Below are 57,671 nucleotides of genomic sequence, written 5' to 3'. Positions count from 1 at the left end.
ACAAACCGAGCATGGTTGTCCAAAGGATATCCTGATGACTGTATCCTGCATTGAATACAAGATTGTTACTCTTGATATATTCCGACTTTATAATTTGTAGCCAGAGATAATGCGGCCACTCACCATTATTAACGGCACTTTCAATCCATTCATTTCCTGTAATAATACGATTATATTTTTGCTTTCTATGGATAACTCGACCATCCTGAGAATTATAAACTCTTACAATACGTCCGTTGGTAATAAACACATCAACATCATGCTTCATTGCCTCCGTATATCGGTCAAAAACCATATTGTCAGAAAAGTCATCATCCGAGTCCAGCAACATAACCCATTGCCCTCGATGTTTAGCCAATGCGGCATTTCTTGCTGCATAAACGCCTTGATTTTCCTGATTTATAATTATTAGTCGATCATCATCAAAATGATTAATTACATCTAATGTATTATCAACCGATCCGTCATTTACAATGATAATCTCGATACCAATTCGGGTTTCTGCCAGTAATTTACTTAAAACACGTGAAATATTCCCCTCATCGTTATATACCGGAATAATTATACTGACATCAACACTAGCCGTACTCACCACACTAACCTCCAGGGGATCACCGTAATATCACCAGTGCATCATACAAAAAGCGATACGTTTAACAATAACAAGTAAGCACGTAGCGATAAATAAAAACAAAGGCTGTCATAGTGAGTCTTTGCATCGAGAGTGGTCAATATAAATATCGACCACTCTGATTAAATACCTATCTAAATATTAGTCCCAGCTAAGAATGACTTTACCAGACTGCCCGGAACGCATGGCATCAAAACCTTTCTGGAAATCATCGATACCAAAACGGTGAGTGATAATTGGTGACAGATCCAGACCAGACTGAATCAGCGCCGCCATTTTGTACCAGGTTTCGAACATCTCGCGCCCGTAAATACCTTTGATGAACAAGCCCTTGAAGATGACTTTCGTCCAGTCGATAGACATATCTGACGGAGGAATACCCAGCATCGCAATACGACCACCGTGGTTCATGGTATCGAGCATGGTACGGAATGCCGGTGGAGCACCAGACATCTCAAGGCCCACATCAAAGCCTTCGGTCATGCCCAACTCTTTCATTACGTCGGTCAGGCTCTCTTTGCTGACGTTTACCGCTCGGGTCACGCCCATTTCACGCGCCAGTTCAAGACGATATTCGTTCACATCGGTGATCACGACATTACGCGCACCAACGTGTTTAGCGACAGCTGCTGCCATAATACCGATTGGACCAGCACCTGAAACCAGCACATCTTCACCCACCAGATCGAAAGACAAAGCAGTGTGAACTGCATTGCCAAACGGGTCGAAGATAGATGCCAGATCGTCAGAAATATTGTCAGGAATTTTGAAAGCATTGAAGGCAGGCAGCACCAGGTACTCTGCGAAACAGCCAGGGCGGTTTACGCCAACACCTGTGGTATTACGGCACAAGTGAGTGCGGCCAGCGCGACAGTTACGGCAGTGACCACAAGTGATATGGCCTTCACCGGATACACGGTCGCCAATTTTAAAGCCTTTAACTTCTTGGCCGATGCCAACCACTTCACCCACATATTCGTGACCGACAACCATCGGAACCGGAATAGTTTTCTGCGACCATTCGTCCCAGTTATAAATATGCACATCGGTGCCGCAGATTGCGGTTTTACGGATTTTGATCAGCAGATCGTTATGACCCATTTCAGGCGTGGGTGCATCCGTCATCCAGATGCCTTCTTCTGCTTTCAGTTTCGCTAATGCTTTCATGACCGCTCCCTCAGGCGATAACGCCCAACTGTTTACCGATACGCGTAAATGCGTCAACCGCACGTTCAATTTGTTCAGTCGTGTGAGCCGCTGACATCTGAGTACGGATGCGCGCTTGACCTTTTGGTACTACCGGGAAGAAGAACCCAGTGACATAAATGCCTTCTTTTTGCAATTCACGCGCAAAGTTCTGTGCCACAACCGCTTCACCTAGCATCACAGGGATGATGGCGTGATCCGCCCCCGCCAGGGTAAAACCTGCTGCGGACATTTTCTCGCGGAACAAACTCGCGTTAGCCCACAGACGAGCACGAATCTCAGCGCCGGTTTCCAGCATTTCCAGAACTTTGATGGATGCCGAAACGATAGCCGGGGCCAAAGAGTTAGAGAAAAGGTATGGGCGAGAGCGCTGACGCAGCCACTCGATCACTTCTTTACGACCCGCAGTATAGCCGCCGGACGCGCCGCCGAGCGCTTTGCCCAACGTGCCGGTAATGATGTCTACACGATCCATCACATCGCAATATTCATGCGTGCCACGGCCATTTTCACCGACAAAACCGACTGCGTGAGAATCATCAACCATCACCAGCGCATCATATTCATCAGCTAAATCACAAACACCGTTCAGGTTCGCAATCACGCCATCCATAGAGAAGACACCATCGGTGGCAATCATGATGTGACGAGCCCCTGCCGCACGCGCTTCTTTCAGGCGAGCCTCAAGCTCTTGCATATCGTTGTTTGCATAGCGATAACGCTGTGCTTTACACAGACGCACACCATCAATAATGGATGCGTGGTTCAGGGCATCAGAAATAATCGCATCTTCTGGGCCAAGCAGTGTTTCAAACAGGCCGCCGTTGGCATCGAAGCAGGAAGAGTAAAGAATTGCATCTTCCATTCCGAGGAAGCCAGCAAGCTTGCCCTCCAGCTCTTTATGGCTGTCTTGCGTCCCACAAATGAAACGCACAGATGCCATCCCAAAACCGTGTGTATCCATGCCCTGCTTTGCGGCATCGATCAGCTGCGGGTGGTTAGCGAGCCCAAGATAGTTATTGGCGCAGAAGTTAATAACATGACTGCCATCAGCAACAGTGATATCTGCCTGTTGGGCAGAAGTGATAATACGTTCTTCTTTAAACAACCCTTCCGCCCGTGCGGTTTCAAGTTGGGATGTTAACTGTTGGTAAAAATCTCCGCGCATTGCGATTCTCCAGGCATGGCTAATTTCGGCACATATTACCCAAACCTATACCAGGACACGAGATTACGCTTCAATGAAATTGAAATTTGCAGCATAAATCACGAGGCTGAGAAACTTCCTCATATTAGGCGGGTCCACGAATGTAATGGTATGATAAGAGCCATTAGCGCGTGAGGTATTGTGCCTTACGGCCCTCTTTTTTTAAGGTTTTCGCTTATGATTATTGTCACCGGCGGTGCTGGCCTTATTGGCAGCAACATCATTAAGTCACTGAATGATATCGGCCATACTGATATTCTGGTGGTCGACAACCTGAAGGATGGCACTAAGTTCGCCAACCTCGTAGATTTAAATATTGCCGACTACATGGATAAAGAAGACTTCTTAATCCAGATTATGGCCGGTGAAGAATTCGGCGATATAGAAGCAATTTTCCATGAAGGTGCTTGTTCTTCCACCACTGAGTGGGATGGCAAGTACATGATGGATAATAACTATCAGTACTCAAAAGAAGTTCTGCATTACTGCCTTGAGCGCGAAATTCCGTTCCTGTATGCCTCATCTGCTGCAACTTACGGCGGCCGCAACAGCGATTTTATCGAGTCTCGTGAATTCGAGCAGCCGCTGAATGTTTATGGTTACTCCAAATTCCTGTTCGACGAATACGTGCGCCAAATCCTGCCTGAAGCTAACTCCCAGATCACTGGCTTCCGTTACTTCAACGTCTATGGGCCACGCGAAGGCCATAAAGGCAGTATGGCAAGCGTTGCGTTCCATCTGAACACTCAGTTGAACAACGGCGAAAATCCAAAACTGTTTGAAGGCAGCGATAGCTTTAAGCGCGACTTCATTTACGTGGGTGATGTTGCAGCGGTTAACCTGTGGTTCTGGCAGAACGGCGTATCCGGTATTTATAACTGTGGTACCGGTCGTGCGGAATCCTTCCAGGCCGTTGCTGACGCAGCCCTGGCATTCCATAAAAAAGGCAGCATTGAGTACATTCCGTTCCCGGAAAAACTCAAAGGCCGCTATCAGGCATTTACTCAGGCCGACTTAACCAATCTGCGTGCCGCAGGTTACGACAAGCCATTCAAAACTGTTGCCGAAGGCGTAACAGAATATATGGCCTGGCTGAACCGTGACGCATAAGCAGGTAGCCTGACGCATGAAAATACTGGTGATTGGCCCATCATGGGTGGGCGACATGATGATGTCGCAAAGTCTCTATCGCACGCTCAAGGCGCGCTATCCCCAGGCAATCATTGATGTGATGGCACCGGCATGGTGCCGTCCATTGCTGTCACGTATGCCAGAAGTTAACGAAGCGTTGGCGATGCCACTTGGGCATGGCGCTCTGGAGATTGGCGAACGTCGCCGTCTTGGACACGCCCTGCGAGCTAAACGTTACGATCAAGCCTATGTGCTGCCAAACTCATTCAAATCTGCACTGGTTCCTTTCTTTGCCAATATCCCACAACGTACCGGCTGGCGCGGTGAAATACGCTATGGGTTGCTCAACGACGCCCGCGTGCTGGATAAGCAAGCCTGGCCATTAATGGTCGAGCGTTACGTTGCGTTAGCATATGAGAAAGGGGTAATGCAGTCGGCTAAAGACCTCCCCCAGCCGTTGCTATGGCCTCAGTTGCAAGTCAATGAAAGCGAAAAGCTTCAGACGACTGCTGCATTTAGCCTCGATGCCAAACGCCCAATTATTGGTTTCTGCCCTGGTGCTGAATTTGGTCCGGCGAAACGCTGGCCGCATTATCACTACGCAACCCTTGCTGGCAAACTCATTGATGATGGCTATCAAGTTGTGTTGTTTGGTTCGGCAAAAGATAAAGAAGCCGGGAATGATATTGTCGCCGCGTTAACCACGCAGCAGCAGGCGCATTGCCGTAATCTTGCGGGTGATACCGCTCTTGAGCAAGCCGTTATACTCATCGCCGCTTGTCAGGCTGTAGTGAGTAATGATTCAGGTTTGATGCACGTTGCCGCAGCGCTCAATCGCCCACTTGTTGCGTTGTATGGCCCAAGCAGCCCGGACTTTACACCACCGTTATCGCATAAGGCGCGCGTTATTCGCCTGATTAGCGGCTATCACAAAGTGCGTAAAGGCGACGCCGCAGAAGGCTACCATCAAAGTTTGATTGATATTACTCCAGAGCGAGTAATGGAAGAGCTTACAGCTCTGCTGCTAGCGGAGAACGAAGCGTAATGCGGGTATTAATCGTCAAAACATCTTCAATGGGCGATGTGCTACATACCTTGCCTGCGCTGACTGACGCAATGAATGCCATTCCTGGTATCCGCTTCGATTGGGTAGTAGAAGAAGGCTTTGCGCAAATCCCTGGCTGGCATCCAGCTGTCGATAAAGTTCTTCCAGTGGCGATTCGTCGCTGGCGTAAAAGCTGGTTTTCAACCGCAGTGAAAGCCGAGCGTGCGGCATTCTACCAGGCGCTACGCGCCGAAAATTACGATCTCATCGTTGATGCCCAGGGATTAATAAAGAGCGCTGCTCTGGTGACTCGTAAAGCCCGTGGGACAAAACATGGTATGGACTGGAATAGCGCCCGTGAACCGTTAGCCAGCCTCTTCTACAATCGCCGGCATTCAATCGCGAAACAGCAGCATGCCGTTGAAAGAACTCGTGAATTGTTTGCCAAAAGCATGGATTACCAGAAGCCAGTGCAACAGGGTGATTACGCTATTGCCAGTCACTTCCGCGTACAAACTTCCAGCATTGACTCACCGTATGTAGTATTCCTTCACGCTACAACTCGCGATGATAAGCATTGGCCAGAATCTCACTGGCGTGAACTTATTGAGTTGATGCAACATACTGGATTACAGGTACGCCTCCCTTGGGGAGCGGAGCATGAACAACAGCGTGCGCAGCGTTTAGCTCAGGGGCTCGAGTATGTTGAGGTTTTGCCACGGCTGAGTCTGGAAATGGTTGCTCAGCAGCTTGCTGGGGCTCGGGCTATTGTTTCTGTTGATACAGGACTTAGCCATCTTGCAGCTGCTCTTGATAAACCTAATATCACGTTGTATGGCCCAACTGATCCTGGTCTGATTGGTGGTTATGGAAAAAATCAGACTGTTTGTCGGCCTTCAATTAGTGATTCTTTACAAGACCTATCCTCTTCTGATGTTTTTAAACTCATGGCTTTACCACTTTCAAAGTGATTTATACAATGACTACTGGGGTTTTTATGCGTGAATTTAAACGTATTCTAGTGACAAAATTGAGACATCATGGTGATGTACTATTGAGTTCACCAATCTTCACGACCCTACGTCGCTATTATCCCAATGCACAGATTGACGTTATCGTATACGCCGAAACCGCAGATATGCTGACGCTGCACCCTGCAATTGATAATGTTCTGATTATCGATCGAAAATGGAAAGATCTTGGTTTGTGGGGGCATATCAAAAAAGAAATCGCTTTGATTCGCCATATAAGAAACCAACGTTATTCACTCATTCTTCACCTCACTGAAAGTATGCGCGGTTTCTGGTTTGCACAATTTGGTAATATTCCAACAGGTGTGACCTTCGAAAATGATAATAGAAAGAAATTATTTTTCTGGCGTAAAAGATTTCAAAAACAGGTAAAACGAATGCTTCATCGCCATACTGTTGAAAGCCACCTGGACACATTACGTGTACTTGGCTTACAACCAACAATGGAAGAACGCAAACTCGTTCTGGTAGCAGGTGAAAGCGCACAATTTTCAGTAACAGAAAAACTTACGGCTGCAGGATGGAATAATCAACCTTATGTTGTCGTCCATCCCACTTCACGTTGGATGTTTAAATGTTGGAATGTTGACGATGTCGCAGCAACTATGGCGCATCTCTACGCTCAAGGTAAAACTGTTGTGCTGAGCGCAGCCCCTTCTAAAGCTGAGATGAGTATGGTAAATGAGCTTTGCGCCAATATTCAGAGTCCATTTATCAATTTAGCTGGATGTTTGTCTCTTAAAGAATTAAGTGCATTAATTGAAAATGCCGAAATGTTATTTGGTGTAGATTCTGTACCAATGCATATTGCTGCGGCAATGCAAACTCCTGTTGTTGCTATCTTTGGGCCTACTGGAGATAAAGAGTGGGGTCCATGGATGGTAAAAAGTAAGGTTGTCTCTTCCACCAAACATCCTTGTCGCCCCTGTGGCCAGGCAGGTTGCGCAAATAGCCATGTTTGTGATTGTTTGGTACAATTACCGAGAAGCCAAGTTATAGAGGCTATAAATTCTATTCAGGTAGATTAATGAAACTTGCTATTGTCAGACAAAAATATAGACCTGATGGAGGTGCTGAGAGGTTTGTTTCTCGGGCTCTATCAGCCTTGAGCAAAAAAACAGATTTGGACATTACAATTATCACCCGTCAATGGGAAAATAATTCTCAGGCTAATTATAATGTGATAACTTGTGATCCATCTGCAAAAAATCGCTTACAGCGAGAAGTAAGTTTTAGTAAAAATGCTAGTAAGTATTTTAGTAGCTTTGATATTGTACAAAGCCATGAACGTATTCCAGGTTGCACGATTTATCGTGCCGGGGATGGTGTTCATAAAGTGTGGTTAGAAATACGTTCGCGTGAAATGAATTTTTTACAGAAAATAGCATTACGCTTTTCTATATTTCATAATTACTTACTAACTCAGGAAAAGGCGATGTTTGAACACCCATCGCTTAAACGAGTTATCTGCAACTCAGAGATGGTGAAAGAAGAGATTATTGAGAACTTTTCTATTGCACCCGAAAAGATAAATGTTATCTATAATTGCATTGATACTTCTATTTGGAACCCTGATCTCACCGTAAATTATAGAAATTTAATGCGCGAACGTTACAATATCCCGCAACAAGCAATGTTACTTTTATTTGTGGGTTCAGGGTTTGAACGCAAAGGACTTGATATTGCAATTAAGTCTATTTCTGCACATTCAAATGTTTGGTTAATGGTTGTTGGTAACGATACAAAGTCATCTCGATATATAAAAATAGCTGACAACTTAGGTTGCAAGTCTCGTGTTATTTTTGCCGGGGTGCAAAAAGAAACCCCTCCATTTTATGCTATGGCAGATGCACTAATTCAGCCAACTCAATACGATCCTTTCCCTAATACTATATTAGAAGCAATGGCCTGTGGATTACCTGTTTTAACCTCCCAAAAATGTGGCGGGAAGGAATTTATTGATATTGGTGTTAATGGTTTTGTATTTGATGCTCTTGATTGGAAATCTTTCTCTAATGCTATAAATAGTCTTGAAAATGATTTTGATTTTGATTTGGCAAGAAAGATATCATATGAGAAAATAGAAAAATTAAGCCCGGTTTTCATTTCTGAAAATCTTTACAGATTGTACAATGAAATTGTTGAGAACATTTAATGAATATTAAAAAGTCTTTAATCAATTTGCGAACGGAGTCCTTTCCACTCGTTTTAGTTTTTTCGTTTATTGCGTTAAGTTTCTTACCTGATGTAACAAGATTAAAGAATCTTTGCATCATCTTAATAGGTGTTATGACAATTATTCATATAATCAAAGATTATCGCACGGCGATTAGTACATTAAATAATGCTCTTTTTTTTAGTGTCTGTTTTTTTACCATCGCAATGATATATTCAGTTATTATCTCTATTGACCCAATTCAAAGTCTTAAAAGCATCAACAAGCCAGTAATTAATAGTCTATTCCTGTTCTCATTTCTCATTCCCATTGCGCTTTATAAACAGAAACCTGAAACAATAGCAAAGTTAATAATTTCGAGTTTTTCATTAGTGTTCTTAATGCTATTAGCACAAGATCTATTTCTTTATATAGAAGATTATCAAAATGGCATAGTTGCATTCACAAACATGTCACACCGTTATTTTTCTGATGGATATGTTTTTTGCTCCCCCATTGCTCTGTGTTTATGGCATATATATAAAAAAAATACAGTCTTGCATTGGGTTTGTTTTTTGGTCACCTCATTAATTATGATCGTTTTTATGCTAGGTACACTTGCCCGTGGTGCATGGCTTGCGGCTCTCATTATGAGTGCAATTATTATTATTATTAACAAAGAAAAAATCTTGGCTCTATTGAGTATACTTCTTTTAGCCTTTACAGTTATTTTCTTGAGTTATTATAATGGTTCTGATGGTCATCTATTAACGAAAAAACTCGAACAAACTGACAGTAGTTACCGCTATAAAAATGGGACTCAGGGAACTGCACTTGAATTAATTATGAAAAATCCGATAAAAGGCTATGGTTTCGGAAATGATGTATATCATGAAGTATACAATCAACAGGTAAAGAACAATCCACAGTGGGTATTTAAACAATCATTAGGCCCACATAACGTGTTTCTTGCTATTTGGTTTGCCGCTGGTTTTTTTGGAATCTTGGCAATAGCTATAATGGTAGCATCTGCGATAAGAACAGCATTGATTATATACAATAAAAAACAAAATATTTTAATTTCTCAGGCGGCACTTCTCCTTATAACATCATTTTTTGGATGGTTGATTATTAGAGGGAATGTGGAAAATGTTTATCTAAATATATTAGGGATTCATTTTGGCCTACTTATAGCTCTATCATTTAGTTGTAAGTCTGTAAATACAGAGCAATAATTAACGCAATAGATGAGTGGATGCCTATAATATTAGGTATTAATCTACTAATAGGAGAAATTATAGTGACCACATTTATGCATCCGAAAAAAATTCTAGTTATCAATGTAGCCCGATTTGGAGATACATTATTAATAACACCGATACTAAGAGCCTTAAAAAAAAAATGGCCCGAAGCATCATTGGATGTATTCGCTCACAGAAAAACCGCATCCATTCTTGAAAACTCTCTTTATATTAATAGCATCAAACCTTTTTCTAAAAACAAGGCTGTCTGGGCAAAAATCTTCGCACAAAAGCAATACGACCTTGCAATTGTGTATGGAACCGATAAAGCTCTGGTTGATTATGCTAAATGTGTTTCATCTATGACAGTATCTTTTTCACATGAGAGTGGAGATTCGCACTGGTTAACAGTTGCACCACCAGAACGACTCATGTCCGCTCAGCAGGAGCGAGCATTGCTCGTAGAAGCTATTGGTGTAACCATTTCAGAATGGCAATTAGATTATGTAGCCACTGCTGATGAAATACAGGTTGCAAAAGAATTTCTCACCCAGCAGGGGATAACTGACAAAAAACTCATTGGGTTTCAATTACAGAGTTTTCCTGCAAAGTCTTACCGTGATTGGCCGGTAAGATATTTCGAAGAAATTGCACATCGTATATGCAAAGAATGGCCTAATAGCCATATTTTATTACTCGGCGGACCTGAAGGTAAATCAGCCGCAGATGCGCTAGCACAGAAATTGGGCAGTATCGCAACATCACTGGCCGGGAAATTGACTATGCGACAAAACGCAGCGGTTATGACACAACTGTCACTTTATTTGGGTGTCGATACGGGTCCTACACATTTGGCTGGCGCATTGGGTATTCCAATGGTGGCGATGTATCATTGTTTCCACCCAGGGCGCTATCTCGCGCCACAACAACACCCACAATTGATTGTTATTGAGCATCCAGTTGATTATGCTCACGCCAGTCGCGAAGAACCAATGTCCAAAATTAGTATAGAAACGGTATGGACGGCTCTGAAAGCGCTGCTATCGAAATCAAATCAATAGGGAAGATTATTGTTATGAGAATTGGCTTTATTGATGTCACTATTACGACGTCTTATGGCGGTATCCAAACAGCAGTTTGGGAACTTGCCAAATCTCTGGCAGCCCTTGGCCACGAGGTCTTTTTGTATGGTGGTGAGGGTACTATACGCCACGATACTTCTGGTTTAGCCATGACTGTCAGGACTTTCCCTTATACTCCTCGTGAAAAAGTGTTCAATCTTGGTCGACGATTTCAGCGTATCTGGGAACGTGGTTCGATGGCTCGCTATGCTAAAAAAACAGTGGCCGAGGATAATTTAGACTGGGTTATTCTGACCAAACCTTTCGATTTCTTCTGGCCACATATAATGCCTCATGGAAGCAAAACTCGTTTTTGTTATATGAGCGGTGGCACAAGTTTCTTCAAATTTGACCGTAAGCTAAGTGCACGTATTGATGCATGGGTTGCATGCAGTCAATTCAATGCCTGGCAAATTCAGCATCATTTTAAGCAGTTTGCTCACGTCATTTACAATGGTGTTGATACGGTAAAATTCCAGCCTGCTGCTAATAATATCCGCCAACAGCTTGGGATAAAAGACGACCATTTCCTTTTGGTTTTTGCTGGTCGTCTGGTTGGCTGGAAAGGACTCGACTACGTGATAAAAAGTTTGGCATTACTCAACGATGAAAAAGTACGTTTTTTGATTGTGGGGGATGGCGAATATTTAACCAAATTACAATCTCAAGTCAAAAACCTTTCACTTGAGGAGAACGTCATTTTTCATGACCCAGTAAAACATGAAGAACTCCCTGCTTTCTATAATTGCGGTGATGCAGGTATTTTTCCGAGTGTGGGAGATGAAGCTTTCGGAATTACAATTGCAGAAGCAATGGCATGCGGCAAACCAGTGATCGGCAGCTATATCGGTGGAATTCCAGAAGTTATAGGGAATGAGGGGACTGCAGGTTTGTTAGTTTCTCCTGGACATCCAGAGCGCATCGCTGATGCTATATCTCAGCTTATTGAAAATAAAGATAAGCGCCTGACAATGGGACACAATGCACGGCAGAGAATTGAAGATCTGTATACCTGGAAACACTCGGCACAACGTTTATTGAAGGCACTCGGAAAATGATCAAATTAGCTTATATCGATCCCTACCCTGTTCCTGATACACGTGTCGCTTCACTGCAAATTTTGCAGAATATCGATGCATTCGCTCGACAAGAGTTGGAAGTTTTCCTGGTAACCCCCAAAAGCCACATAAGTACAGAAAGCCTGCTTGGCCGATCTGTTTCAGCGGGCGTAACATTTTTCCCATTAAAAGATCCACGCAAGAAATGGTATTTTCCATTCAATACGCAAAAAATATTCTTCTTTAATGTATTGAAATGGCTTAAAAAAAATCAGGTCGATGCAATTTATACACGTAATTTAAAGATGGCGCGTTTTCTTCTAAGCAAATCACTGAAGATACCCGTGATTTTTGAAACTCATGAAATTTTCGCCCAGAGTTTTAAAGAAAGCCATGACCTGGCTAGTAAAACCAATCGACGAAAATACAATAACTTATTAAAAAATGAGCATTTTGTTTACCAAAATGCAGCGGCGATTATTGTTCTCACTTCATTTTTGAAAGAAGATATTTACAGCCATTATAGTGTCGATACTCCATGTGTGATTGCTCCAGATGGCGTAGATAGTATTGCAGCTCAAGAAGCTTATGCTTCGTCGCCTCATACAAGAAAAGAACCTAGCTCAATTTTCTATTTAGGTAGCCTGCATCCATGGAAAGGATTGCCTATAGCTATCTCTGCTATGCGTCACATTACTGGTGCAAAGCTGACTATTGCTGGTGGGAATGCTGAGCAAATTGAAAAATTGTCTGCCTTCGCTCATCAAGAGGGTGTTGCACAAAAGGTTGAATTTTTAGGATATATAAACCCTCTTCACCGCTTTAGCGAAATAGCACAACACGATATATGTATATTACCCCTGACGAAAACAAGCATCGCCAGTAGATATACTTCTCCACTTAAATTATTTGAGTATATGGCAATGAGAAAATCTATTGTCATTGCCGATTTACCTTCTATTCGCGAAGTTGTGGATGAGACGAGTGTCTTCTTCGCACAGAGTGAAAATAGTGATGACTTTGGCGTTGTACTTCAACAAGTTGTTGATGACAGAATAGAGTCAGATAAACGAGCAGCTAATGCACTGGAACTTTCTCGCTCTTTTACCTGGGATCATCGTGCACAAGTCATTGCTAAAACCATTCATAACATACTGCATAAATTTTGATATGAAAAAAACGTTGATTTTTACCGTACCGCCAATTCATCCCATTCCCCCACACCACGCTGCTGCCGTAGAATGGTGGGTTTACAATGTCGCTAGTCGATTGAATACTCCGTCAGAAATTGTTTGTATTCGCCAGGGCGAAATACAACAAGAAATTGTTAACTCAAACTGTTCCATATATAGGATTAAAATAGGTAATGCCTACAAAAGAGTATTTCAAAAATGGACTCGTTGGGATCCACTTTCATATGCATGGAGGATTGCACAACGTATAAAAAAAATAAATGGTGGGCAAAAAAATCTTATAGTTCATAACTCTATTTCACTTTATATAAAAATATCACGCTACTATCCTGTGCAAAACATGATTCTCCATATGCATAATATTCAGGATACGACGGCATTGAATGCCCCAATAAAAATTATTACTCCGAGTGTTTTTTTAGCTCAATGGTATCAAAATAGAGTACCTCAAGCTGAAGTAAAAATAATACCAAATGGCATTGATGCTGAACTGTACTCTGGGCATGATCGCTGGACACGCAACAAGCTGAATTTAGCAGAAAACGATACTGTAATTCTTTATGCTGGAAGGTTGTCACCTGAGAAAGGGCCTTTGGAGTTAATGCAAGCAATTGACCTTCTCAACACACAAAGACATCCTTTAAAACTAGTCATTATTGGTGATCCTCGAGCTAACAATGAAGGGCATAGAGCTGAGTATCAAAAGCAGATCCGTGAGATGGCTCAGAAAATGGGCGATAAATGTATACTCGCGGGAAGCGTTGCACCAGCAGAAATGCACAAAGTTTACTCTATCGCCAATTTAACGGTTGTACCTTCACGCTTTGAAGAACCTTTCTGTATGGTGGCATTAGAATCCATGGCATCGGCTATTCCTGTTCTCGTTAGTCCGCGGGGAGGAATAACTGAATTCGTCATCGAAGGTGAAACAGGATTTCATTTACGGGAACCACTCTCTACAGAGTCAATTGCTCAAGATATTATTACTACCCTCAATCAACCGATGCTTGAAGACATTGGACAGTTTGCAAGCAACAAAATTATTGCAGAATATGATTGGCAAACGGTAGCTAACAAGCTTGCTCGAACACTGGAAGACTGGGTGTAACGTAAACATCTTTTGCGCTAATTTGTTCGATAAACCATCTAACACTCTGTGTTTTTTTAATAGTATTAACTCATTAACCACGCAGTGCTCAGCAAAGGGATAGCTTTAAGCTTCCCGAATGCTTAGAATTTGCCCGCCGATAATGAAAATACGGAAAATTCGCTTGGAATCGTTGTATACCGCCCTGTTCTACCTTATCCAGCCCCTTGTGTGGCTGCGACTATTACTCCGTAGCCGTAAAGCTCCCGCGTATCGTAAACGCTGGGCGGAACGCTACGGTTATTGCCGTGGAAAAGTGGAGCCCGATGGTATTCTTCTGCATTCAGTTTCGGTAGGTGAGACACTGGCGGCAATTCCGTTGGTGCGAGCCCTACGCCATCGTTACCCAACGATTCCGATTACCGTCACCACGATGACCCCTACCGGCTCTGAACGCGCTCAGTCGGCGTTTGGGCAAAACGTGCATCACGTCTATTTGCCTTACGATCTCCCCTGCGCCATGAAGCGCTTTTTCAACACCGTGCGCCCGAAATTGGTCATCGTGATGGAAACCGAGCTGTGGCCAAACATGATCAACGAATTACATAAGCGTAAAATCCCGTTGGTCATTGCCAATGCCCGTCTCTCTGCCCGTTCGGCAAATGGATATAAAAAACTGGGTAAATTTACGCGCCGTCTGATGAGCAAAATTACCCTCATCGCCGCGCAGAATGAAGAAGATGGCGGACGTTTCATCGAACTAGGATTGAAACGCTCGCAACTGACTGTAACCGGCAGCCTAAAATTTGATATCTCTGTGACTCCAGAGCTTGCCGCGCGCGCGATTACGTTACGCCGCCAGTGGGCCCCGCATCGCAAAGTTTGGATTGCTACCAGCACCCATGATGGCGAAGAGAGCATCATTCTTGATGCCCACCGCCAGTTGCTGGCCAAATTCCCTGATTTATTACTCATTCTTGTCCCGCGCCATCCGGAACGCTTTAAAGACGCACGGGATATGGCTCAGAAAGCTGGTTTCAGTTACATCATGCGCAGCAGCGGAGAAAAACCGTCCAACAGCACGCAAGTGGTGATTGGCGATACGATGGGCGAACTGATGATGCTGTACGGGATTGCCGATCTCGCCTTTGTTGGCGGCAGCCTGGTTGAGCGTGGAGGCCATAACCCGCTGGAACCGTCTGCTCATGCAATTCCGGTCTTAATGGGCCCGCACACCTTCAATTTCAAAGACATTTGCGCCAGATTGCAGAATGCTGATGGGCTGATTACCGTCACCGATGCCAACTCATTGGTCAATGAAATCACCACTTTGCTGACTGATGAAGATTATCGTCTTTACTACGGTCGCCATGCAGTTGAAGTGCTTCACCAGAATCAAGGCGCACTGCAGCGCTTGTTACAATTACTGCAACCGTATCTGCCGCAACGGAGCCATTAATGCCCAATCGTTTGTCCGTCGTGATGATCGCTAAAAATGCGGCAGACGTATTGCCAGAATGCCTGGCTTCAGTTTCATGGGCAGATGAGGTGGTGTTGCTGGATTCAGGAAGTACCGATTCTACCGTCGAGATAGCCCTTCAGGCAGGTGCAAAGGTTTTCATTAATGAAGACTGGCAGGGCTTTGGCAAACAACGTCAGCTCGCACAGAGCTACGCCAGCCACGATTATATTTTGATGATCGATACCGATGAGCGCGTCACACCCGAACTGGCCAGCACACTCAAAGCGGTACTAGAAAATCCTCAGCAAGATACTGTTTACAGCATTGCACGCCGCAACCTATTCCTCGGACGCTTTATGCGCCACAGCGGTTGGTATCCCGATCGTGTGACTCGCCTCTATGCCCGTTCGCGCTATAGCTATAATGACAATCAGGTTCATGAATCTCTAGAAGCACCCGGCACAAAGGTTGTCCCACTTAAAGGGGATTTGCTCCATTTGACCTGCCGTGATTTCGCAAGCTTCCAACGCAAACAGTTAAATTATGCGACCGCTTGGGCGCAAGAGCGTCATCAACGCGGCAAACGAGTCTCTATTGCAGGTATTTTTGGTCACACCTTCGGAGCATTTTGTAAAACTCTGTTGTTGCGTGCTGGTTTTCTCGATGGGAAGCAGGGCTGGTTACTTGCGGTCGTCAATGCACAATACACGTTTAACAAGTACGCTGAACTCTGGGCACTGAATCAAAGCTACACGGAAAACAAACCTCTATGACCACCCGAGCGATTTACCCGGGCACGTTTGATCCCATTACCAATGGTCATCTGGACATCGTGACTCGCGGTGCGATGATGTTCGATACTCTGATTCTGGCGATTGCGAACAGCCCGCATAAAAAAACCCTCTTCACACTGGAAGAAAGAGTTCAGCTCGCGCAAGGTGTTACAGCACATTTGCCGAATGTTGAAGTGGTTGGGTTTAGCGATCTGATGGCGAACTTTGCGAAGACCCAGCAGGCGAATGTCCTGGTCCGTGGGCTACGCACAGCGGCAGATTTTGAATATGAGATGCAGCTGGCTCATATGAACCGTCATTTAATGCCAGAGCTTGAAAGCGTATTCCTGATGCCGTCGAAGGACTGGTCTTTTGTCTCTTCATCGCTGGTAAAAGAAGTCGCCCGCCATCATGGTGATGTTGCACACTTCCTGCCGAAAGCAGTTTGCAAAGCGTTACTGAAAAAAATCAATCAGCCTCAATAGCATTCGAGTTGCATGATGACGGGTGATAATTAATGCTGGCAGTGGCGGCAATAAAAAGTACTGCGCTGCCCATGCTTGCTGATAATAATTGGTGCACCACAAACCCTGCATGGTTCACCTGCCCGTCCGTAAACCTGTAATTCCTGAGCGAAATAGCCTGGCTTACCATCAGACTGCAGAAAATCTTTAAGTGTCGTACCACCTTGCTCAATCGAGCGAAGCAGCACTGCTTTAATCGTCTTAACCAGTAAATCACATTCTGTTTGAGACAATGACTGCGCAGCTCTATCCGGATGGATCCCCGCAGCAAACAGCGATTCGCTGGCGTAAATATTACCCACTCCCACCACAAGCTTGTTATCCATCAGCCACGGCTTAATGGCGATTTTCTTTTTCGCGGATTTTTCACGCAGATAATCAGCCGAAAACTCGTCGCTCAGTGGCTCTGGGCCAAGATGTGCCAGCACATTGCTACCTTCAAGCTCTTTCGCCCACAGCCACGCGCCAAAGCGGCGTGGATCTGTATAGCGCAGGACTTTACCGTTACTCATCACCAAATCGACGTGATCGTGTTTTTCAGCAGGATAATCTTCAGGAAGAATGCGCAGGCTACCCGACATGCCAAGATGGATAATAATCCAGCCATCGGGAAGTTCGAGCAGCAAGTATTTAGCGCGACGCTGCACACTTAAAACGGGTTTATCACTCAGAGCATGGATTTCATCAGAGACAGGCCAACGCAGTCGACCATTACGCACGACAGCATGCAAGATGGTTTCACCAACCAGATGCGGCTCTATACCACGTCGGCTGGTTTCTACTTCAGGTAACTCAGGCATAAATCCTCCGCACTCTAAGTCCTAAAACAAAAAAACCCCGCCGAAGCGAGGTTTTCATCAAAGACACTAAAATTATTTAATTTTAGCTTCTTTGTACAGTACGTGTTGACGGACAACTGGATCGAATTTTTTCAATTCCAATTTTTCCGGCTTAGTACGCTTGTTCTTCGTGGTGGTATAGAAGTGACCAGTACCAGCAGAAGAAACCAGCTTGATCTTCTCGCGAACACCTTTAGCCATGACTTAGTTCCTCTTAGTACTTCTCGCCACGGGTACGCATATCGGCCAAGACCGTTTCGATACCCTTCTTATCAATTACACGCATACCTTTAGCAGATACACGCAGTGTGACAAAACGCTTCTCGCTCTCAACCCAAAAACGGTGAGAGTGCAGGTTCGGCAGGAAACGGCGTTTGGTCGCGTTCATTGCGTGGGAACGGTTATTACCGGTCACCGGACGCTTGCCAGTAACTTGGCAGACTCGGGACATGTCTATTCTCCAAAAATCAAATTAGCTCGAGCTTCGTATAGGGTTATGGCGCCTCGTCAGGCCGCAAGCCTGGTCCCTGGCGGTTCAATGTGAACCACAGTTCCAGGCGCATAATGCCAAAACCCGAGATTCTCAAAGGTGGCGTAGTATACGCTGCCTAACGCATGTGCTCAAGTCCCGAACAGACAAAGATCCCCAAGGATCGCGCAATTCGTCTTAAATCCACCCACGTTCGGCAAAAGAAACGTACTCTCCACGGCCAATAACAAGGTGATCGAGCACTTGAATTTCCATAAACAGGCAAGCTTTTACGATACGTTCAGTAATAACACGATCAGCTTTACTCGGTTCTGCTCGACCAGACGGGTGATTATGCGCGAGTATTAACGCCGCTGCATTGGATTTCATCGCTTCACGCACAATTTCTCTCGGATGAACCTCAACATGGTTCAATGTTCCCGAAAACATAGGGCAATGTTTAATCACCCGATGCTGATTATCCAAAAAAATAACCATAAAGATCTCACGCTCTGCAGTGGTCAGTTGGCTTTGGATGAAATCCCTTACGGAATCAGGCCCCTTGAGCGTTAGCTCCTCAACACCTCGCGAATAGTAATAACGCCTCGCCAGCTCAGCAATGGCATTCAACTGGGTGTATTTTGCGCTCCCAATACCTTTCACATCCTTAAATTGCGAATAATCAGCCGACAGCAGCCGACTTAACGACCCAAACTGATGCAGTATGCTTTGCGCAAATACCATGACATTCATGTTTCTGCAGCCAGTGCGTAAAAAAAGTGCCAGTAATTCCACATCAGATAATGAGCTAGCCCCAAATTTCAAAAGCTTTTCCCGCGGCATATCCGCTTTGTCTTGCCTCAATGATTCGTCCATCAGAACCTCCCTGCCCTTCGTTATCACTATTTAGCACAACTCGAGCAATGCACACGACTCGCAGATATTCTCCATGCGGGATGTCTCGCAAACTGCAAAAAGTCGATACCGAATGAGTGTGGTAAAATATTTAGATGACTGTGACTTCTGGTGGAAAAATCATGATTGGGCTTGCTGGCAAAAAAATTGTTCTGGGTGTGAGTGGCGGTATCGCTGCTTACAAAACGCCAGAACTGGTACGCCGTCTGCGCGAACGCGGCGCTGAGGTTCGGGTAGTAATGACTGAGGCCGCCAAAGCCTTTATTACACCACTGAGTTTACAAGCCGTTTCAGGTTATCCCGTATCAGATAGCTTGTTAGATCCCGCAGCAGAAGCGGCTATGGGGCATATCGAATTAGGCAAATGGGCTGATTTAGTTATTCTTGCACCAGCGACAGCTGATTTAATTGCTCGCATTACCGCAGGGATGGCAAATGACCTGGTAAGCACAATTTGCCTTGCGACACCCGCACCCGTTGCCGTTTTGCCAGCCATGAACCAACAAATGTATCGGGCTACAGCAACTCAGCACAATCTTGAGGTTTTATCTACGCGCGGCCTATTGATCTGGGGGCCTGATAGCGGCAGCCAAGCCTGTGGCGATATCGGTCCTGGCCGTATGCTCGACCCATTAGCGATTGTTGAGATGGCCGCGCAACATTTTACTGTCATCAAAGATCTGCAACATCTTAATGTCATGATTACCGCAGGCCCAACTCGTGAACGCCTGGACCCGGTGCGTTACATCACCAACGATAGCTCGGGAAAAATGGGCTTCGCAATTGCGGCTGCAGCGGCAGCACGTGGTGCAAATGTGACATTAATTTCCGGCCCTGTTTCTTTGCCAACCCCACCATGGGTAAAACGCATTGATGTCACCACGGCCCTCGAAATGGAAGCCACGGTTCAACAACATGTCCAGGGGCAGCAAATTTTTGTTGGCTGTGCGGCTGTTGCAGACTATCGTGCCGCCGCAGTTGCTGAAGAAAAAATCAAAAAGCAAGGCGATGAAATCACAATAAAAATGATAAAAAACCCGGATATTGTCGCCGGTGTCGCAGCGCTTTTAACTCATCGTCCTTATGTTGTTGGGTTTGCCGCCGAAACAAATAATGTGGAAGAATACGCCAGGCAAAAACGCGTGAGTAAAAACCTCGATCTGATTTGTGCGAACGATGTTTCACAAGAAGGTCAGGGATTTAACAGCGAAAACAATGCATTGCACCTTTTCTGGCAGGATGGAGATAAAGTCTTACCTCTTGAGCGTAAGGAACTCCTTGGCCATCTTTTACTGAACGAGATAGTTACCCGTTATGATGAAAAAAATCGACGTTAAGATTCTGGACCCACGCGTTGGCCAACAGTTCCCGCTGCCGACTTATGCAACTTCCGGCTCCGCAGGTCTTGACCTACGTGCCTGTCTGGATGAGGCCGTAGAGCTTGCTCCAGGTGTAACTAAGCTTATTCCAACCGGGCTGGCTATCCATATCGCCGATCCATCTCTGGCAGCAGTCATTTTGCCTCGTTCAGGACTTGGTCATAAGCATGGCGTAGTGTTAGGCAATCTTGTCGGGCTGATAGACTCTGATTACCAGGGTCAGTTAATGGTTTCCGTGTGGAACCGTGGACAAGACCACTTCACCATTGAACCCGGCGAACGCATTGCACAAATGGTGTTTGTGCCTGTCGTTCAAGCTGAATTCAATCTGGTTGAAGATTTCGACTCCAGTGACCGAGGCGAAGGCGGTTTCGGCCATTCTGGTCGCCAGTAACTTCGTTTATAAACGTAACCCCACAGCGTAAAAAATGTGAAAAAACCGCAAACTTTAAGTTTGCGAGCGCTGTGTGGCTACTTGCCTGACAAGTGCGTTATTTCAGGGGTATTTTAGAACATGGCAGAAAAACAAGCTGCGAAACGGAATCGTCGCGAAGAAATACTTCAGTCTCTGGCCCAAATGCTTGAATCCAGTGATGGAAGCCAACGAATCACCACCGCTAAGCTCGCGGCGACTGTTGGCGTTTCCGAAGCTGCGCTTTATCGACATTTTCCTAGCAAAACAAAGATGTTCGATAGTCTTATCGAGTTTATTGAAGACAGTCTAATTACCCGTATCAATCTCATTTTGAAAGATGAGAAAGACACACACTCTCGGTTACGTTTGATTGTTCTACTGATTCTCGGGTTTGGCGAACGCAACCCTGGCCTTACACGTATTCTCACCGGCCATGCTTTGATGTTTGAACAAGACCGCTTGCAAGGCCGCATCAACCAGCTCTTTGAGCGTATTGAAGTGCAATTGCGCCAGGTGATGCGAGAAAAGAAGATGCGTGAAGGCGAAGGGTTTGTTACCGATGAATCGCTGCTAGCAAGCCAGCTTCTGGCATTTTGCGAAGGGACGCTATCGCGTTTTGTACGTAGCGAATTCCGCTATCTACCTACCGGTGATTTTGATATCCGATGGCCACTGGTTGCCTCCCAGCTTCAGTAATTGAAAAGGGCCTTTAAAGGCCCTTTTTCTTAAACACCGTACTGAGTACGGTATTCCTGTACAGCCGCTAAATGCACAGCCATCTCAGGTTTTTCTTCCAGGTATTCAACCAAGTCTTTCAGAGTGATGATTGAAATCACTTTGCATTGGTAATCACGCTCAACTTCCTGAATCGCTGATATCTCGCCACGGCCACGTTCCTGGCGGTCCAGAGAAATGAGCACGCCAGCCAGTGATGCATCATTAGCGGCAATAATTTCCATGGACTCACGAATTGCGGTACCTGCGGTGATAACATCATCCACCAGCATTACACGCCCTTGCAGCGCGCTACCAACCAGATTGCCACCTTCACCATGGTCTTTGGCTTCTTTGCGGTTAAAGCAATATGGCAGATCAAGCTCGTGATGTTCGGCCAACGCAACGGCGGTAGTCGTCGCGATTGGAATCCCTTTGTAAGCCGGCCCAAACAGCAAATCAAACTCAATCCCGGAATCCACTAACGCTGCAGCATAAAAACGGCCCAACAGTGCCAGGTCGCGCCCGGTATTGAACAGCCCGGCATTGAAGAAATAAGGACTGGTACGCCCGGATTTCAGCGTGAACTCGCCAAACTTAAGTACCTGCTTGTTAAGCGCAAACTCAATAAACTGGCGCTGATACGGTTTCATGGATTTGCTCCTATAAATTTCATTTATATATTTACCCAAAACAATTCGAGCTACATCACGGCAAGCGAATACTGCCAACTACGATGCAGCTTGAAGTATGACGGGTATAAAAAAGGCGACTCTCAGAGTCGCCTAAAATCAATTTTCTAACGCCGCCTTCTGCGCCGTTACGATAGATTCAATTCCCCCTCGGGCCAGCGCCAGTAGCGCCAGTAGCTCTTCATGGGTGAACGGCTCGCCTTCAGCGGTGCCTTGAACCTCAATCATTCGGCCATCTTCCATCATCACGACGTTCATGTCGGTTTCTGCAGCAGAATCTTCAACATATTCCAGATCGCAAACAGCAGCACCATTAACGATACCAACTGAGACTGCAGCTACCATCCCTTTCATCGGGTTGGTTTTCAGCTTACCTGCGGCAACCAGCTTGTTCAATGCGTCAGCCAGAGCAACACAAGCACCGGTGATTGAAGCTGTACGAGTACCACCGTCAGCCTGCAGAACATCGCAGTCCAGCGTGATGGTGTATTCACCGAGAACCTTCAAATCTACTGCTGCACGAAGCGAGCGAGCAATCAGGCGCTGAATCTCAAGAGTACGACCGCCCTGCTTACCTTTTGCTGCTTCACGGAAGTTACGCGTATGAGTTGCACGAGGCAACATACCGTATTCTGCGGTGATCCAACCCTGGCCCTGGCCTTTCAGAAAACGCGGAACGCCTTCTTCAACAGTGGCGGTGCAAAGTACTTTGGTATCGCCAAACTCGACCAGCACGGAGCCTTCTGCGTGTTTGGTGTAATTACGGGTCAGGGTGACTGTGCGCACTTGTTCGGCGCTACGACCTGATGGACGCATGGGGTTATCTCCGGCTAAAACGAATGTGGCTGCGCATTATACGGACTTCGCTCGCTTATTCCTATCATGCAAGTCCTGGCATAGCTATAATCCCCACATCTATTACGCAATACGGTTACGAAATATGATCCGCAGTATGACCGCCTATGCCCGACGTGAAGTTAAAGGCGAATGGGGCAGCGCCTCCTGGGAGTTACGTTCAGTAAACCAACGTTATCTCGAAACTTACATTCGCATGCCGGAGCAGTTCCGTAGCCTCGAACCTGTGGCACGCGAACGTATTCGCACTCGCTTAACCCGCGGAAAAGTAGAATGTAACCTGCGTTTCGAACCTGATGCCCGCTCACAAACTTCTTTGTTGCTCAATGAAAAACTGGCTAAACAGCTGGTAGAAGCGGCCAACTGGGTCAAAATGCAAAGCGATGAAGGCGAAATCAATCCGGTCGATATTTTGCGCTGGCCTGGTGTGATGTCAGCACAAGAACAAGATCTCGACGCCATCACCGCTGAAATTCTTGCAGCCCTTGATGGTGCGCTGGACGACTTTATTGTTGCCCGCGAAACCGAAGGCGAAGCTCTGAAAGCGATGATTGAGCAACGTCTGCAAGGTGTCAGTGCTGAGGTCGTCAATGTTCGCGCGCAGATGCCTGAAGTTTTGAAATGGCAACGTGAACGCCTGATTGCAAAACTGGAAGATGCCCAGGTTCAGCTTGAAAATAATCGCCTTGAGCAAGAGCTTGTGCTGATGGCTCAGCGTGTCGACGTTGCTGAAGAGCTGGATCGTCTGGAAGCTCACGTCAAAGAAACGTACAACATTCTGAAGAAAAAAGAAGCCGTTGGCCGCCGCCTCGACTTTATGATGCAAGAATTCAATCGCGAGTCGAATACCCTTGCCTCAAAATCTATTAATTCAGATGTCACCAATTCAGCGATTGAACTGAAAGTGCTGATTGAACAGATGCGTGAGCAGATTCAGAACATCGAGTGATGTTCACATTGTCTTTCTAAGCCCGCACTATGCGGGCTTTGTCATTCAAACGACCTAATTCATCAATTTAAATAATTCTCTTTAAATACATAAACCACAGAACACCCCTACCTCACTGCTAAAAAACACGATTACGCATTAGTAAATATAATCAAAACCGCTTCGCTTTAAAAAAACTCAATCGTGATATTGTTCACAAAACGTTACCCTCTCAGCGTTTCCACTGGAGGTATCAATGCTATTACACATTCTTTATTTGGTCGGGATTACCGCCGAAGCAATGACCGGCGCACTCGCTGCAGGCCGCCGCCGCATGGATACTTTCGGTGTCATCATTATTGCGACAGCTACTGCACTTGGCGGTGGGTCTGTGCGTGATATTCTGCTTGGGCACTACCCGTTAGGCTGGGTGAAACACCCTGAATACGTCGTGATTGTGGCCGTTGCCGCTGTACTCACCACCGTGTTTGCTCCTGTGATGCCTCATCTTCGCCGCCTTTTCCTGGTTCTCGACGCGCTCGGATTGGTTGTTTTCTCTATCATCGGTGCACAAATCGCCTTGGATATGGGTGAAGGCCCAATCATCGCCATTATTGCAGCCGTAGTGACCGGCGTATTTGGTGGTGTCCTGCGCGATATGTTCTGTAAACGTATCCCACTGGTTTTCCAGAAAGAGCTATATGCTGGCATCGCTTTCGCCTCAGCAGTGCTTTACATCGTTTTGCAGCACTATGTTTCGAACCAGGACGTGGTGATCATTTCCACACTTATCTTCGGATTCACGACACGTTTGCTGGCATTACGTCTACGCCTTGGATTACCGGTTTTCCACTACAAACATGCAGATCACTGATCAATAAATCCCCGAATTCCTTGCTGTGCCAGAAATGCCACTAGCCCAGCTATTTGGGGATGATTCACAAACTCCACCAGCTTTTTTGCCCTTATAGGACCTACTCCCGGCAGCTTTTGCCAACTAAGCTCATCCCTGGCAACCAAATGTGACCATTGTGAATCGGGCATTGTGGTGAGTACTGCCCTTGGTAGCGGCAAGCCAAATGCCAGCAGCCACTGCCTGAATGGTTGCTGCCGGGCTTGCGAGAATTGCTGCCAAAGATGTGCCGTCCTCGCCACAGAATAATCACTAATCTGAGACAAATCATTTTGAGTGACTGCCAACCAAGAAAAGATATGTTCCATGTTGAGATTTTGTTGGAGCTGCTGCCAGGAACGTACACTAACTCCGTTGATATTTAGTATTTCAGGAGAGCTTAACCACGTAAGACGTGCAATAAACTGCTCGCGACACCAGCTCTCAAAATAGAGGCAGCTCAGCGTCGTGTTCTTTTTTTCGGATGGTGGTTGCGGTTTATTACGCGGATTAACTCGCCACACAACCTCGTCAAAACGAGGAATTCCCTGCCCGGCAAGGCTCACCATTATCTGATCGCCTGCGGCAATATCCAACGCCTGCCATTTTCTAACTGAACCGATGTTGACTCGTTTAACCTGTTTATCATCAATCTGTAAAGGATGCAGATTAAGTACAACGGAGACTTTGCCTGTACGCCCCACAGCAAACTGGACGCTTTTAACTTCAGCAATTTGCTGTAATGGCGGATATTTCCATGCAACCACCCATGAAGCCTTTCCCGGAGCCCAAAGCTTTCCAGTTGGTTCAACCCCTTCTCGGATAACAACGCCATCTGTCGCAAAGGGTAGTGGGGTCGTAAACCATGACTCGCGCTGCTTCGATATCTCATCCATAGAATTAACGGACTTTGACCAGGTTTTAGTCAGCGGGAAACCGGCCTGAGCAAGTACTTCGATTTTCTGGTTCATTTGCGTTGGGCCGTCGGGCCAGGCCCATATAAAGATCCCCAACTCTTTGAGTAAAGCAGGCTCCCCCTTGCGCATCATAGCGCCAGCAGCTTTTCCTCGGGCGTTAATGCTGCCCATTGTTTTCTGTACGTGATTATCCCTTTTCCAGAAGATCTCACCCTGCAGCACACTATTGGCAAGTGGGCCGATAAGAGTTTGAGGGATGTCAGGAATCATTTTGGCTTTTACTGTCCAATCCTGCCCTTTTTCACCATCACCCCGGCTCAGAAGTTGAACGAGGTGACCCTGGCGATAAACCAATGTCATCGCCACACCATCCACTTTCGGCTGTACCCAGAGATCGGTTTTGCCTTTTACCCACAACGCAACGGCTGTCCTGTCGGGAAGTTTTTTAACGCCAGTATGAGCAACGGGATGAAGCGCTTTGCCGTGTGTGAATAACCCAGGCTGTTGAGGTTCTTTTGTCGGGCTAAAGCAACGCTGCCAATTATTGAACTGGTTACGTAGGCCATCGTATGTAGCATCACTGACGATACTGACACCTTGTTGATAATAGGCTTGATCCCATTCCCCAAGCTTTTCTTTCAATATCGCCATCTCCTGCTGGGCTTGCTCAGATGACCAGACCGGACATGATGCTGATGCCATTGCGCTGAACATCCCCAGAAACCCGATAAACTTTGTTATCCACCTCATATGACCCTCCGTGTAGAAGCAAAGTCAGGTATAACGCTCAAAAACAAGCTGTGCGATTGGGTTTTAAAAAGGATGCGAAGGGCTTTCAGAGATTTTTAATGTATTGCAGTAATACGGCATGTTTTTGGAAATCCTTGCGCAAAATGGCAGAAATATTGCTGGGGAGTGCGACAAATTCTCCGTGACACGTAGACGGCGTGTATAATAGGCCCGTATACGCACTTCTTTTTATGCTTACCGAATAAGTTAGAACTCATGGCTCAAGGCACGCTTTATATCGTTTCCGCCCCAAGTGGCGCGGGGAAATCCAGCCTCATCCAGGCTTTGTTAAAGACACAACCGCTGTATGACACGCAAGTTTCTATCTCCCATACCACTCGTGGTATTCGTCCGGGAGAGAAACATGGCGAGCACTATTTCTTTGTGGAAAAGGAAGTGTTTAAGCAGATGATTGCTGAAGACGCGTTCCTTGAACACGCGGAAGTGTTTGGTAATTACTACGGCACTTCTCGCCATGCCATTGAGCAAGTTCTGGCTACAGGTGTGGATGTGTTTTTGGATATTGACTGGCAAGGCGCGAAGCAGATTCGTCAGAAAATGCCGCACGCCCGCAGTATTTTTATCCTGCCGCCGTCAAAAGATGAGCTGGACCGTCGCCTTCGTGGCCGTGGGCAAGACAGTGAAGAAGTTATCACTAAGCGAATGGAACAAGCTGTTGCAGAAATGAGCCACTACGCGGAGTATGACTATTTAATCGTCAACGACGATTTTGACACCGCACTGTCAGATTTAAAAATTATCATTCGTGCCGAGCGTCTACGAATGGGTCGCCAAAAAGCGCGACATGACGCTTTAATCAGCAAACTATTGGCAGACTGAGCCCAGTTTCAGTATCATGCCCAGTCATTTCTTCATCTGTGGAGCATTTTAATTATGGCACGCGTAACTGTTCAGGACGCTGTTGAGAAAATTGGTAACCGTTTTGACCTGGTTCTGGTCGCCGCACGTCGCGCTCGTCAGATGCAAACTGGTGGTAAAGATCCACTAGTGCCTGAAGAAAACGATAAAACGACTGTAATCGCACTGCGCGAAATCGAAGAAGGGTTGATCACCAACCAGATTCTCGATGTTCGTGATCGCCAGGAACAGCAAGAGCAGGAAGCCGCAGAACTGCAGGCTGTTACCGCTATTGCTGAAGGTCGTCGTTAATTAGCCTGCGGGTAGCCCTTGTATCTGTTTGAAAGTCTGAATCAACTGATTCAACCATACTTGCCCGAGGAGCAGATTAAGCGACTTCGGCAAGCATACCTTGTTGCGCGTGATGCTCACGAGGGACAAGCACGTTCAAGCGGTGAACCCTATATCACCCATCCTGTCGCTGTAGCCTGCATTCTGGCCGAGATGAAACTCGACTATGAAACACTGATGGCTGCACTACTGCATGATGTGATCGAAGACACCCCAGCCACCTACCAGGATATGGAACAACTGTTTGGCAAAAGCGTTGCCGAACTGGTGGAAGGGGTATCTAAGCTCGACAAACTGAAATTCCGCGATAAGAAAGAAGCTCAGGCTGAAAACTTCCGCAAAATGATCATGGCGATGGTGCAAGACATCCGCGTCATTCTGATCAAACTCGCCGACCGTACGCATAACATGCGCACTCTTGGGGCTTTGCGCCCTGATAAGCGTCGACGTATTGCTCGCGAAACCCTCGAAATTTATAGCCCTCTGGCGCACCGTCTTGGTATTCATCATCTGAAAACCGAACTGGAAGAGCTGGGCTTTGAAGCGCTTTACCCGAACCGTTACCGCGTCATTAAAGAAGTGGTTAAAGCAGCGCGCGGTAACCGCAAAGAGATGATTCAAAAAATCCTCTCTGAAATCGATGGGCGTTTACAAGAAGCGGGCATTCCTTGCCGTGTCAGCGGTCGCGAAAAACACCTTTATTCTATTTACTGCAAAATGACGCTCAAAGAGCAGCGTTTCCACTCGATTATGGATATTTACGCCTTCCGCGTAATTGTTCACGACATGGATACCTGTTACCGCGTTCTTGGGCAGATGCATAGCCTCTACAAACCACGTCCGGGCCGGGTTAAAGACTATATCGCCATTCCAAAAGCGAACGGATATCAGTCCCTGCATACTTCAATGATTGGCCCACACGGTGTGCCGGTTGAAGTGCAAATCCGTACCGAAGATATGGACCAGATGGCAGAAATGGGTGTTGCCGCTCACTGGGCTTATAAAGAGCAAGGTGAAAGTGGCACTACAGCGCAAATCCGTGCCCAGCGCTGGATGCAAAGCCTGCTGGAATTACAGCAAAGTGCCGGTAGCTCATTTGAATTTATCGAGAGCGTAAAATCCGATCTGTTCCCGGATGAGATTTACGTTTTCACTCCGGAAGGGCGCATTGTCGAATTACCGGCTGGTGCGACACCTGTCGATTTCGCCTATGCCGTACATACCGATATCGGCCACGCATGCGTTGGTGCTCGTGTCGACAGACAACCCTATCCGCTGTCTCAGTCGCTCGCGAGCGGCCAGACAATCGAAATCATTACCGCACCGGGCGCTCGCCCGAATGCTGCCTGGCTGAACTTTGTGGTGAGCTCAAAAGCTCGCGCCAAAATCCGCCAGATGCTGAAAAACCTGAAGCGTGATGACTCTGTTAGCCTCGGACGCCGCCTGCTTAACCATGCGTTAGGTGGTAGCCGCAAGCTTGCCGAAGTTCCGCCAGAAAATATCCAACGTGAGCTTGAGCGCATGAAACTCGCCACGCTTGATGATTTGCTGGCTGAAATTGGTTTGGGTAACGCCATGAGTGTGGTTGTCGCGAAAAACCTGCAAGGAGAATCACAAGCGTCTTTGCAGGCGAATGCTCTGCCGCATAGCCATCTGCCTATCAAAGGCGCAGACGGCGTGCTGATTACTTTTGCTAAGTGTTGCCGCCCCATTCCTGGCGACCCGATAGTTGCTCACGTCAGCCCTGGTAAAGGGTTGGTTATCCACCATGAGTCTTGCCGTAATATTCGTGGCTACCAGAAAGAAGCCGAGAAGTTTATGGCGGTGGAATGGGATAAGGAAACTGAGCAAGAGTTCCTCACTGAAATCAAAGTAGATATGTTCAACCATCAGGGTGCACTGGCAAATCTGACGGCGGCTATCAACACAGCAGGCTCAAATATCCACAGCCTGAATACAGAAGAAAAAGATGGTCGCGTCTATAGCGCGTTTATCCGTATGTCTGCCCGCGATCGTGTTCATCTGGCTAATATTATGCGCAAAATCCGCGTGATGCCGGATGTCATCAAAGTTACCCGCAACCGAAACTAGTGTTATGAATCCTCAACGTTATGCGCGTATTTGCGAGATGCTCGCCAGGCGTCAGCCTGACTTGACCGTCTGCATGGAGCAAGTCCATAAACCTCATAACGTCTCGGCGATTATTCGCACCGCAGATGCAGTGGGTGTACATGAAGTTCACGCAGTCTGGCCGGGTAACCGAATGCGCACTATGGCTTCTGCTGCTGCGGGAAGTAACTCCTGGGTTGAAGTTAAAACGCACCGCGATATTGGCGATGCAGTTAGTCATCTAAAAAGCAGCGGGATGCAAATCCTCGCCACCAACCTTTCTGATAAAGCCGTCGATTTCCGCGAAATTGATTACACCCGCCCGACCTGTATTTTGATGGGGCAGGAAAAAACAGGTATCACCAGGGAAGCGTTAGCGCTGGCAGACCAGGACATCATTATTCCGATGATCGGGATGGTGCAATCGCTCAATGTGTCCGTTGCTTCCGCACTTATTCTTTATGAAGCACAGCGTCAACGCCAGAATGCCGGTATGTATCAGCGCGAAAACAGCACCCTGCCAGAGTCCGAACAACAGCGCCTGCTGTTTGAAGGCGGCTACCCTGTACTGGCGCGAGTTTCCCGCCGTAAAGGTTTGCCCTACCCACATGTGAATCAGCAAGGTGAGATAGAAGCTGATGCCGCATGGTGGGCCACAATGCAATCTGCGGAGTAGCTGGATGAAAGGCCGTTTGCTGGATGCCATACCGTTAAGCACGCTTGCCGGAGTCGGCGCCAGCCAGAGCGGTAAACTGGCCAAAATTGGCCTGTACACCATTCAGGATCTTCTTCTGCACCTGCCGCTTCGTTACGAAGACCGCACCCATCTCTACACTATCAATGACCTGCTGCCAGGCGTTTACGCCACGGTGGAAGGTGAAGTTCTGAACTGCAATATCAGTTTTGGCCGCCGCCGTATGATGACCTGCCAGATTTCTGACGGCACCGGCATCCTGACGATGCGGTTTTTCAACTTCAACGCTGCAATGAAAAACAGCCTCGCGACCGGTAAACGCGTGCTTGCCTATGGCGAAGCAAAGCGCGGCGCACATGGCGCGGAAATGATTCATCCAGAGTACCGTATTCAGGGCGACCTCAGCACACCAGAACTACAAGAAACGCTGACGCCGGTTTACCCCACAACGGAAGGTATCCGCCAGGCAACATTGCGCAAGCTGACCGATCAGGCCCTGGAATTGCTCGATACCTGCGCCATTGCTGAATTGCTCCCGGCTGATTTGAGCAAGGGAATGATGAGCTTGCCAGAAGCGTTGCGCACTCTACATCGTCCGCCTCCATCAATGCAGCTCGCCGATCTGGAGACGGGGAAACATCCGGCTCAACAGCGCTTAATTCTTGAAGAGTTGCTGGCGCATAATCTGAGTATGCTCGCGCTGCGCGCAGGTGCTCAGCGTTATCACGCGCTGCCTTTGCATGATCATGACGAATTAAAAAACCGCCTGTTGGCTGCGCTGCCGTTTAAACCAACTGGTGCGCAGGCTCGCGTTGTGGCCGAAATCGAACACGACTTAGCGCTGGATGTGCCAATGATGCGCCTTGTGCAGGGTGATGTTGGGTCAGGTAAAACCTTGGTTGCCGCCCTCGCCGCACTACGCGCTATCGCGCATGGGAAACAGGTGGGGTTGATGGCTCCAACTGAGCTACTCGCAGAACAGCACGCTAATAACTTCCGCCAGTGGTTTGCGCCGCTGGGCATTGAAGTGGGCTGGCTTGCTGGTAAGCAAAAAGGCAAAGCGCGTATCGCTCAACAGGACGCGATCGCCAGCGGTCAGGTGTCGATGGTGGTGGGAACGCACGCGATCTTCCAGGAACAGGTGCAGTTCTCGCAACTTGCACTGGTTATCATTGATGAACAACATCGCTTTGGTGTTCATCAACGCCTGGCGTTGTGGGAAAAGGGCCAAATTCAGGGCTTCCACCCGCATCAGCTCATCATGACTGCTACACCGATTCCGCGCACGCTGGCAATGACGGCTTACGCTGATTTAGACACATCTACGATCGATGAACTCCCACCTGGCCGTACTCCGGTAACAACCGTCGCTATTCCAGACTCACGCCGCAACGATATTATCGACCGCGTGCGTGGAGCTTGCAGTGATGAAGGCCGTCAGGCGTACTGGGTTTGTACGTTGATTGAAGAATCTGAGCTGCTCGAAGCTCAGGCAGCTGAAGTCACGTGGGATGAGCTAAAAATAGCCTTGCCTAATCTGAATGTCGGCCTGGTTCATGGCCGCATGAAGCCGCAGGAAAAGCAGGCTGTGATGCAGGCTTTTAAAGAAGGCTCAATTCATCTGCTGGTTGCGACAACGGTTATTGAAGTTGGTGTTGATGTACCAAATGCCAGCCTGATGATTATCGAAAACCCTGAGCGTCTGGGTCTTGCGCAGCTCCATCAGCTTCGTGGCCGTGTGGGTCGTGGTGCGGTTGCATCTCACTGTGTGTTGCTTTACAAGTCACCACTGTCGAAAACCGCACAGCTGCGTTTACAGGTACTGCGCGATAGCAACGATGGCTTCGTCATTGCTCAGAAAGATTTGGAAATTCGTGGTCCGGGGGAATTACTCGGCACGCGCCAGACGGGAAGTGCCGAGTTTAAAGTAGCAGATCTATTGCGCGACCAGGCGATGATCCCGGAAGTACAGCGCCTTGCGCGCCATATTCATGAACGCTATCCCGAGCAGGCAACCGCGCTCATTGAACGCTGGATGCCTGAAACGGAACGCTATTCAAACGCCTGATGGTTTAGCCAAAGATTGGCAGCATCAAATACATCTTGATGACCAGCGCGTTGACGATATCAATAAAGAACGCGCCGACCATCGGCACCACCAGGAATGCCATATGTGACGGGCCAAAACGCTCGGTAATCGCCTGCATATTGGCGATCGCCGTTGGTGTTGCCCCAAGGCCAAAACCACAATGCCCCGCAGCCAGAACCGCCGCATCGTAGTTTTTCCCCATCAAACGGTAAGTCACGAAAATCGCATACAACGCCATAAAGATGGTTTGTACGGTCAAAATTGCCAGCATCGGCAACGCCAGCGAAGCCAGTTCCCACAGCTTGAGGCTCATCAACGCCATGGCGAGGAACAGCGACAAACAGACGTTCCCTAACACGGAAACCGCACGTTCAAATACCCGATAGAAACCGAGCAGTGACATGGTGTTGCTGAGAATAACTCCAACAAATAACACGCAAACGAATGTCGGCAATTCAAAGCTGGTGCCTTGTATGAGATGGCCGACAAACTTACCAACCGTAAGGCAGATAGCAATCATCGCGATGGTTTCAATCAACACCATAGAGGTGATCATGCGCCCGACCGCAGGTTTCTCAAAAGCGGTTGGGTCAATGCTATCTTCAGGTGTGCCATCAGGTGTAGATGAGTGTTTGACCAGATATCGTGCCACTGGCCCGCCAATCAAACCGCCCAGCACCAGACCAAAGGTTGCGCATGCCATAGCAACTTCGGTGGCATTCTGGAAACCATAACGCTCGGTGAACAGCTTACTCCAGGCTGCACCTGTGCCATGCCCGCCCGATAACGTAATAGAACCCGCCAGTAATCCCATTAACGGATCAAGACCTAACAGGCTCGCCATACCGATACCAATGGCGTTTTGCATCACCAGCAAACCCACCACCACAATCAGAAAAATACCGACAACTTTGCCACCCGCTCGCAAGCTGGACAGGTTGGCGTTCAGGCCGATTGTGGCAAAGAAGGCGAGCATCAAAGGATCTTTGAGGCTCATATCAAATTCAAATTCCCAACCGACACTTTTTTTGAGTACCAGCAAGGCAAGGGCGATTAAGAGTCCACCCGCTACGGGTTCAGGGATAGTGTATTTTTTTAATAGCGGTATGGTGTGGACCATTTTTCGGCCCAGTAATAAAACGAGAGTCGCAGCAACAAGGGTAGAAAGGGTGTCGAGATAAAACATAGAAGTGCTCCTGTTTGCGCATATTTCTCACAGACGCTTTTAATTTATCCTTCACTGGAATTTCAGGTTCTAGAAAAGTCAGCAGCTGGATTTTAACCAAAAAACAGTCGAAAGTTATATAAAAAGCTCGGCATATACACTTTTTATCTTAGGAAACACCCTTAGCAAACGTTTGCTTTTGGCCTTTAGTCCGCTAAAATCACCGTTTTTTCGGCAGGGGATAATTTCTAATGTCTGTTAATGCTGTTGAGTCTGAAGATGCGCAACCGATTGCCCACGCTAGTACCAGTGAGTTGATTTACCGCCTCGAGGACCGTCCACCTCTCCCACAAACGCTGTTCGCTGCTGGCCAGCATTTATTAGCAATGTTTGTTGCGGTGATCACACCTGCGATGTTGATTTGCCAGGCTCTGGGACTTCCAGCAGAAGATACCCAACACATTATCAGTATGTCCCTGTTCGCATCAGGCGTGGCATCAATTATCCAGATTAAAGCGTGGGGCCCGGTTGGTTCTGGGCTTCTGTCAATTCAGGGCACCAGTTTTAACTTTGTCGCACCGCTAATTATGGGTGGCATGGCATTAAAGAATGGCGGGGCTGATGTTCCGACCATGATGGCAGCACTTTTTGGCACCTTAATGCTCGCAAGCTGCACCGAGATGCTTTTATCACGCTTCCTTCACCTTGCTCGTCGCATTATCACGCCGCTGGTTTCTGGTGTAGTTGTGATGATTATAGGTCTGTCCTTAATTCAGGTTGGCCTGACATCTATTGGCGGTGGCTATGGTGCAATGAGTGACCATACATTTGGCGCACCGAAAAATCTGCTGCTGGCAGGTGCAGTATTAGTGGTCATCATTCTTCTGAATCGCCAGCGCAATCCGTACTTGCGCGTGGCTTCGCTGGTTATCGCCATGGCAGTAGGTTACGCGCTCGCATGGGCAATGGGCATGCTGCCTGATGTTGCGCCATCAACCAATACTGACCTGATCATGGTGCCAACACCGCTTTACTACGGCCTGGGCATTGACTGGAACCTACTGATTCCGCTGATGCTGATCTTTATGGTGACCTCCCTTGAAACCATTGGCGATATTACGGCGACATCTGACGTCTCTGAGCAACCGGTTTCTGGGCCATTGTATATGAAGCGCCTGAAAGGCGGCGTGCTGGCTAATGGCCTGAACTCTTGTGTTTCAGCCGTATTCAACACCTTCCCTAACTCTTGCTTTGGACAGAACAATGGCGTTATTCAGCTTACGGGTGTGGCCAGCCGTTATGTTGGATTTGTCGTTGCGCTGATGCTGATTTTATTGGGCCTGTTCCCGGCAGTAAGTGGGTTTGTACAACACATTCCTGAGCCAGTTTTAGGCGGCGCAACTATCGTAATGTTCGGCACGATCGCTGCATCCGGTGTGCGTATTGTCTCCCGTGAGCCACTGAATCGCCGCGCAATTATGATTATTGCCCTGTCACTCGCGGTTGGTATGGGTGTCTCTCAGCAGCCACTTATTCTCCAGTTCGCCCCTGACTGGCTGAAAACCTTGCTCTCATCTGGCATTGCTGCCGGTGGTATTACCGCTATCGTTTTAAACCTGATTTTCCCACCTGAAAAAAATTGATGTACTTCACGCGCTGGTTATTTGTTAGCGCCAGCGCGTGTTACCCCTCCTGACAATCCCATCCTTGAGCTATAACGGTAAATGGGGCATAACACCCTTACCGAAACTTCATGGGATGGAAGACAATGAAATTTCTAGGAAAGCTGATCACAGCTTTATTGGTTGTCATAATAGTGGCACTTATAGCCGCTTATTTATTACTTCAAACTCGTTGGGGAGCATCCCAGATCAGTAGTTGGGTCAATGAGAAGAGTGATTACAATTTCTCTTTTGAAGTGATCAACCACAAGTGGGCATCGCCCACTCATGTCACGCTGACAAACGTCACCTTCGGACGCAAAGGCCAGCCAGCAACCCTGTTTGCGCAAAATATTGATATTGGCCTGAGCTCACGTCAGTTTTCGGAGCCTTTGCACGTCGACACGATAGTGCTGCAAAACGGAACGCTCAATATCAGCCCTGATGCTGCCTCGCTCCCCTTCCAGTCCGATATGCTGCAATTGAGCGATATGGCAATCAACAGCCCAAATACTGGGTGGGATCTGCACGCTCAACGCGTCAACGGGGGGGTAATACCGTGGCAACCAAAGCAAGGTAAAGTGCTGGGTAATACTGCTGATATTCAATTTAGCGCTGGTTCCATGACACTCAACGGAATCCCGGCTACAAACGTCTTGTTGCAAGGTGCGATTAATAACGAACAGGTGACGCTATCAACCATCGGTGCAGATATTGCACGTGGCTCGCTCACCGGTAATGCAAACCGCCTTGCGGATGGCTCCTGGCAGATCGGCAGCTTACGGCTCAACGATATCCGCCTACAAACCAATAAATCCATTACCGATTTCCTGGCGCCTCTTGGCAGCGTCCCTTCACTGAAAATCGATAGCCTCGAGGTGACAGATGCGCGCATGGAAGGAAAAGACTGGGCAATAACCGATTTAGATCTGAGTTTGCGCAACCTGACGCTGGCAAAAGGTGGCTGGCAAAGCGATGACGGGCGTTTATCGATGAATGCCAGTGATTTTATTATTGGTGCGTTGCAGCTAAATGACCCTATCGTGAATATCGATTTTAACCCGCAAACCGCTGTGATTCGCCAGTTCACTTCCCGTTGGGAAAGAGGCATGGTTCGCGCCTCAGGCGAATGGCAACGCACCGAGAAAAAACTGGCGCTGGATGAGCTGGTTTTTGCCGGGCTGGAATATACGCTGCCAGCCGACTGGAAAGCACACTGGATAGAGCCATTGCCGCAATGGTTAAACACGGTGACGATTAAAAAACTGTCGGCAAACCGTAATTTGATCATTGATATTGATCCCGCCTTCCCGTTCCAGCTCACCGCATTAGATGGCACGGGGAGCAATCTCGAAGTGGTGCGCAATAACCAGTGGGGAATATGGAGTGGAAACGCCACACTGAACGCCGCGGCCGCCACGTTTAACCGTGTCGATGTTCGCCGCCCATCCATTTCATTGAATGCGGCAGACAGCCAGATATCTATTACGGAACTTAGTGCTTTTGCTGGTGAAGGTATGCTGGAAGCAACTGGCGCTATCTCGCAAGCTCCGCAACGCAATGCGGCAATGAACCTGCGCGGACGCGCGGTGCCAGTAAATGTGTTGCAACAATGGGGGTGGCCAGCGTTACCGCTTGAAGGCAACGGTAATTTGCAGCTTTCAGTGACCGGCAACATTGCAGCTCAAACACCACTGAAACCCACGGTGAACGGGATATTACAGGCCACAAGCGCTGACGGAAAACAAGTACAGCAGACCATGCAGAATGGGGAAGTACCCGGCGCATAAGCGCCGGGCGGTTACCCTTCAACTATTCTTCTTCGTTCCCGCCTTCTTCAAGCGGGCCAAAAGGTTTCGCGGGGAGAACCAGATACACACCTTCAAAAACAGCGCCAGGCGTGTCATCACCGTAAAGCTCAACTTGCAATGCAACGCGAGCCTTGCGGCCACGCGCCAGACGGTCCAGATCGCCGCTCAACGAGCCTAAGTCAGCAATCGCTCCCGGTCTTCCGGTGATCGGGCTGCTATATCGGATATGTGCATCAGCCAGAATAATCGTGCCGCCAAGGTGGCGTTCACGCAACATCAGCCAAATCAGCCCCCAGCCGGTAAGCGTTGCAAGGGAAAACAGGCTGCCTGCGAATAAGGTTTGATGCGGATTTTGATTTCCCGCTTCAGGCATCGTCGTAATAAATTTCTGCCCAGTGTATTGCAAGATACGCACGCCCATCTTCTCGCTAAGCGGAATATGTTCGTACCAGGCCTGCTGTAACTGCCCACACCAGTCTGCGCGATGGAGAATGTCATCGAGCGAGGCGACCGGTTTAATCATTAGAAAGTGGCGGATAGGCGTGGTGGAAGGCGTGGTGATTTCACCCTGGTTCTCAAAACCGAGTTTGGCAAAAAACTCGACGGCATCTTCACGTGCGCTACATACAACACGTTTAACCCCTTCCTGGCGAGCGACAGTTTCCAGCGTCATTGCCACCAGCGTACCCAAGCCTTTGTCTTGCACCGAGGGGTGAACCGCCATAAAACGGATCGCTGCTTCGTTATCAGCATTGATGTACAAACGGCCAATTGCGACCGGATTGCCTTCTTCATCCACCACCATCTGGTGGTGAGCTAAGGCATCCCAGGCATCGCGCTCGGAACCTTTGGGTTGATGCAACGGCTTACGTAGCATCTCCCAGCGAAACTGGTAATAGAGCTCAAGCTCTTCTTCGGTTTGCGGTACGCGAAGGTGATACATACATGTACTCTCTCTTGTTACGCGGGACCGTAAAGGCTGCGAATTCAGACCTGTAACCAAAACGTCACCGGGCCGTCATTGGTCAGGCTGACTTTCATGTCGGCGGCAAAGCGCCCTGTTTCGGCAACAATGCCCTGCTGTCGACAGCGTTGAACAAAGTATTCATATAACTCTTCAGCAAGCTCAGGTGCTGCACCACAAGAAAAACTCGGGCGCATGCCGCGTTCGGTATCAGCGGCGAGGGTAAACTGCGACACCACCAGCACGCTGCCACCGGCTTGCTGAACGTTCAGGTTCATCTTGTCGTTTTCATCGCCAAAAATGCGGTAACCCAAAACACGTTCGCAAAGGCGATTCGCTTTCTGTTCGTTATCTTCTTTTTCGACACCCAATAACACTAAAAGTCCCGGGCCAATTTCACCCGTCACTTCACCGTCCACGGTGACGCGAGCGTGGGTGACACGCTGTATTAATGCAATCATGGTTCTTCCAATTCTTCCTGCTGGGCTTCGACACGGAGTTTGCGGTAATCACCGAGAGTGACAGTAATTTCGGCGCCGAGCAACACGATACACCAGGTCCAATAGACCCAGACAAATAAAATGGGGATCACGGCTAACACGCCGTAAATCAATTGGTAAGAGGGAAACATGGTGATGTAGAGGGCAAAACCTTTCTTACCAAGCTCAAATAAAAGAGCGGCCACCAGCGAGCCAATCAGTGCATCTCGCACCGGGACTCGAGTAGTTGGAACGATGCTATATAACATCCAGAATGACAGCCAGGAGAGCAGCAACGGGAAGATACGCAACACAATATCAATCGTGCTGTTAAAGCCCGTCACCCAGCGCAGCGAAAGCAGATACGAACTTATCACCAAACTCGCACCTGCCAGCAACGGCCCTAGCGTCAAAATCATCCAGTAGACGGCAAACGAGTAAATTTTTGGCCTGGTGCGCGTGCTGCGCCAGATAGTATTTAGTGCGCTATCCACTGCATACATCAGCAGCAATGCTGTAACAATAAGGCCACAGGCCCCCACAGCAGTCATCTTGTTGGAGTTAGCAACAAACTGTTCGATATAGCGTTGGATGATATCGCCCGTCGCGGGCAGAAAGTTTGAGAAGACAAAATGCCGCAGTTGAATACTAACGTCGGCAAACATCGGGAAAGCTGCAAATAACGCAAACACTACCGCAACCAAAGGCACCAGTGAGAGCAATGACACGTAAGCAAGGTTACCTGCAAGCGTGGTCATATTGTCCTGGTCAATCCGATGCCAGAGCAATTTACCCCAGGCGATACAGGGCCTGAGGTGCTTGCTCGTTTTGCGATGAACGTCTTTTATCATAGGCTTTTTGAGAAATAATCGGGCACCGTGTTTTTACCGGTCACCAAAATGCTGGTGATCCCCACCTGTTGAGCTCCTTTAATATTATCGGCGTTGTCGTCAAAAAAGACGGCTTCACTTGCCGAAAAACGTTCCGTTTCGAGGAGTTTTTGATAGATCTCAGCGTCGGGTTTACGCATTCCCATTTCCTGAGACAGATAGATTTTATCTGCCGCCTCGGCGATTTGCGGATATTCACCGGGCCAGAAATAAGTGTGTAAACGGTTGGTGTTAGAGAGCACTACGACACGATGCCCCTGTTCACGAAGCTTGTTCATGACAGCGATAACGTCCGGACGTAAGCCAACAAAGATAGCCTGCCAGCCTGCAGAAAACTGATCAAAGCTCAACGCCATGCCCATTTCTTCGCATATCGCAGCAGCAAATTCTTCGTCGCTAATTTGCCCCCGCTCGTGGCGTTGAAACGCCTCGCCCATTACAAAGCTTTTCTGCAAATTCGCTAGCGGGACACGGCTGTAATCGCTCCAAACCCCCATTACTCGGTTGAAGTCGATATCAACGATGACGTTTCCTAAATCAAAGATATACAGCATAAGCTTCTCCTTTGCGCATGGACAAATAACTGTAGCGGTAAAGGGTAGCTTTGACTATCGCAGATAAAAAAGCGATCCGGGTTCTGCGAGTTATTAAGCAAAAAAAAGCCCCGCCTAAACAGGCAGGGCTTCAATGCTTTGCAGGAAAGAAACTTACGCTTCTTTGCTACCACGACCCGCACGTTTGCGGTCGTTTTCAGTCAGGTGACGCTTACGAATACGTACGGAAGTCGGAGTAACTTCTACCAGTTCGTCATCATCGATGAATTCCAGAGCTTGCTCCAGAGACATCTTCAATGCAGGAACCAGAGTTGTTGCTTCGTCAGTACCGGACGCACGCATGTTGGTCAGTTTCTTACCGGTCAGGCAGTTTACAGTCAGGTCGTTAGAACGACTGTGAATACCGATGATCTGGCCTTCGTAAACTTCTGCACCGTGACCCAGGAACAGCTTACCGCGGTCCTGCAGGCTGAACAGCGCAAACGCGACTGCTTTACCCTGGCCGTTAGAGATCAGCACGCCGTTCTGGCGCTGGCCGATTTCGCCTGGCTTCACGTCGTCGTAATGGCTGAATGTGGAGTACAGCAGACCAGTACCAGAAGTCATGGTCATGAACTCAGTACGGAAGCCGATCAGGCCACGTGCTGGGATCAGGTAATCCAGACGGATACGGCCTTTGCCGTCAGGGATCATGTCTTTGACATCGCCCTTACGCTCGCCCATCGCCTGCATTACAGAACCCTGGTGCTGTTCTTCGATATCCAGAGTCACGTTTTCGAACGGCTCTTGCATACGACCATCGATCATACGGTTGATTACTTTCGGACGGGACACAGCCAGTTCGAAGCCTTCACGACGCATGTTTTCGATCAACACAGACAGGTGCAGTTCGCCACGACCGGATACACGGAATGCATCCGCATCTTCGGTTTCTTCAACACGCAGTGCAACGTTGTGCACCAGCTCTTTGTTCAGGCGGTCAAGGATCTGACGAGAGGTAACAAATTTACCTTCTTTGCCACAGAACGGAGAGGTGTTGACGTTGAAGAACATGGTAACAGTTGGTTCATCAACAGACAGTGCTGGCAGCGCTTCAACATTTTGCGTATCGCAAAGAGTGTCGGAGATGTTCAGCTCGCCCAGACCGGTAATCGCGATGATGTCGCCGGCTTCAGCTTCGGTGGATTCAATACGCTCCAGACCGAGGTGAGTCAGTACTTTACCGACTTTACCGTTACGAGTTTTACCTTCGCTGTCGATGATAGTGATTTGCTGGTTAGGCTTCACTTTACCGCGTTTGATGCGACCGATGCCGATTACGCCAACGTAGTTGTTGTAATCAAGCTGGGAGATTTGCATCTGGAACGGACCATCAGAGTCAACGGATGGTGCTTTAACGTGGTCAACAATCGCCTGGTACAGCGGGGTCATGTCTTCCGCCATCTCATTGTGATCGTTACCCGCGATACCCATCAATGCTGATGCATAGATGATTGGGAAATCGAGCTGCTCGTCAGTCGCATCAAGGTTAACGAACAGGTCAAATACCTGATCAACAACCCAGTCAGGACGCGCGCCAGGACGGTCAACTTTGTTGATTACAACAATTGGCTTCAAACCGTGGGCAAATGCCTTTTTGGTTACGAAGCGCGTCTGCGGCATTGGGCCATCCATTGCGTCAACGACCAGCAGAACGGAGTCTACCATGGACATTACACGTTCAACTTCGCCACCGAAGTCGGCGTGCCCAGGGGTATCAACGATGTTGATACGGTAGTCATTCCATTTGATAGCGGTGTTTTTAGCGAGGATGGTAATCCCACGCTCTTTCTCCAAATCGTTGGAGTCCATCACGCGTTCGGTGGCTTCAGCACGTTCGTTACTGAAAGTACCAGATTGCTGCAGCAGCTTATCAACCAGGGTAGTTTTACCATGGTCAACGTGCGCGATGATGGCGATATTACGCAGATTTTCGATCACAACTTTGCCTCAGGCATTAGAAATAGCGCGTTATTGTACACGTATTAATCGAAGGACATAACAGGATCACAAAGAACTTTTACAAACAATGTAAAAAGTAATGGTTTGTGATCGCTTTCACGGAGCAAAAAAGGGAGCCACAACGAAAATTGCACCAATATGGTGCTCAAATCTCAGACTGAAGCACTACATTGGTGCAAACTATCCATCGTGGTGCAGCCCTTTTGCACTATAGTGCGCATGATAGCGCCTTTTTGGGGTAATTTAAAAGTTGGCACAGATTTCGCTTTAATCATTTCAGGGCAACAAGCCAATTCAATGACCAAATCCGGGAGAGTTAAGTATGTCCGCTGAACACGTTTTGACGATGCTGAATGAACACGAAGTGAAGTTTGTTGATCTGCGCTTCACTGACACCAAAGGTAAAGAACAGCACGTCACTATCCCTGCTCATCAGGTTACTGCTGACTTCTTCGAAGAAGGCAAAATGTTTGATGGCTCTTCAATTGGTGGCTGGAAAGGCATCAATGAATCCGACATGGTTCTGATGCCAGATGCGTCTACTGCTGTCATCGACCCGTTCTTCGCTGATTCTACGCTGATCATTCGTTGCGACATTCTTGAGCCAGGCACCATGCAAGGTTATGACCGCGACCCGCGTTCCATTTCCAAGCGTGCTGAAGACTACCTGCGTTCTACTGGCATCGCCGATACCGTACTGTTCGGGCCAGAGCCAGAGTTCTTCCTGTTCGACGACGTTCGTTTCGGTAGCTCTATCTCCGGTTCTCACGTTGCTATCGATGATATCGAAGGCGCTTGGAACAGCGGCACCAAATACGAAGGCGGCAACAAAGGCCACCGTCCTGCTGTTAAAGGCGGTTACTTCCCAGTTCCACCAGTTGACTCCGCACAAGACCTGCGTTCTGCAATGTGTCTGACTATGGAGCAAATGGGCTTGGTTGTTGAAGCTCACCACCACGAAGTAGCAACTGCTGGTCAGAACGAAGTGGCTACCCGCTTCAACACCATGACCAAAAAAGCAGATGAAATTCAGATCTACAAATATGTGGTTCACAACGTTGCTCATGCTTACGGCAAAACAGCGACCTTTATGCCAAAACCAATGTTTGGCGATAACGGTTCTGGTATGCACTGCCATATGTCCCTGGCTAAGAACGGCGTAAACCTGTTCGCTGGTGACAAATATGCTGGCCTGTCTGAGCAAGCGCTGTACTACATCGGCGGTGTTATCAAACACGCTAAAGCCATCAACGCCCTGGCTAACCCAACCACCAACTCCTACAAGCGTCTGGTCCCGGGTTACGAAGCTCCAGTAATGCTGGCTTACTCTGCCGCTAACCGTTCTGCTTCAATCCGTATCCCAGTAGTTGCGTCTCCGAAAGCACGTCGTATCGAAGTGCGTTTCCCAGACCCAGCGGCTAACCCGTACCTGTGCTTCGCAGCACTGCTGATGGCTGGTCTTGATGGTATCAAGAACAAAATCCATCCGGGCGAAGCAATGGACAAAAACCTGTATGACCTGCCGCCAGAAGAAGCTAAAGAGATCCCACAAGTCGCGGGTTCTCTGGAAGAAGCACTGAGCTGCCTGAACGAAGACCGCGAGTTCCTGACTGCGGGCGGCGTGTTCACGGATGAAGCTATCGATGCTTACATCGCTCTGCGTATCGAAGAAAACGACCGTGTGCGCATGACTCCACACCCAGTTGAGTTTGAGCTGTACTACAGCGTTTAATGAGTTAGTCATGTCCGACTTAAGCCCATCGTTGATGGGCTTTTTTATCCACAAATAACCTGTTGCAGCAACGTTTATTGCCGCCAGGAAACTATAATGCACCATCACAGTGCAAATTATCGGAGACTGCTGTATGGCAACCGGCACACTGCCCGATGCTGGGCAGATCCTGAATTCTTTAATCAACAGTATTTTACTGGTCGATGACGAACTGGCGGTTCATTACGCCAACCCGGCGGCACAGCAACTTTTGGCGCAGAGTTCGCGCAAGCTGTACGGCACACCGCTACCAGAACTGTTGAGTTACTTTTCGCTAAATGTTGGCTTGATGCAGGAAAGCCTGACGGCAGGCCAAGGCTTTACCGATAACGAAGTCACACTGGTTATTGATAGCCGCTCCCATATTCTTTCCCTGACTGCACAACGTTTACCAGAAGGTTTCATCCTGATGGAAATGGCGCCGATGGATAACCAACGCCGTTTAAGTCAGGAACAGTTACAGCAGGCGCAGCAAATTGCCGCTCGTGACTTAGTCCGTGGGCTGGCTCACGAGATTAAAAACCCCTTGGGCGGGTTACGCGGTGCAGCGCAATTGCTGGCTAAAGCCTTACCGGACCCTTCGCTCACTGAATACACCAAGGTGATTATTGAGCAAGCCGACCGCTTACGTAACCTGGTCGACAGGCTGTTAGGCCCGCAACAACCCGGCATGCACGTCACAGAAAGTATTCACAAAGTCACCGAACGGGTTATGAAACTGGTGTCGATGGAGTTGCCAGCGAATGTCACGCTGATAAGAGATTACGACCCAAGTTTGCCTGAACTGGCACACGACCCGGATCAAATTGAACAGATTTTACTGAATATTGTGCGTAACGCGCTTCAGGCGCTGGGCAGTGATGGTGGCGAAATAGTGTTACGTACGCGTACCGCTTTTCAGCTTACTCTGCACGGCACTCGCTATCGCCTGGCTGCACGTATTGATATTGAAGACAACGGTCCGGGTATTCCGGCCCATCTGCAGGACACACTATTCTACCCAATGGTGAGCGGACGTGAGGGAGGGACAGGTTTAGGTCTTTCTATTGCACGCAACTTGATCGATCAGCATTCGGGGAAAATCGAATTTAACAGTTGGCCTGGTCATACCGAGTTTTCGGTTTACCTGCCTATTCGTAAGTAGAGGTCTTTATGCAACGAGGGATAGTCTGGGTCGTTGATGATGATAGCTCCATCCGTTGGGTGCTGGAACGTGCACTGACTGGGGCTGGTTTAAGCTGCACCACATTTGAGAGCGGCAATGAAGTTCTGAACGCTCTCGCAACCAAGACCCCGGACGTATTGTTATCTGATATCCGCATGCCAGGCATGGATGGTCTGGCACTGCTAAAGCAGATTAAACAGCGCCACCCGATGTTGCCGGTCATCATAATGACCGCTCATTCAGATCTTGAAGCAGCGGTGAGTGCTTATCAGCAAGGCGCTTTTGATTACCTGCCAAAACCATTTGATATTGATGAAGCGGTGGCACTTGTTGAGCGCGCTATCAGCCACTATCAGGAACAGCAGCAGCCGCGCAATGTGCAGGTTAATGGGCCAACCACCGATATTATTGGTGAAGCGCCAGCTATGCAGGATGTGTTTCGAATTATTGGCCGCCTCTCCCGTTCATCAATAAGTGTGTTGATTAACGGTGAGTCTGGTACCGGTAAAGAGTTGGTTGCACACGCTCTGCATCGCCATAGCCCACGCGTGAAATCACCTTTTATTGCGCTGAACATGGCCGCAATCCCGAAGGATTTGATTGAGTCTGAGCTGTTTGGTCACGAGAAAGGCGCGTTTACCGGTGCGAATCAAATTCGCCAGGGCCGTTTTGAGCAAGCCGACGGTGGCACACTTTTCCTCGATGAAATCGGTGATATGCCGTTGGATGTGCAGACTCGCTTGTTGCGCGTACTCGCTGATGGTCAGTTTTATCGCGTTGGCGGTTATGCACCGGTAAAAGTCGATGTGCGAATCATTGCCGCGACCCACCAGAACCTTGAGTTGCGCGTGCAGGAAGGGAAATTCCGTGAGGATTTATTCCATCGCCTGAACGTTATTCGCGTGCATTTGCCACCGCTGCGTGAACGCCGCGAAGATATTCCACGTCTGGCTCGCCACTTCTTGCAAGATGCGGCCAAAGAACTGGGCGTGGAAGCGAAATTGCTGCACCCGGAAACAGAAAATGCGTTAACGCGCCTTGCCTGGCCTGGAAACGTGCGCCAACTGGAAAACACCTGTCGTTGGTTAACCGTGATGGCTGCGGGCCAGGAAGTGTTGATTCAGGATTTGCCTGCTGAGCTGTTCGAGACAACCATTCCCGATAGCCCAGCGCATTCTCAGTCAGACAGTTGGGCAACACTTCTGGCGCAATGGGCGGACCGCGCATTACGTTCCGGTCATCAGAACTTACTCTCTGAAGCTCAGCCTGAAATGGAGCGTACATTGCTAACAACAGCACTGCGGCATACGCAGGGGCACAAGCAGGAAGCGGCTCGTTTACTTGGCTGGGGGCGAAATACCCTGACGCGTAAATTGAAAGAGTTGGGAATGGAGTAAAAAAAGGAATAAGTCAGCACCATCTGGCTCTTTCTGGTGGATGTCGCTTCGCTAATCCCCCCTACGGATCGTGTAGGTCGGATTAGCGAAGCGACATCAGACACAGATCAGATAACGCGAGAGAACTGCTGCAACCGCGCCTTCTGACGCAAGTAACTATCAAAACACATGCAGATATTACGGATTAGCAGGCGACCTTTTGCCGTCACCTGAATGTGTTTTCCGTCGATATCCACCAGCCCATCTTTCGCCAGTGGTGACAGTAATTTCAGGTCTTCTGCGAAGTACTCTGCAAAATCCAAATCCCAAAGCCGCTCGATTTCGACAAAGCTAAGCTGGAAATTACAGATAAGCGCCTTGATCACGTCACGGCGAATGCAGTCATCACGGGTTAGCGCCAGACCTCGCCACAGCGCATCGCCTTGCTGATCAACCTGTTGATAGTAGGTTTTTAGCTCTTTCTGGTTCTGCGCATAGCAATCGCCAATCATGCTGATGGCGGAAACGCCCATCCCTAGCAAATCTGTATCGCCCTGCGTGGTATAGCCCTGGAAATTACGATGCAATTTCCCTTCACGCTGCGCGATCGCCAGTTCGTCATCTGGCCGGGCGAAGTGGTCCATACCAATAAACTGGTATCCGGCATGGGTCAGCGAGCCGATAGTTTCTTGCAGAATATCGAGTTTTTGCTGGGCGCTGGGTAAGTCTGCATCTTTGATTTTACGTTGTGCGGCAAACAGAGTCGGTAAGTGCGCATAGTTAAAAACGCTTAACCGATGCGGGCTCAGTTCTGCAACACGCTTGAGCGTGAAGGCAAAACTTTCTGGCGTCTGTTTTGGTAGGCCGTAAATCAAGTCGATATTGGTCGAGGTGAAACCGAGTTCACGCGCACGTTGAATCAGCGCAAAGATAAACTCTTCATCTTGCTCACGGTTAACCAGGCGCTGCACTTCTTTGTTGAAATCCTGCACCCCCATACTCAGGCGGGTAAACCCTTCCTGACGCAAATGGTCCAGCACATCGAGTTCAATTTCACGCGGATCAATTTCAATAGAGAGTTCAGCATCTTCGTTGAAACTGAAATGACCCCGTAGAAGCCCCATCAGACGGCTTATCTGCGTTTTACTGAGGTAAGTGGGTGTACCGCCGCCCCAATGCAGTTGACTGACGTGACGGCCCTTAAAGAGTGGTGCACGGTGGGCAATCTCTTGCTCCAGGGCATCGAGGTACTGATCGGCCTTATGCGTCTGGCGAGTCACGATTTTATTGCAGCCACAGAAGTAGCAAAGCTTGTGGCAGAACGGAATATGGACGTATAGCGAAAGCGGGCGCTCAGGATAACGAGCAACCGCTTCAAGAAATGCCGCCTCGCCGAAGCCTTCTGAGAACTCCAGCGCGGTAGGATAAGAGGTATAACGCGGCCCTGAATAATTATATTTCTGGATCAGGGCCAGATCCCAATCAATTAACTGCTCAGACATGCTTACTCCCTCCGGTGATGCCGCATTCGTTGACGGCGCAACGATTTTTGCAATCGCGACAACCGCCGTAGTTTAACGAATAACCACAGCAGATAACACACCAGAGGAATAACCACGCAAAGAACAGGTAATCCCATTGAGATTTACCGTTAGTCGGTGCCTTTGAGCAGACGCATCAAATCATCGCCTTTCTCTTTTTCTTCTTCATCTTCGTCATCTTCATATGCGATGCCGAGTTCAGCCATCAGCGCATCGATGCGATCAAGCTTAGCGTTAACCCAAGTCTGCTCTTCTGCGTTGAGTGTTTCACCTTCTTCAAGACGCTCTAACAGCGCATCCAGGCGCTCATCGTTCTCCAGCAAATCCAGTTCAGCCTGTGGTGTTAGCATAGGTTTCTCGACTTTAGGTTTGTGCTGTTTAGGTTTTTTGACCTGGACTTCAGTTACGCCCAGGGCGATTGGTTTTTTGCTGCCAATGCGTGGATCTTTAGCCTGTGAGCTGCCACTTCCACTTTTTTCCTGCGTGCCACCGGTTGAACGGCTACCCGCTGCGTGCCCGCTGCGTTTTTTCTCACGCTTACGGTCACGTGCTTCACGATCGATCTCTTCACGTGTTTTGCGACGTGCTTTTGAAGGTTTAGAGCCAGGTGCTGCTGAGTTTTGTTGCTTCATAATAAATTATCTTGAGCCATTTTTATTCAGTATAGAATTGCGGCGGAATCTAGCAGAAAGCAAGCAAAGAAAAAAGGCGGCAGGTTAACCTGTCGCCTTTTTTCTTGTCTCTGGACCTATATAAGGTCACACAATCCCTGTTTGCACTCGACGCCCTGTCTTTCCCTTGCAAACAACTTCCGTGTAAATCCTTGTCCTTTTTAAACGTCTCCAGACGTTGCCTCCTGGCATTTTCCTGGTTCTTCGCCATCCTGACGATCCTGAACCCTCATCCTGAGTTGCTATCCTTGGTGGCTCTCCTTTGCCTGTGCCGCTTACTTTACTCTGAGCGCTTGATTCCACAAGATTAGTATTTGTGTAAGCTTACAGTTGAGACTTAGCAGTCAATACATAACCACATGTTATATAATCACTTTCAATTATGTCTGCATCTTACAACACTGCATTGTCTGTCAATATGGATGGTCAATGTCTTACAAACCTCGGGCGAATTTCTGTAATCCTGTAAGCCTTGCCGAGAAACACGGCGTTTTCCCCATGTTCAGGTATAATCCTCCACAATGCTCATCCTGAGGGAGACAACCGTTTTGAAAAACTGGAATTACCAGCTGACCCACTTCGTGCTTAGCGCACCGGACATTCGCCATTTACCTTCTGATACCGGTATTGAGGTTGCTTTCGCAGGCCGCTCAAACGCAGGGAAATCCAGCGCATTAAATACGCTGACCAACCAGAAAGCCCTGGCGCGTACCAGTAAAACACCTGGCCGTACGCAGCTCATCAACCTGTTTGAAGTGGCTGAAGGCTTACGTGTGGTGGATTTACCGGGCTATGGCTACGCCGAAGTACCGGAAGAAGTAAAACTGAAATGGCAGCGCGCGCTTGGCGAGTATCTGCAAAAACGTAATAGCCTGAAGGGTTTAGTCGTGCTGATGGATATCCGTCATCCACTGAAAGACCTTGATCAGCAAATGATTAACTGGGCTGTTGCGAGCGGCATTCCAGTGATGCTGCTGTTAACCAAGGCCGATAAACTGGCGTCTGGCGCGCGTAAAGCACAGCTGAAAATGGTGCGCGAAGCGGTGGTAGATTTTGGCGGTGATATTCAGGTAGAAGCGTTTTCGTCACTGAAAAAGATCGGTGTCGATGTACTGCGTCATAAGCTTGATGGTTGGTATAACGATATCCCACCAGCGACCGAAGAAGATGATGTAGAAGAAGACGACGAAACAGCTGGCGAATAAAAAGAGGCATGGGTTCGCCCGTGCTTTTCCTTATTTTCCTGACTTGCGCGCAATAAAAAACGCCCCAGTCATTACTGACTGGGGCGGCTAAAATATTCAGCCAAATCCGATTACGTGAAGTAAAAGGTCTGAAAGATAGAACATCTTACCTCTGTACCCTACGCAAATAACTCTACTCCTTTTTATTCGGTTGAAAAAGCATTTTTTGTAGTTTTTTTTCACCCTTTACACTCCGATATTGAAGCGTCATCACAAAAAGCTATGAGTTATGTTGCTTAGTTACATAAATCGCTTTATTTAGTGAGCTTCATCCCAATTTACACCACTTCCGACTTCCACCAGCAATGGCACATCTAGCGTCATACTGCCTTCCATCAGTTCGTGGATTTTCTTCGATACCGCTTCCAGATCGTCCTGATGAACTTCAAACACCAGTTCATCGTGTACCTGCATGATCATTTTTACACGTGGCTTTTCTGCTTCCAGCCAGGCATCAACCGCAATCATTGCTCGTTTAATAATATCAGCCGCTGTTCCTTGCATCGGGGCATTGATCGCCGCACGTTCAGCTCCGGCACGGCGGGCTGCATTGCTGGAATTGATGTCCGGTAAATACAGGCGACGGCCATCCAGCGTTTCGACATAGCCTTTATCTTTCGCCTGAGTACGGGTGCGTTCCATATACTCCAGCACGCCCGGGTAGCGTTCGAAATAAAGATCCATATATTTCTGCGACTCTTTACGTGGGATGTTGAGTTGGCGTGACAAACCAAACGCACTCATACCGTAAATCAGGCCAAAGTTGATGGCCTTAGCGCTGCGGCGCTGTTCGCCTGAAACACTATCCAATGGCAGCCCAAACACTTCTGCGGCTGTCGCACGGTGAATATCTTTGCCTTCGGCAAAAGCAGTGAGCAGCCCTTTGTCGCGGGATAAATGTGCCATGATGCGCAATTCGATTTGCGAATAGTCGGCAGAAACGATCAGGTAATCTTTTGGCGCAATAAAAGCCTGGCGAATACGACGCCCTTCTTCATTTCGCACTGGAATGTTTTGCAGGTTCGGCTCAGTAGAAGAAAGACGACCGGTCGCCGCTACAGCCTGATGATAAGAGGTATGCACTCGCCCGGTTTTCGGGTTAATCATCAATGGCAGTTTATCGGTGTAAGTCGATTTCAGTTTTGCCAGGCCACGGTGCTCAAGAATAACTTTAGGCAGTGGGTAATCCAGAGCCAGTTCTTCCAGCACTTCCTCAGAAGTTGACGGTGCGCCACCCGGGGTTTTCTTCAGCGGCTTGATGCCCTGCTTTTCAAACAGAATAGTTTGCAGCTGCTTAGGAGAAGCCAGATTAAAGGCTTCGCCCGCGATTTCATGAGCCGTGATTTCCAGTTCAGCAAGACGTTTGGTGAGCTGCTCAGAATGTGTGTGCAGCACAGCCGGATCAATCTTCACGCCATTACGTTCAATGCGTGAAAGCACAGGCACCAGCGGCATCTCAATGTTTTTAAAGATGCTCAATGGCCCTTCGCGCTGCTCAAGTTTCGGCCACATTTTCAGGTGCAGCTGCAACGTAACATCCGCATCTTCTGCGGCGTAACGCCCCGCCTGTTCCAGATCTATTTGGTTAAAGGTCAGCTGCTTTTTACCCTTGCCGGCAATCTCTTCAAAAGTGATGGTTGTGTGCTTCAACCAGCGAGAAGACAAACTGTCCATATCATGGCGGCCCGCGACGCTATCAAGAATGTAGGACTCGAGCATGGTATCGAAGGCAATGCCACGTAGTTCGATATCATAGTTTTGCATGATGCCACGGTCATACTTGAGGTTCTGCCCAACTTTAAGAACGCTTTCGTCCTCAAGCAATGGCTTCAGCAGTTCAAGGGCACGCTCACGTGGAATCTGCACCGGAGCACCAATATAGTCATGCGCAACGGGGATGTAGCAGGCAACTCCGGGTTCAGTAGCAAATGAGAGGCCCACCAGGTTCGCACTGACGTTATCTAAACTGTCTGTTTCCGTATCAAAGGCAATAACCGGCGCTTTCTTCAGGCGGGTAATCCACTCCTCAAGGACGCTTTCTTCAAGAATGGTGACGTAGTTGTCATGCGAGAGTGCATTAGCTGGCTCTTCCGGTTCAACCTCGGCTTCAATCTCTACCGTTTTCGTGGATTGTGCCGCAGGTTTTGCACCCTTAGCTTGCATCCACTTGCCGGCTTCGACGTCCGTGATCCAGCGTTTAAATTCATATCGTTTGAACAAGTCGAGAAGCTCTTCATCTGCCGGCTGCTGGACTTCTAACTGTTCGCAGCCCAGCTCAAGCTCCACATCTGTTTTGATAGTGGCCAGCTTATAGGAGAGGTAAGCAAGATCTTTGCTTTGTTCAAGCTTCGCGGCCATGGTCTTCGCACCACGGAACGTCAATTCTGCAATTTTCTCAGGGTTGGCATACAGCGTGTCCAGACCTCCTAAACCTTGCAGCAGCGCCTGTGCGGTTTTCTCACCCACACCTGGCACACCAGGGATGTTATCTGAAGAGTCGCCCATTAATGCCAGGAAATCGATGATAAGTTCTGGAGGAACGCCATATTTTGTACGGACTTCATCCGGGCCAAGAATGGTATTCGTCATGGTATTGATGAGCGTGACACCCGGCGTAACCAGTTGCGCCATGTCTTTATCGCCGGTACTAATCAGCACCGGGCGGCCAACACGTTCCGCCTCAAGTGCCAGAGTACCAATAACGTCATCGGCTTCCACGCCTGAAACAGCCAGCAGCGGCAAGCCCATAGCTTTAACCATTGCATGGAGTGGCTCAATTTGAGCACGCAGCTCGTCAGGCATTGGCGGGCGGTGAGATTTGTAATGCTCAAACAGCTCGTCACGGAAGGTTTTGCCTTTAGCATCAAACACCACAGCGGCATGCGTCGGTTGATACTGCAACAACAAACTGCGCAGCATATTCAACACGCCGTACATTGCCCCGGTCGGTTCACCTTTGCTATTGGTCAGCGGTGGAAAGGCGTGATAGGCACGATAGAGATAAGATGAGCCATCAACGAGGATAAGTGGGTTTTGCGCAATCTGAACCATAATGTTCCGTTCCGTGACTGGTTTTTTAGTTTATGGCTAAAGGATGCCATAGCCTGGCTGAAAACATGAACTTTTGAGGCAGATAAGGTGAAAAGTTTTGTTGATCTTCGAGATCGCCCTCAAGATCAATATTGTGGATAAGTTTGTGCATAATTCTTTAAGCAATTGATTGCTTAATACAAAAGAAATTCACACCCAGGTAAATACTATTATTTATCATGGTGTTATGTTTTGTCTATTCATTGAGAGGCGATTTCATGAATGATCTATAAATGTGGATATAAAAAATAACTATGTCTTAGAGCAATAATATCGGAACCCCTTCACACACTGTTCTTTAATGAGCAGTTTTAGTTTCTTCACCGACTAATGTTTTCTGATAAAATTCCCCCCTTATTATCCTTTCCCCGACAACTGACACTCTCTAACCAACTGAAAAATTTACTTATGACGAGATTATTCGCCGCGATAACGTTGATTCTGAGTGTCGCTCTTACCATTCTGGTAACTATTGCCTGCTCAGTACCCATTATTATCGCCGGCATCATTAAGCTGCTATTACCCGTTCCCGTCATCTGGCGCTCAATCTCAGTATTTGCTGATTTTATGATGTACTGCTGGTGCGAGGGTTTGGCTTTGCTGCTTAAGCTCAATCCGCATTTGAAATGGGATGTGGAAGGGCTGGATGATCTCAGCAAAAAGAACTGGTACTTGCTGATTTGTAATCACAGAAGCTGGGCAGATATCGTCATTTTGTGCGTGCTATTTCGTAAACATATCCCGATGAATAAGTATTTCTTAAAGCAGCAACTCGCCTGGGTGCCATTTATGGGTCTGGCCTGTTGGGCTTTGGATATGCCTTTTATGAAACGTTATTCGCGCGGCTATTTACTCCGCCACCCGGAACAACGCGGTAAAGACGTTGAAACAACCCGCCGTTCTTGCGAAAAATTCCGCTCTTATCCAACGACGATTGTAAACTTTATCGAAGGCTCAAGATTTACTAAAGAGAAGCGTTTACAGACCCGATCAGCCTTTCAAAACCTGCTTCCGCCTAAAGCCGCTGGCATCGCAATGGCGCTCAATGTATTAGGGAAACAGTTCGACAAGCTGCTCAATGTGACGCTCTGCTATCCTGAAAACGCGCAAAGCCCGTTCTACGATATGTTGACCGGCAAGATGACCCGGATTGTGGTGAGAGTTTCGCTGGTGCCCATTGCAGAGGATCTGCATGGAGACTATGTGAATGACAAAGGATTTAAGCGGCGCTTTCAACAATGGTTGAATGCGGTATGGCATGAGAAAGACGCTTTACTTACGAGTATCAAACAATAGAAGAAAGCCGGTCAATGACCGGCTTTTTTAATTACTTTTTCTCAACCAGGAACTTGGCCACATCAGCATACTGCTGGACGAATACGTCCATATTGCTGGTGTCCATTCCTTGTGGATTCAGTTGGTATTTACCATTAACGAAAATAGCCGGGACACCCTGCAATTGCAGATCGGCCGCAGCTTTCTCTTGTTGAGCAACCAAGGATTTCACTACAAAACTGTTCCATGCCGCATCGTACTCTTCTGCTTTCACACCTGCATTAATGAAGACATTACGAATATCAGCAACGTTCTGAACTGTTTGAGTTTTCTGAACAGCTTCAAACATTGGAGCGGTGATTTTATCTTCCACGCCCAGTGCCAATGCAACAGCCCATGCCTGAGTCAGATCCTTGCCCAATGGGCCGAGGAACTCAACATGGTATTTGGTCATTTTGGTGCCTTCTGGGAGTTTTTTCTTCACGGTATCAGAAACATGAAGCACTTCTTCAAACTGGTAGCAATGCGGGCAGTAGAAAGAGAAGAACTCTAAAACCTGTGGCTCACCAGCAACAGGTTTTTCCAGAGTCACGAACTCTTTGCCGTCAGTGAACTGCGCTGCAGACACGCTAAATGCCAGGACCATCCCCGCCAGCGCCAGCCAAATCTTTTTCATCATCAAATCTCTCCTGAATAAATACTGATTAATACATTGGCGTTAATGTTAGTGGTGGTTCACGTAGAACCCGAACCTGCTCTGTAAAAGTCGCAGTTTGTGTTCTCCAGTAATCTTCGTCGGTAAGCCACGGAAAATTTCTGGGGAAGGCAGGGTCATCCCAGCGTCGAATTATCCACGCGAGATAATAAACCATACGCATTGCTCGTAAAGGTTCTATGAGTGCAATTTCGTCTGATTCAAAGGGGGTAAACTCTTCGTATGCTTCGACAATCATTTCCAGCTGCATTCTCTGTTCGGCTTTGTCACCATTCAGAAGCATCCAAATATCCTGAATTGCCGGGCCATTACGAGCATCATCCAGATCGACAAACAATGGGCCATCGCGCCAGAGAATATTCCCCGGATGACAGTCGCCATGTAATCGTAGTGACTGGAAATTGCCATGCCAGCGAAGTTTCACTTCCTCGATTAGCGCATCAGTGGCTTTGAGAAAATTTTTCTTGAGTGCTGCTGGGATCAGTTTTGTATGCTCAAACAGTTCACGCGGCTCAAACAAATACTCATTTAAGCCCATATCAGGACGAGCGGAAAATTGCTTACGACGCCCGGTTTGATGAATACGACCAAGGTAACGACCCACCCATTCCATCTGATCAAGGTTATCTGTTTCGTATTGTCGCCCACCTAAACTAGGAAACACTGCGTACATAAAACCTTGGTGGCGTAGTAATGTTTGGCCGTTGAAATGCAATGGCGCAGCGACTGGAACCTCGTCTGCTTGCAGCTCAAGAGAAAACTGATGTTCTTCTTCTATTTGTTCTGCGGACCAGCGATGGGGGCGATAAAACTTCACCACATAACGTTTACGATCCTCGTCCTGAAACTGATAGACACGGTTCTCAAAACTGTTTAATGGCGTCAAGCCGGAATCCACCCGTATACCCTGTTCGAAAAGGGCATCCATGATGGTATCCGGATGTAGTGTTTGGAAATTGAAAGCGCTGTCTGTCATCCAGCCAACCAACTGTAAATGCGAATAGTTGAGGATAACATTTCGCAGCCATTTAGGTGGGCTGGCTTACAAGCTTTTACTCTTTAATTACGCCGCGAGCACGCAGTAATGCTGTCTTAAAATCTTCTTCGTAGTCTTTCTGAATACCAGGAATAACAGCATCTTTCGAAGAATCACGCATTTTCAGATGATAGATAAGCACATCATCAGTGAGTTCGGTTAATTCACCGGTATAACCTGACTCTTTGCTGAGTTTCTGCAAAAATTGAATCAAGTTGAGATCCGGCTCTTTCTGCCATGCGGGCTGAAGTAGCTCGAGCAGTTCGTTAAGGCGTTTACATTTCATGATTGTGCTCCATTCACATGAGAGATGTCACACGTTAGCAGGCTCAAACCCACATTAAAAGAGGCGATATAGGTGAGATGTTTAACAGAAGTTACTGGTGTGGTGTTGGCCGGTGGAAAAGCAACAAGGATGGGCGGTCAGGATAAGGGACTCATAAATCTTAATGGCCGTCCACTGTTTGAACACGTCATGAGTAAGCTAGCACCTCAGGTGGGTAATGTGGTGATCAGTGCTAACAGAAATATTGAAATATATCAGTCTTTTGGGGTTAATGTCCTAAGTGATACGCTCCCTGATTATCCAGGGCCGCTGGCTGGAATCTTGTCTGCAATGCAGCATCTGATTGGTGAATGGTTTCTGTTCTGTCCTTGCGATACGCCTAATATCCCGGACAATCTGGCATACAAACTGTGGATGCAAAAAGGTGAATCCAATGCAGTATGGGTGAACGATGGCGAGCGAGACCATCCAACCATTGCGCTTATACACCGTAAGTTAGTCACAGATCTTGAGCAATATTTGGCTGCTGGCGAGCGCAGAGTGATGATTTTTCTGCGTGAAGTCGGAGGGAAACCCATACTGTTTGCGAAGCAGATACAAAACTTCATCAACGTAAATACACCTGAAGATCTTATGCAATGGGAGAAACAATAGATGCTGCCATTGTTAGCGTTTGCAGCTTGTAGTGGGACGGGGAAAACCACGCTGTTGAAGCGAGTAATTCCTTTATTGAATGAACGAGGTATTCGTCCTGGGCTGATTAAACATACGCATCACGATATGGACGTAGATAAGCCTGGAAAAGATAGTTATGAACTACGCAAGGCTGGAGCGGCGCAAACCATTGTTGCGAGCCAAAAGCGCTGGGCACTCATGACTGAAACACCTGATGAGAACCAGTTAGATCTTTACTACCTTGCCAGCCGAATGGATGAATCATCACTGGATGTGATACTGGTCGAGGGTTTTAAACATGAATCAGTACCCAAGATACTGCTTTATCGAGAGGGTACTTCTCTGAATGCTGGCGATTTAGCGATCGATAACCATGTCATTGCCATCGCCAGTGATGTAAATCTGCACACATTACTCCCTATACTGGACATTAATCACCCGGAACAAGTCGCTGATTTCATCGTTAACTGGTTGAAAAAATAGAAATCTAAGAAACAAACTGAGAAAAGTAGGCAGGAATTTCATAAATCG

General features: G+C 47.8%; 55 protein-coding genes (1 of these 55 running past the window's edge). 32 read left to right on the top strand and 23 right to left on the bottom strand.

Translation table 11 applies throughout. The annotated features are described in order from the left end of the window. The 3 genes from M977_RS11360 to kbl all read right to left on the bottom strand — a co-directional run. Positions 1–592 carry the 5' portion of a glycosyltransferase gene (locus tag M977_RS11360; RefSeq protein ID WP_064515129.1) on the bottom strand. It extends 362 nt beyond the left edge of the window, so 592 of the gene's 954 nt are visible here — the first part of the coding sequence; its start codon is at positions 590–592; its stop codon lies off the left edge, out of view. Between the two features lie 180 nt (positions 593–772). Then, positions 773–1,798 (bottom strand): L-threonine 3-dehydrogenase, encoded by a 1,026-nt coding sequence (gene tdh / locus M977_RS11355; protein ID WP_064515031.1) that lies wholly within the window; start codon positions 1,796–1,798, stop codon positions 773–775. Positions 1,799–1,808: 10 nt separating this feature from the next. Further along, positions 1,809–3,005: a glycine C-acetyltransferase gene (kbl, locus tag M977_RS11350; RefSeq protein WP_064515029.1), complete on the bottom strand. Its 1,197-nt coding sequence runs from the start codon at positions 3,003–3,005 to the stop codon at positions 1,809–1,811. A 216-nt stretch (positions 3,006–3,221) separates the two neighbouring features. Here kbl and rfaD point away from each other — a divergent pair, with 216 nt between their 5' ends. The 13 genes from rfaD (at position 3,222) to coaD (ending at position 16,826) form a co-directional block, all read left to right on the top strand. Continuing rightward, complete coding sequence (gene rfaD / locus M977_RS11345; RefSeq protein ID WP_064515027.1) at positions 3,222–4,154, top strand: ADP-glyceromanno-heptose 6-epimerase; 933 nt, start codon at positions 3,222–3,224, stop codon at positions 4,152–4,154. Positions 4,155–4,170: 16 nt separating this feature from the next. After that, positions 4,171–5,220, top strand: a complete 1,050-nt coding sequence (gene rfaF / locus M977_RS11340) for an ADP-heptose--LPS heptosyltransferase RfaF (RefSeq protein ID WP_064515025.1) — start codon at positions 4,171–4,173, stop codon at positions 5,218–5,220. Beyond that, positions 5,220–6,191 carry a lipopolysaccharide heptosyltransferase RfaC gene (gene rfaC, locus M977_RS11335; protein ID WP_064515022.1) on the top strand — a complete coding sequence of 324 codons (972 nt, stop codon included), beginning with the start codon at positions 5,220–5,222 and terminating at the stop codon, positions 6,189–6,191. The genes rfaF and rfaC overlap by 1 nt, the downstream gene beginning before the upstream one ends. A 26-nt stretch (positions 6,192–6,217) precedes the next feature. Next, positions 6,218–7,279 carry a putative lipopolysaccharide heptosyltransferase III gene (gene rfaQ / locus M977_RS11330; RefSeq protein WP_064515020.1) on the top strand — a complete coding sequence of 354 codons (1,062 nt, stop codon included), beginning with the start codon at positions 6,218–6,220 and terminating at the stop codon, positions 7,277–7,279. Continuing rightward, on the top strand, positions 7,279–8,406 hold the full coding sequence (locus M977_RS11325; RefSeq protein ID WP_064515018.1) for a glycosyltransferase family 4 protein: 1,128 nt from the start codon (positions 7,279–7,281) through the stop codon (positions 8,404–8,406). Before rfaQ ends, M977_RS11325 begins: the two co-directional genes overlap by 1 nt. Beyond that, on the top strand, positions 8,406–9,641 hold the full coding sequence (gene rfaL, locus M977_RS11320; RefSeq protein WP_064515016.1) for an O-antigen ligase RfaL: 1,236 nt from the start codon (positions 8,406–8,408) through the stop codon (positions 9,639–9,641). The genes M977_RS11325 and rfaL overlap by 1 nt, the downstream gene beginning before the upstream one ends. A gap of 65 nt (positions 9,642–9,706) precedes the next feature. Further along, positions 9,707–10,708: a glycosyltransferase family 9 protein gene (locus M977_RS11315; RefSeq protein WP_342446874.1), complete on the top strand. Its 1,002-nt coding sequence runs from the start codon at positions 9,707–9,709 to the stop codon at positions 10,706–10,708. Positions 10,709–10,722: 14 nt separating this feature from the next. Further along, positions 10,723–11,826: a glycosyltransferase family 4 protein gene (locus M977_RS11310; protein ID WP_064515125.1), complete on the top strand. Its 1,104-nt coding sequence runs from the start codon at positions 10,723–10,725 to the stop codon at positions 11,824–11,826. Continuing rightward, on the top strand, positions 11,823–12,995 hold the full coding sequence (locus M977_RS11305) for a glycosyltransferase (RefSeq protein WP_064515014.1): 1,173 nt from the start codon (positions 11,823–11,825) through the stop codon (positions 12,993–12,995). Before M977_RS11310 ends, M977_RS11305 begins: the two co-directional genes overlap by 4 nt. A 1-nt stretch (position 12,996) precedes the next feature. Next, complete coding sequence (locus tag M977_RS11300) at positions 12,997–14,127, top strand: glycosyltransferase (protein WP_064515012.1); 1,131 nt, start codon at positions 12,997–12,999, stop codon at positions 14,125–14,127. Between the two features lie 163 nt (positions 14,128–14,290). After that, on the top strand, positions 14,291–15,565 hold the full coding sequence (gene waaA / locus M977_RS11295) for a lipid IV(A) 3-deoxy-D-manno-octulosonic acid transferase (protein WP_064515010.1): 1,275 nt from the start codon (positions 14,291–14,293) through the stop codon (positions 15,563–15,565). After that, positions 15,565–16,341, top strand: coding sequence for a glycosyltransferase family 2 protein (locus tag M977_RS11290; RefSeq protein WP_064515008.1), 777 nt, complete (start codon positions 15,565–15,567; stop codon positions 16,339–16,341). Before waaA ends, M977_RS11290 begins: the two co-directional genes overlap by 1 nt. Then, on the top strand, positions 16,338–16,826 hold the full coding sequence (gene coaD, locus M977_RS11285; RefSeq protein WP_064515006.1) for a pantetheine-phosphate adenylyltransferase: 489 nt from the start codon (positions 16,338–16,340) through the stop codon (positions 16,824–16,826). Before M977_RS11290 ends, coaD begins: the two co-directional genes overlap by 4 nt. A 29-nt stretch (positions 16,827–16,855) precedes the next feature. Here coaD and mutM read toward each other — a convergent pair whose 3' ends face one another. From mutM to radC, 4 genes are all read right to left on the bottom strand, one after another. Further along, positions 16,856–17,665: a bifunctional DNA-formamidopyrimidine glycosylase/DNA-(apurinic or apyrimidinic site) lyase gene (gene mutM / locus M977_RS11280; protein ID WP_064515004.1), complete on the bottom strand. Its 810-nt coding sequence runs from the start codon at positions 17,663–17,665 to the stop codon at positions 16,856–16,858. 72 nt (positions 17,666–17,737) lie between these two features. Next, on the bottom strand, positions 17,738–17,905 hold the full coding sequence (gene rpmG / locus M977_RS11275) for a 50S ribosomal protein L33 (protein WP_002208990.1): 168 nt from the start codon (positions 17,903–17,905) through the stop codon (positions 17,738–17,740). Between the two features lie 13 nt (positions 17,906–17,918). Next, the gene (gene rpmB / locus M977_RS11270; protein ID WP_034461465.1) at positions 17,919–18,155 is read right to left on the bottom strand and encodes a 50S ribosomal protein L28; all 237 of its coding nucleotides are present in this window, start codon (positions 18,153–18,155) and stop codon (positions 17,919–17,921) included. A 216-nt stretch (positions 18,156–18,371) separates the two neighbouring features. Next, a complete protein-coding gene (gene radC, locus M977_RS11265; protein WP_064515002.1) occupies positions 18,372–19,049 on the bottom strand; it encodes a RadC family protein in 678 nt (225 codons plus the stop codon). Between the two features lie 164 nt (positions 19,050–19,213). Between radC and coaBC the strand changes: the two genes are divergently transcribed. From coaBC to slmA, 3 genes are all read left to right on the top strand, one after another. Then, positions 19,214–20,425, top strand: a complete 1,212-nt coding sequence (coaBC, locus tag M977_RS11260) for a bifunctional phosphopantothenoylcysteine decarboxylase/phosphopantothenate--cysteine ligase CoaBC (RefSeq protein WP_157092066.1) — start codon at positions 19,214–19,216, stop codon at positions 20,423–20,425. Beyond that, positions 20,403–20,861 (top strand): dUTP diphosphatase, encoded by a 459-nt coding sequence (gene dut, locus M977_RS11255; RefSeq protein ID WP_064514998.1) that lies wholly within the window; start codon positions 20,403–20,405, stop codon positions 20,859–20,861. The genes coaBC and dut overlap by 23 nt, the downstream gene beginning before the upstream one ends. A gap of 120 nt (positions 20,862–20,981) precedes the next feature. After that, positions 20,982–21,578: a nucleoid occlusion factor SlmA gene (gene slmA / locus M977_RS11250; protein WP_064514996.1), complete on the top strand. Its 597-nt coding sequence runs from the start codon at positions 20,982–20,984 to the stop codon at positions 21,576–21,578. 29 nt (positions 21,579–21,607) lie between these two features. Here the strand turns inward: slmA and pyrE are convergent, their stop codons facing one another. Together pyrE and rph are read right to left on the bottom strand one after the other, a co-directional pair. Continuing rightward, the gene (pyrE, locus tag M977_RS11245) at positions 21,608–22,249 is read right to left on the bottom strand and encodes an orotate phosphoribosyltransferase (protein ID WP_064514994.1); all 642 of its coding nucleotides are present in this window, start codon (positions 22,247–22,249) and stop codon (positions 21,608–21,610) included. Positions 22,250–22,387: 138 nt separating this feature from the next. Then, a complete protein-coding gene (gene rph / locus M977_RS11240; protein ID WP_064514992.1) occupies positions 22,388–23,104 on the bottom strand; it encodes a ribonuclease PH in 717 nt (238 codons plus the stop codon). 124 nt (positions 23,105–23,228) lie between these two features. On the opposite strand from rph, the gene M977_RS11235 reads away from it, so the two are divergent. Continuing rightward, positions 23,229–24,092 carry a YicC/YloC family endoribonuclease gene (locus M977_RS11235; RefSeq protein WP_064514990.1) on the top strand — a complete coding sequence of 288 codons (864 nt, stop codon included), beginning with the start codon at positions 23,229–23,231 and terminating at the stop codon, positions 24,090–24,092. A 235-nt stretch (positions 24,093–24,327) separates the two neighbouring features. Further along, entirely contained in the window at positions 24,328–24,945 is a 618-nt protein-coding gene (locus M977_RS11230; protein WP_034461473.1) for a trimeric intracellular cation channel family protein, read from the top strand. On the opposite strand, the gene ligB is transcribed toward M977_RS11230, so the two are convergent. Next, positions 24,939–26,630, bottom strand: a complete 1,692-nt coding sequence (ligB, locus tag M977_RS11225) for an NAD-dependent DNA ligase LigB (RefSeq protein ID WP_064514987.1) — start codon at positions 26,628–26,630, stop codon at positions 24,939–24,941. The two genes, M977_RS11230 and ligB, sit on opposite strands and share 7 nt — an antisense overlap. Positions 26,631–26,885: 255 nt before the next feature. On the opposite strand from ligB, the gene gmk reads away from it, so the two are divergent. From gmk to recG, 5 genes are read left to right on the top strand one after another with little or no spacing between them, the layout of a single operon-like run. Beyond that, positions 26,886–27,509: a guanylate kinase gene (gene gmk / locus M977_RS11220; protein WP_064514985.1), complete on the top strand. Its 624-nt coding sequence runs from the start codon at positions 26,886–26,888 to the stop codon at positions 27,507–27,509. A gap of 54 nt (positions 27,510–27,563) precedes the next feature. After that, on the top strand, positions 27,564–27,839 hold the full coding sequence (gene rpoZ / locus M977_RS11215; protein WP_034461476.1) for a DNA-directed RNA polymerase subunit omega: 276 nt from the start codon (positions 27,564–27,566) through the stop codon (positions 27,837–27,839). Between the two features lie 18 nt (positions 27,840–27,857). After that, positions 27,858–29,969, top strand: coding sequence for a bifunctional GTP diphosphokinase/guanosine-3',5'-bis pyrophosphate 3'-pyrophosphohydrolase (gene spoT, locus M977_RS11210; RefSeq protein ID WP_064514982.1), 2,112 nt, complete (start codon positions 27,858–27,860; stop codon positions 29,967–29,969). A gap of 4 nt (positions 29,970–29,973) precedes the next feature. Beyond that, positions 29,974–30,663 (top strand): tRNA (guanosine(18)-2'-O)-methyltransferase TrmH, encoded by a 690-nt coding sequence (gene trmH / locus M977_RS11205; RefSeq protein WP_064514980.1) that lies wholly within the window; start codon positions 29,974–29,976, stop codon positions 30,661–30,663. A gap of 4 nt (positions 30,664–30,667) precedes the next feature. Continuing rightward, the gene (gene recG / locus M977_RS11200; protein WP_064514979.1) at positions 30,668–32,749 is read left to right on the top strand and encodes an ATP-dependent DNA helicase RecG; all 2,082 of its coding nucleotides are present in this window, start codon (positions 30,668–30,670) and stop codon (positions 32,747–32,749) included. A gap of 4 nt (positions 32,750–32,753) precedes the next feature. Here the strand turns inward: recG and gltS are convergent, their stop codons facing one another. Further along, positions 32,754–33,956, bottom strand: a complete 1,203-nt coding sequence (gltS, locus tag M977_RS11195; protein ID WP_064514977.1) for a sodium/glutamate symporter — start codon at positions 33,954–33,956, stop codon at positions 32,754–32,756. A gap of 230 nt (positions 33,957–34,186) precedes the next feature. Here gltS and M977_RS11190 point away from each other — a divergent pair, with 230 nt between their 5' ends. Both M977_RS11190 and M977_RS11185 read left to right on the top strand, forming a co-directional pair. Then, complete coding sequence (locus M977_RS11190) at positions 34,187–35,578, top strand: nucleobase:cation symporter-2 family protein (RefSeq protein ID WP_064514975.1); 1,392 nt, start codon at positions 34,187–34,189, stop codon at positions 35,576–35,578. Positions 35,579–35,703: 125 nt separating this feature from the next. After that, the gene (locus M977_RS11185) at positions 35,704–37,386 is read left to right on the top strand and encodes an AsmA family protein (protein ID WP_064514973.1); all 1,683 of its coding nucleotides are present in this window, start codon (positions 35,704–35,706) and stop codon (positions 37,384–37,386) included. Positions 37,387–37,408: 22 nt separating this feature from the next. Here M977_RS11185 and fabY read toward each other — a convergent pair whose 3' ends face one another. The 5 genes from fabY to typA all read right to left on the bottom strand — a co-directional run bounded on the left by fabY (position 37,409) and on the right by typA (position 42,274). Beyond that, the gene (gene fabY, locus M977_RS11180) at positions 37,409–38,350 is read right to left on the bottom strand and encodes a fatty acid biosynthesis protein FabY (protein ID WP_064514971.1); all 942 of its coding nucleotides are present in this window, start codon (positions 38,348–38,350) and stop codon (positions 37,409–37,411) included. 44 nt (positions 38,351–38,394) lie between these two features. Beyond that, positions 38,395–38,832: a D-aminoacyl-tRNA deacylase gene (gene dtd / locus M977_RS11175; RefSeq protein ID WP_064514968.1), complete on the bottom strand. Its 438-nt coding sequence runs from the start codon at positions 38,830–38,832 to the stop codon at positions 38,395–38,397. Next, on the bottom strand, positions 38,829–39,701 hold the full coding sequence (locus M977_RS11170; protein WP_064514966.1) for a virulence factor BrkB family protein: 873 nt from the start codon (positions 39,699–39,701) through the stop codon (positions 38,829–38,831). The genes dtd and M977_RS11170 overlap by 4 nt, the downstream gene beginning before the upstream one ends. Next, positions 39,698–40,294, bottom strand: coding sequence for a glucose-1-phosphatase (gene yihX / locus M977_RS11165; protein WP_064514964.1), 597 nt, complete (start codon positions 40,292–40,294; stop codon positions 39,698–39,700). Before yihX ends, M977_RS11170 begins: the two co-directional genes overlap by 4 nt. Before the next feature lie 153 nt (positions 40,295–40,447). After that, entirely contained in the window at positions 40,448–42,274 is a 1,827-nt protein-coding gene (typA, locus tag M977_RS11160; RefSeq protein ID WP_064514962.1) for a ribosome-dependent GTPase TypA, read from the bottom strand. Between the two features lie 343 nt (positions 42,275–42,617). Here typA and glnA point away from each other — a divergent pair, with 343 nt between their 5' ends. The 3 genes from glnA (at position 42,618) to glnG (ending at position 46,628) form a co-directional block, all read left to right on the top strand. Further along, positions 42,618–44,027: a glutamate--ammonia ligase gene (gene glnA, locus M977_RS11155; protein WP_064514959.1), complete on the top strand. Its 1,410-nt coding sequence runs from the start codon at positions 42,618–42,620 to the stop codon at positions 44,025–44,027. A gap of 133 nt (positions 44,028–44,160) precedes the next feature. After that, positions 44,161–45,210, top strand: a complete 1,050-nt coding sequence (glnL, locus tag M977_RS11150; protein ID WP_064514957.1) for a nitrogen regulation protein NR(II) — start codon at positions 44,161–44,163, stop codon at positions 45,208–45,210. 8 nt (positions 45,211–45,218) lie between these two features. Continuing rightward, entirely contained in the window at positions 45,219–46,628 is a 1,410-nt protein-coding gene (gene glnG / locus M977_RS11145) for a nitrogen regulation protein NR(I) (RefSeq protein WP_064514955.1), read from the top strand. A gap of 107 nt (positions 46,629–46,735) precedes the next feature. Here the strand turns inward: glnG and hemN are convergent, their stop codons facing one another. Together hemN and yihI are read right to left on the bottom strand one after the other, a co-directional pair. After that, on the bottom strand, positions 46,736–48,109 hold the full coding sequence (gene hemN / locus M977_RS11140) for an oxygen-independent coproporphyrinogen III oxidase (protein WP_064514953.1): 1,374 nt from the start codon (positions 48,107–48,109) through the stop codon (positions 46,736–46,738). A gap of 149 nt (positions 48,110–48,258) precedes the next feature. Continuing rightward, positions 48,259–48,780: a Der GTPase-activating protein YihI gene (gene yihI / locus M977_RS11135; protein ID WP_064514951.1), complete on the bottom strand. Its 522-nt coding sequence runs from the start codon at positions 48,778–48,780 to the stop codon at positions 48,259–48,261. A 587-nt stretch (positions 48,781–49,367) separates the two neighbouring features. Here yihI and yihA point away from each other — a divergent pair. After that, complete coding sequence (gene yihA / locus M977_RS11125) at positions 49,368–50,024, top strand: ribosome biogenesis GTP-binding protein YihA/YsxC (RefSeq protein WP_064515122.1); 657 nt, start codon at positions 49,368–49,370, stop codon at positions 50,022–50,024. A 96-nt stretch (positions 50,025–50,120) separates the two neighbouring features. Here yihA and spfP read toward each other — a convergent pair whose 3' ends face one another. After that, complete coding sequence (gene spfP, locus M977_RS26205) at positions 50,121–50,168, bottom strand: small protein SpfP (protein WP_071892919.1); 48 nt, start codon at positions 50,166–50,168, stop codon at positions 50,121–50,123. A gap of 153 nt (positions 50,169–50,321) precedes the next feature. Then, positions 50,322–53,114: a DNA polymerase I gene (gene polA / locus M977_RS11120; protein ID WP_064514947.1), complete on the bottom strand. Its 2,793-nt coding sequence runs from the start codon at positions 53,112–53,114 to the stop codon at positions 50,322–50,324. A gap of 447 nt (positions 53,115–53,561) precedes the next feature. On the opposite strand from polA, the gene M977_RS11115 reads away from it, so the two are divergent. Further along, entirely contained in the window at positions 53,562–54,449 is an 888-nt protein-coding gene (locus M977_RS11115; protein WP_064514945.1) for an acyltransferase, read from the top strand. A gap of 31 nt (positions 54,450–54,480) precedes the next feature. Here the strand turns inward: M977_RS11115 and dsbA are convergent, their stop codons facing one another. From dsbA to M977_RS11100, 3 genes are all read right to left on the bottom strand, one after another. Continuing rightward, a complete protein-coding gene (gene dsbA, locus M977_RS11110; RefSeq protein ID WP_034461503.1) occupies positions 54,481–55,104 on the bottom strand; it encodes a thiol:disulfide interchange protein DsbA in 624 nt (207 codons plus the stop codon). 28 nt (positions 55,105–55,132) lie between these two features. Next, positions 55,133–56,119: a serine/threonine protein kinase gene (locus M977_RS11105; RefSeq protein WP_064514943.1), complete on the bottom strand. Its 987-nt coding sequence runs from the start codon at positions 56,117–56,119 to the stop codon at positions 55,133–55,135. A 76-nt stretch (positions 56,120–56,195) separates the two neighbouring features. Continuing rightward, the gene (locus tag M977_RS11100) at positions 56,196–56,465 is read right to left on the bottom strand and encodes a YihD family protein (protein WP_064514941.1); all 270 of its coding nucleotides are present in this window, start codon (positions 56,463–56,465) and stop codon (positions 56,196–56,198) included. Between the two features lie 72 nt (positions 56,466–56,537). Here M977_RS11100 and mobA point away from each other — a divergent pair, with 72 nt between their 5' ends. Together mobA and mobB are read left to right on the top strand one after the other, a co-directional pair. Next, on the top strand, positions 56,538–57,119 hold the full coding sequence (mobA, locus tag M977_RS11095; RefSeq protein ID WP_134187716.1) for a molybdenum cofactor guanylyltransferase MobA: 582 nt from the start codon (positions 56,538–56,540) through the stop codon (positions 57,117–57,119). After that, positions 57,120–57,623 (top strand): molybdopterin-guanine dinucleotide biosynthesis protein MobB, encoded by a 504-nt coding sequence (gene mobB, locus M977_RS11090; RefSeq protein WP_064514936.1) that lies wholly within the window; start codon positions 57,120–57,122, stop codon positions 57,621–57,623. Positions 57,624–57,671 lie beyond the last annotated feature (48 nt).

Origin of the sequence: Buttiauxella gaviniae ATCC 51604, from assembly GCF_001654835.1 — a bacterium.
GTDB classification, from domain to species: domain Bacteria; phylum Pseudomonadota; class Gammaproteobacteria; order Enterobacterales; family Enterobacteriaceae; genus Buttiauxella; species Buttiauxella gaviniae.
Note: the sequence above shows the minus strand (reverse complement) of the source record. Positions and strands in the feature narration are given on the sequence as shown.

Excerpts from the sequence above, each read along its gene's own strand:
- coaD (WP_064515006.1), top strand. The coding sequence starts at position 16,338 with ATGACCACCCGAGCGATTTACCCGGGCACGTTTGATCCCATTACCAAT.
- rph (WP_064514992.1), bottom strand. The coding sequence starts at position 23,104 with ATGCGTCCATCAGGTCGTAGCGCCGAACAAGTGCGCACAGTCACCCTG.
- M977_RS11290 (WP_064515008.1), top strand. The coding sequence starts at position 15,565 with ATGCCCAATCGTTTGTCCGTCGTGATGATCGCTAAAAATGCGGCAGAC.
- ligB (WP_064514987.1), bottom strand. The coding sequence starts at position 26,630 with ATGAGGTGGATAACAAAGTTTATCGGGTTTCTGGGGATGTTCAGCGCA.
- dtd (WP_064514968.1), bottom strand. The coding sequence starts at position 38,832 with ATGATTGCATTAATACAGCGTGTCACCCACGCTCGCGTCACCGTGGAC.
- mutM (WP_064515004.1), bottom strand. The coding sequence starts at position 17,665 with ATGCCTGAGTTACCTGAAGTAGAAACCAGCCGACGTGGTATAGAGCCG.
- M977_RS11185 (WP_064514973.1), top strand. The coding sequence starts at position 35,704 with ATGAAATTTCTAGGAAAGCTGATCACAGCTTTATTGGTTGTCATAATA.
- rfaF (WP_064515025.1), top strand. The coding sequence starts at position 4,171 with ATGAAAATACTGGTGATTGGCCCATCATGGGTGGGCGACATGATGATG.
- M977_RS11100 (WP_064514941.1), bottom strand. The coding sequence starts at position 56,465 with ATGAAATGTAAACGCCTTAACGAACTGCTCGAGCTACTTCAGCCCGCA.
- rpmB (WP_034461465.1), bottom strand. The coding sequence starts at position 18,155 with ATGTCCCGAGTCTGCCAAGTTACTGGCAAGCGTCCGGTGACCGGTAAT.
- tdh (WP_064515031.1), bottom strand. The coding sequence starts at position 1,798 with ATGAAAGCATTAGCGAAACTGAAAGCAGAAGAAGGCATCTGGATGACG.
- gmk (WP_064514985.1), top strand. The coding sequence starts at position 26,886 with ATGGCTCAAGGCACGCTTTATATCGTTTCCGCCCCAAGTGGCGCGGGG.
- hemN (WP_064514953.1), bottom strand. The coding sequence starts at position 48,109 with ATGTCTGAGCAGTTAATTGATTGGGATCTGGCCCTGATCCAGAAATAT.
- gltS (WP_064514977.1), bottom strand. The coding sequence starts at position 33,956 with ATGTTTTATCTCGACACCCTTTCTACCCTTGTTGCTGCGACTCTCGTT.
- rfaQ (WP_064515020.1), top strand. The coding sequence starts at position 6,218 with ATGCGTGAATTTAAACGTATTCTAGTGACAAAATTGAGACATCATGGT.
- M977_RS11325 (WP_064515018.1), top strand. The coding sequence starts at position 7,279 with ATGAAACTTGCTATTGTCAGACAAAAATATAGACCTGATGGAGGTGCT.
- radC (WP_064515002.1), bottom strand. The coding sequence starts at position 19,049 with ATGGACGAATCATTGAGGCAAGACAAAGCGGATATGCCGCGGGAAAAG.
- dut (WP_064514998.1), top strand. The coding sequence starts at position 20,403 with ATGATGAAAAAAATCGACGTTAAGATTCTGGACCCACGCGTTGGCCAA.
- glnG (WP_064514955.1), top strand. The coding sequence starts at position 45,219 with ATGCAACGAGGGATAGTCTGGGTCGTTGATGATGATAGCTCCATCCGT.
- rpmG (WP_002208990.1), bottom strand. The coding sequence starts at position 17,905 with ATGGCTAAAGGTGTTCGCGAGAAGATCAAGCTGGTTTCTTCTGCTGGT.
- yihI (WP_064514951.1), bottom strand. The coding sequence starts at position 48,780 with ATGAAGCAACAAAACTCAGCAGCACCTGGCTCTAAACCTTCAAAAGCA.
- pyrE (WP_064514994.1), bottom strand. The coding sequence starts at position 22,249 with ATGAAACCGTATCAGCGCCAGTTTATTGAGTTTGCGCTTAACAAGCAG.
- trmH (WP_064514980.1), top strand. The coding sequence starts at position 29,974 with ATGAATCCTCAACGTTATGCGCGTATTTGCGAGATGCTCGCCAGGCGT.
- fabY (WP_064514971.1), bottom strand. The coding sequence starts at position 38,350 with ATGTATCACCTTCGCGTACCGCAAACCGAAGAAGAGCTTGAGCTCTAT.
- rfaC (WP_064515022.1), top strand. The coding sequence starts at position 5,220 with ATGCGGGTATTAATCGTCAAAACATCTTCAATGGGCGATGTGCTACAT.
- rfaL (WP_064515016.1), top strand. The coding sequence starts at position 8,406 with ATGAATATTAAAAAGTCTTTAATCAATTTGCGAACGGAGTCCTTTCCA.
- M977_RS11105 (WP_064514943.1), bottom strand. The coding sequence starts at position 56,119 with ATGACAGACAGCGCTTTCAATTTCCAAACACTACATCCGGATACCATC.
- rfaD (WP_064515027.1), top strand. The coding sequence starts at position 3,222 with ATGATTATTGTCACCGGCGGTGCTGGCCTTATTGGCAGCAACATCATT.
- M977_RS11115 (WP_064514945.1), top strand. The coding sequence starts at position 53,562 with ATGACGAGATTATTCGCCGCGATAACGTTGATTCTGAGTGTCGCTCTT.
- rpoZ (WP_034461476.1), top strand. The coding sequence starts at position 27,564 with ATGGCACGCGTAACTGTTCAGGACGCTGTTGAGAAAATTGGTAACCGT.
- mobB (WP_064514936.1), top strand. The coding sequence starts at position 57,120 with ATGCTGCCATTGTTAGCGTTTGCAGCTTGTAGTGGGACGGGGAAAACC.
- yihX (WP_064514964.1), bottom strand. The coding sequence starts at position 40,294 with ATGCTGTATATCTTTGATTTAGGAAACGTCATCGTTGATATCGACTTC.
- M977_RS11190 (WP_064514975.1), top strand. The coding sequence starts at position 34,187 with ATGTCTGTTAATGCTGTTGAGTCTGAAGATGCGCAACCGATTGCCCAC.
- kbl (WP_064515029.1), bottom strand. The coding sequence starts at position 3,005 with ATGCGCGGAGATTTTTACCAACAGTTAACATCCCAACTTGAAACCGCA.
- M977_RS11300 (WP_064515012.1), top strand. The coding sequence starts at position 12,997 with ATGAAAAAAACGTTGATTTTTACCGTACCGCCAATTCATCCCATTCCC.
- M977_RS11230 (WP_034461473.1), top strand. The coding sequence starts at position 24,328 with ATGCTATTACACATTCTTTATTTGGTCGGGATTACCGCCGAAGCAATG.
- glnA (WP_064514959.1), top strand. The coding sequence starts at position 42,618 with ATGTCCGCTGAACACGTTTTGACGATGCTGAATGAACACGAAGTGAAG.
- M977_RS11170 (WP_064514966.1), bottom strand. The coding sequence starts at position 39,701 with ATGATAAAAGACGTTCATCGCAAAACGAGCAAGCACCTCAGGCCCTGT.
- slmA (WP_064514996.1), top strand. The coding sequence starts at position 20,982 with ATGGCAGAAAAACAAGCTGCGAAACGGAATCGTCGCGAAGAAATACTT.
- M977_RS11310 (WP_064515125.1), top strand. The coding sequence starts at position 10,723 with ATGAGAATTGGCTTTATTGATGTCACTATTACGACGTCTTATGGCGGT.
- M977_RS11305 (WP_064515014.1), top strand. The coding sequence starts at position 11,823 with ATGATCAAATTAGCTTATATCGATCCCTACCCTGTTCCTGATACACGT.
- dsbA (WP_034461503.1), bottom strand. The coding sequence starts at position 55,104 with ATGAAAAAGATTTGGCTGGCGCTGGCGGGGATGGTCCTGGCATTTAGC.
- recG (WP_064514979.1), top strand. The coding sequence starts at position 30,668 with ATGAAAGGCCGTTTGCTGGATGCCATACCGTTAAGCACGCTTGCCGGA.
- polA (WP_064514947.1), bottom strand. The coding sequence starts at position 53,114 with ATGGTTCAGATTGCGCAAAACCCACTTATCCTCGTTGATGGCTCATCT.
- glnL (WP_064514957.1), top strand. The coding sequence starts at position 44,161 with ATGGCAACCGGCACACTGCCCGATGCTGGGCAGATCCTGAATTCTTTA.
- M977_RS11235 (WP_064514990.1), top strand. The coding sequence starts at position 23,229 with ATGATCCGCAGTATGACCGCCTATGCCCGACGTGAAGTTAAAGGCGAA.